The following is a 57,671-nucleotide window of genomic DNA, read 5'->3' on the forward strand; positions in this document are numbered from 1 at the left end:
CCACCCTTCCGCGGTCGGCAGTGGAGTGAGAGACCGGGCGTAGTCGCACTATCTCCCAGTCTCTCCTCCCCGAACCGGACTTGCACCTCTCAGCGCATCCGGCTCTCCATTCAAGCGTTGCGTAACGCAACAGCCACGTCAGCGTAGCGCGATTCGAGGAACGTGCGATGCTCGTCGCGAATCAGGTACGGGTTCCCTTCTGGGGTCCGCCACCTGAACTGACCTTTGCGGCTGGTGACCAGGCGTCGAAGCGCCTGTTCGCCATACCACCCACGACTATTCTGTCCCTTCAGTACCCATGTGGTGGCGCGCCCCGGTTCTGGTGCCCGGACGTGTTCACGCATCAGGCTCGGGAATCCTCGCCGATACTTGCGCGCGAGCCAATGTCCGAGCTTCCAGAAGACGGTTCGGTCCACTCGGTTAAAGATGGTCGCCGTATAGTCAGTGTATCGATAGAAGTTCGCCCATCCCGAGAGTGTCCGGTTCAGGCGTTCCATCAGGTCCATGCCGTTCCCGCTGTAATTGCCAGACAGTTCCTTGACCAGCTTGGCCGTGAAGCCTCGGTACTTCTCCCATGGGATCGTCGTGACCGGTCGCAGCTGACCTCGTGGGCCCCGCTTGCGGATGATGCGGTGGCCGAGGAAGACCACGCCGTCGTTCACGTGGGTGATATGGGTCTTCTCCATATTCAACGTGAGCTTGAGCGTCCCTTCCAGAAACGTCCGGCACGCTTCGCGTAGTGCCTCTGCGTGCGTTTTGGTTCCTTTTACGACCACGACGAAATCATCCGCATAGCGACAGTAGGAGACGCCTGGTTTCCACTGCCGGTTCTCTCGTACAGCAATCGGTCGCTGCTTGAGAATGCCGAAGTTCCATGCCCATCGGTCCTTACGCACCTTCTTACTCAGGTAGTTCGCTTCCATCCAAGCATCGAATTCATGCAACATGATGTTGGATAGCAGCGGAGAGATAACTCCCCCTTGTGGAACACCTTCGCTCGCGGCGCAAAAGAGACCCCGATCAACACACCCTGCTTTGATGCACGTCCACAGCAGGGCCAGGAAGCGCTGATCAGCAATACGTTTGCGGACAGCTTTCAGCAGCAGGCGGTGATGGACAGTCTCAAAGTAGCTGGCGAGGTCGCCCTCGATCACCCAACGACCCGCCGCTCTTTGTTCGTCACTTTCCTGCAGCTGCAATTTGACCGTTCGTATCGCATGGTGCACACTTCGGGCAGGCCTGAAGCCATAGGATGCCCGATGGAAATCACTCTCCCATATCGGCTCCATGGCCATCAGCATCGCTCTCTGGACCACTCGATCCCGCAGACTGGGGATCCCTAAGGGCCTCAACGTGCCGTTCGCCTTGGGGATGTACACGCGCCGTGCAGGGAGCGGCGTATAGGAGCCCGCTAACAATTCGGCACGGATCGTCGCCAGTTCCTGATGAAGGGTTTCCGTCATCATGGTCTTGTCGACCCCATCGACGCCCGGCGTTCGCGCACCACTGGATGCGAGCGTGATGCGCGCGGCTTCTGCCAGCCATGCTCGATCAGCAATCAGTCTCAGGAGTCGATCGAACTTACGTTCGGGGTTCTCCGTTGACCACGTTGCCAGCTTGCGTTGCATTTCCCTGATTATCAAAGGTCTTCACCTCATTGTGGTCAGGTAATCCGCCACACATGCCGCTCACACTGCCCCCCTTCGCCATGTGGCCGGCTTTCCCGACCTCGGACTACTACGAGGGCTCCGTCAACGTGTACCGCGTCGGGGGACACACTCCCTTGTCATCGGTTATCGGTACACGCCTTCCCCAGTTCACATGCTGGACTTCACACACGGGCGAGGTTGCCTATCGCAGTCTTTCTCCTTGCGTTCCGCAAGTCGTCGCGGACGTCATGGTCTAGCTACGCGCTCCCCATGACTCCCTGCTGGCCAGCGTACATGTCCAGCCTGCATTCGCCGTTCCCGTCCATACGTGTGACGGGCACGGATCCGCGTCCTGCCTGGAAAGCGGTGTAGGCAGGGGTGACATTTCAACCCTCAGATGCGTGTCAATAGGTGTGTGTTCCTCAACCGTCCCATGTTCAGCCTAGAGGCGCATCTTGGCGTAACCGCTTCGCCGCACGCCCCGTTTCCTGCGGACTTCGTCACCTTGCCAGTGTCCGGCAAGTCACCGCCGCTTCGGCTCACTCCTTCTCGTAGCAGAGGGAGGGCTGACCTCGGTTGTCAATAGTGGACGCCATGAATGACAGCCTCACACCGCCGGTTGTTGACGGGCCCACTGCTGGGCAAACGCCACTGGCGAGCGATTCCCGAGGCGTGAGTGCCGCCGCTGTCGGTTATAGAAGATCTCGATGTACTCCGCGATCTCGCGCCGTGCTTGCTCACGGGTCTCGTAGCGCCGGTGATGCACCAGTTCGTTCTTCAGCGTGCCCCAAAAACTTTCCATCGGAGCATTATCGTAGCAGTTGCCTCGCCGACTCATGGACGCGGTCATACCACATTGGCGGACCTGATCTTGATAGGCCTGGGCACAATACGGTGAGCCACGATCGGAGTGGTGGATCAGTCCCGGGTGTGGGCGCTTTGCCCATACCGCCGCGCCCAGCGCCTGGCTCACCAACGCCGTCGTCATCCGAGCCCCCCATCGCATGTCCGACGACCTCGCAGGTGAACAAATCCTTGATGCCCGCGAGATACAGCCAGCCTTCCGCGGTCGGCACGTACGTGATGTCGGTCACCCAGGTCTCGTTCGGTCGTGTGGCGGCAACGGTCTGCGCCAATACGTTGTCCGCGACCGGCCGCGCATGCGTCGAATCCGTGGTCGTCGTGAACCGGCGGACCTGGGTACAGCGCAGGCCCAGTTTCTTCCGCAGTCGCTTGATGCGGCCGATCCCAGCGGGGAACCCGTCGGCATGCAATTCGGCTTGAAGCCGTTCCGGGCCGTACGTCTGACGGGTGCGCACATGGGCGGCTTGGATCGCCACTTCCAGCCGCGCATTCTCCTGATCGCGTTTCGACGGCCGCCGATACTGCCAGGCATAGTAGCCGCTTCGAGACACCTCCAGCACCCGGCACAACAGACTCAGCGGATAGTGGGCACGCAGCGTCCTCATCAGCGCGTACCGGGCAGCTGCGCCTTCGCAAAGTACGCGGTGGCTTTTTTAAGATGTCGCGCTCCATCCGTGCTTCCGCAAGATCACGTTTGAGCCGGACAGCTCTGCTTCTAGCTCCGTCACGGGCCGTCGGCTCGCGCCCACTGTCGCAAGCTGGCCGTGCCGAGTTCGCCCGACCCAGTTCTTGAGCGTTTTGCCCGACATGCTCAGGCGCCTGGCTGCCTCCGGAATCGTCACCTGCTGTTCCAGGACTAGCCGCACGGCCTGCTCTCGGAACTCCTTCGTATACTGCTGCCGCGGTATCTGTTCCATCTCACACCTCCAGACCTCTGATTGTAGGTTGAAGGCGTCCACTTTTTCGAGCCTAGCTCAGGCATGCTCGTCATTGCCACACTCCTTCATCGAGCCATGCATTCCAGACATGCTCAAGCAACTCAGTCCCAGACAGGCGGGCTTCGTTGGCTGGGCGTACCGTACGTGATATCCCCCGCCCACACTCGGTTGGGCGCTTCGACGGTGAAGGCCCGCTCAAGGATATTCGCGGCTACGGGAAACCGATGCTGGGATTGGGTGGTGGCCCGCCATTTCGTCACCGTCTTGGCTCGAATCCCGTCCTGGCGCATCAGCCGGGCCACGCGATGCTCACCAATGCGGTGCCCCTGTGTGACCAGAGCCTTCCAGATACGGGGACTCCCGTAGGTTTCGCGGGATTCTCCATGGATCACCCGGATGACGGAGAGAGTCGTCCGGTCCGACACTGACCGGGCACTCTCTGGCCGTATACGCCAGGCATAATAGCCCGCTGCCGAGACGGCCAAGGCTCGACACATCAATCGGATCGGATAGCGACGGTCGTGTTCCTGAATGACTCGGTATCTCATCGCGACTCCTTCGCGAAGAACGCCGCCGCACGCTTTAAAAAATCCCGCTCCTGCTTCAAAGTTGCATTCTCTCGTCTCAACCGGGCGAGTTCCTCTTGTTCTGCTCGCATCGACTGCCGCGTGTGGCCCTGGTGTTCGGCCTGTTGCTGCTCCGCCCGCCAGCGGTAGAGCAGATGGTCGGCAATGCCCAAATCTCTGGCGACGTGCGCAACTGGTCGGGCCGAGTCTCGGACCAACCGAACTGCTTCTGTCTTAAACTCTTCCGTATACTGCCGTCTGGTCTTGGTGCTCATCCTGTCCTCCGATTTCATCCTGTTCCTCCTTATACAGGTGTCTGTGAAATCGGGGGAAGGTCAGTTCCTTCCGCGGGGATGTCGAACGGTTCGCCGTTGATTTCAGGCAGTTTGATGAAAGCGAGGACATGATTGGACCAAGTACCTATGGCTCGCTGAGAATAAACTCCAGTATTCCTGTTAATCCAGTGCCGGTACCGGCTGCATGGACCCTATTTGCAACGGGTGTCCTGCTGGCCACTTGTATCATTGGGTCGAGGAAGTTCCATGTTAATACCCCGACCAGAATCCAAATCGTGTGATTCACCTAATTATTGGTTCGGGGAGGCAAGCCTGTACAACCAATGGGCCATGTTCAAGTGGATATTGAGTGAGTATTGGCTGTGTTGCGCTGTCCCTATCTTCAGTGGGTTAGAATGGTTTTGGCTTATGTCTTTACATAACCTGAAGACGCAAGGTAGTGCGTGCATTCGTCTGGTGTGGAACCGTCAAGCAGCCTTGTGATGTCAGTCTAGAGCGCATCCACGGTACGCGGGGCAGCCTTGCGAAGGGGGAGAAAAGGGGTCGGGAGTCGTTTCTTGCTGAGGTTCTCCAAACAATAACTCCCGACCCCTTTTCTTCTCCCAGCCCTCGTAGCGGGCCAAGTCCAGATCCCAATATTCATACGAAGACCCAAGCGCGGAGTTCGACGTTGGCGGGATGTTGACTCGTCTCTGCCATTCATGAAACTTCGTCGCCACGATTCCAAATTCGGCCTAACTATGTTTAGGCTGTTGTGCTTCTTACAGGAACCATCTTCCCGTCCAGTGCCCACCATCCACCGTACAGATCGTACAGGCAGATGTCATCGTAGTGGTATAGTTTCGGAACCTCTAAATCTTGGTGGTTCATAGTTCCCTCTTGAGTTGGTTTCTACGTTTTTCAAGATGTTCTTTAACCTGGTAGTACACCAAAGTACCCATAAACCATAACCAGAAGAGCCCAACGGCAGAGATTCCAAGCCAGAACACTGTAGCTACCTTGACTTGTAACAACGCATGTCCAAAGCCCTGCACCTTGAGTTGTAGGAGGTGAAAAAATTGCTCTAGTGTCATCGTCCCTCCCTAGAGGGCTGTTCTGCTATTCTTCCTAACAGGTCTCCTGCTTCTAGGTTGATGGACGACCCGTCATCGTTACTTGAAAAAGTCATAAACGCTTTTCCGCACTGACAAACCACCTTTCCTTTGATCGTAACTTCTAGTCCATCAGTCCCAAGAAAATGAACGGTAATTTTCCCAGAATGACAAGGCTGGCCCATTCGATCATTTTCAATGTCGTCACGGATTTTGGATTCCAAGACATCGCGCTGTACCGTGGTAGTTGGTGTAGACCATACAAAGTCGATATTCATCGCTTGCGCCCTCCAAAATAACTGACTATGTTTAGGCCGATCTGCATAAGAACCAGATCATGCTGGGTGACTCGTGTGATGTCACTCCATTCTTGTTCAGTAACGTGAAGATGTCATCAAGAAGCGTATTTTCCATTGCGGTAAGGCAATCAGGAATTGAGGGAATGGGACCTCGAAGGTTGGACGAACCGAGTAAACGGTCGTCTAGTGCCCAATAAGGCCGTCCAGGCGGAGCCTCTGTCGGTACTCGGCGTTGGCTTGGAAGCGGGGCGAGTGCTGCTTGTAGTGGCATGCTTGGCAATACCATTTAACATCGAGCGGGTTCTTGTAGCCTCGATGATGATGGCCTTGAAGTCTGGGCTTTGGGAAAGACTTCCGACAGCGTTGATAACGAGTCGGCTTCTTGATGAGTCCACGGGCGACCGCCTTCTGTAGTTTCCGTTGAGCCTGATGCCGCCGTATGAGCGTCATCACTTTCCGAGGACTGGCATTGAGGGCGGGTGAACGGAAGCTCATCTGCTCACTTCCTCGGTTTGTATGCAAGCCTGATCACGTTCGGCGACGACATGAGGCTATAGAGTGGCGTGTTTTTAGGCCGTGTTAGGTTTACGATGACGTAGCCATTTCCTTTGGCCTTCGGACTCACAAGCCTCCAACCCTTCCATTTACCCTTGCCCCTCCACAGAAGCTTTTCTTGAGTCGGCCTCTTGGTAATAGCCATATTGTGCTCTCCCTATTGTTTAGAGGGTAGCACCAGGGATGGACCTGTCAAAGATGAGAATTCCGCTCTGGTAGAGAGCCGCCACACGGAAGAACCCGGCCTGTCGGCTGTTTCAGATTGAAGGACATCCGTAAAAGATGGCCGGAGCATTTCTGCTTTTATGCAATCGATTCAAATGGTTATAAGGAATTTAGAGAGGAAGAGATACGCTGGTAACTAACTAAGGAGAGTATCTTATGGATACCAAGATGGTCGTCGTGACGGGGCCGGTTGGTATTCGGTTCCTCGAACTATCGCGGGCGTTTCTTACGAGCGCGACGGCGGGGCGTAGGGTCTGGTTGCTCTCGACTCTTCAGATACGCCGCATCCCGTTGCGCTTGTTCTTCGGCCAGTTCAGCCAAAAGCTGCTGCTCCAACACCCAGCCTGCCGATAAGTTGGCGCGAATCGCTTGAAGCCGACTCGGAGACAGGTCTGATAAGTCTGTCGGGGATAAAAGGGGTCGGGAGTCGTTTCTTGCTGAGGTTCGCCAAACAATGACTCCCGACCCCTTTCTTCTCCGCCAGACTCTGATTCATGAGCTGCTGGAGAAGGCTGCTTCGCAGGCGGCGTGAGACCATTCTATTGGCTTCCCGGAAGGCACCATGCCCTTCAGTGAACTCGAACTCAAGCGAATCGAGCAGATAGTGGGTGTCTTTTGTGTTAAGCACAGCCCGGTCCATCTCAGAGACAGGCTACACATCACGTATGCAGTGAAAGGCCATGAGGTTGTCATTGTGGAGCGGAGGCCTCGGTGGGACAATGAGTCCGAATGGACAGAATCACCGGTGGCGAAGTTCAAGTTTATTCGATCGGCCAACAAATGGCGGCTGTACTGGATGCGGGCCGATATGAAATGGCACGAATATCCCGGGCTTTCATCGAGCAATCGTCTCGACGAGTTAGTCCAAGCGATCGACGACGACCCACTGGCCTGTTTTTTCGGCTGAGCGGGCCACCGCCGATGCCTGTTAGAAACAACTCCCGATCCCTTTATTCAAGAACCGTTTGCCTCTGCGTTCCGCCTCCCCGTCCTCTCCGTGCAGACCTGCAAGCGAGGGCTTCAGTTGAGCCCCTGCATGTCGTCTTCCAGATCCTCCACTTTCCAGACGCCGTTGACCTTGTCCCACTTTTTCACCTTGCTCATCATGTAGGCAAAGCAGGTCTGTGGCGGTATCTGGACCTTGGAGGTCACTGTTGAGGAGGTGGCTGTACTCACGTTCAGGGTAAAGCCGGAGGTGCCCACCGGCGCGCTGGCCGATACGTTGACACCGCTGGTGATCTTGGTACCTAGCGCACCTTCCACGCAGATCCAAACAGAACTGACGAGGCGGCCGTCGTTTCCCTCGTCTTTCAGGAAGTTGCGGGCGGTGGTCGCGTGATTGTTCAACAGGTTTTTCAGCGGGATTTCGGCCAGCGAGATCTTGATAAGGACGAGGTCGGCCGTTTTTGCCGCGTTACGACTGAAGCCGACCTGGCCACCGGCCACCGTCAGGTACTTGATGCCGACGTTCACGTCGGTGTCCGAGTATTTGCTCCATTCGATGGAATAAGGCCCCGAGACAGTCACAGCCACCTTGGCCAAGTTTTCAGCGGAGACCGTACCTGCGACGTCGAGGTAATTGGCACTGTCGAACGGCGTCTTCTTCTTGCCAAAGGAAACAAGATTGACATCTTCGCAGCCGCCTCGAAAGTAGCTCTTACCGGAATAGACAAATTTCGAAGTGGAAATCTTGACCGACATGGTAGAACCTCCTTTTAATGATGAAATGATGGAATGCTTTATCGAGTTGCCGACAGCTGCATGAGCTCAACGTATGGGCGTGAGATGCCCCTTTCTCTGCCCGCCTATCCATGGGACCTGCGCACCAGAATTATTCAAACAGTTATGAATAAGTCTGTACTCCTAATTATGTTTGGCGATGATTTCACTGCTTGCCCTGGCAACTGAACACACGTCCATACAGCAAGCTGCATGCCCGTATGTGAATCGCCTCGTGATTGAAGGTACCTCAACCATGACGCGACTTTCCGCGCACTAGGCTCCGGACGTAGATGTTCGGTGTATCGAGTTAGATTCATGTAACTGTATCTAAGTCGATACCGTCAGTACCCTCCTCACGGATCTCAAAATTCTGGATAATCCCCGGTATTGTCTTTCTTGTCTGTGTTGAATTGAGGCGGAGTCGTGCTCGGGGCAACCGCGGATGGAAAGAAGGAACTCCTGGAATGGCGAACGATGTAGAGTAGAGGCCAGGATTCAGCATCCCGTAGGCCAGGCCTATCTGTTGCCGCCTCTTTCATCTGGCGGTGCCTTAATAGCTTTGCCAAGAAACGAATGGGGCAGGCATGAGCAACTGTCTTGATTGTCAAGATGTGAGCATGGGCTTCGCCTTCCATGGTGTCTGATGCTTGAGCATCGCATTAAGCATGGTCAGGAGCTTCCGCATACGGGCGACGAGCGCCACCTTCGGCGCGTTGCCAACTTCCCGCAAGTGGCGGTAAAATGAACGGATAGCTGGATTCCACTTCGTAGCCACCAAGGCTGCCATATAGAGCGCGGCACGGACGGACGTGCGCCCACCCCAGACATACCGTCGCCCCCGGAGTGAGAGAAATAGAGGAGTCGGGAGTCTTTGCCAGAAACAGATCGTTTAGCCGACGGGACTCCAGCCACCCGCTTTCAGCAATGTTGGATGGCAAGACCTGGCCATCATTGACTGTCACGTGACGAGAAGTCGCTCGATGTAGGAGTGTAGGGTACGACCCTACTCGGATGCTACGAAAGAATCGACGGAGGACAGGATCGTACAACGGAGGTGATGACAATCGGTGCGTTCGTGACTTCGGTCCACGACAGCATTGTGATTTCATGTCCGACCCCGAACGATTGGAGCAACAGGAAGATACCAAAGATGAGAGCGATGATGCCGGGCCAGATCATCGAAAGAGAGCCAAGAGCGAAAACGAACACTATTGCGGCCACCGTGTCCTGGGTAAGTTGGCTTTTAGCTATAAACATACCCGCTCCTTTCCTGGCCCGCTCTCAGAAGAAACACGTGAGCGGTGTTGGTTGTCTTAATTGTAAGAATATCTCGTAAGGAGACCTAAATAGCAACCGAGATAAAGACCTAGTCGTAGTTAGGCCTATTGCGAGGATGGTGATCGACACAGTTCGAGATCAGCATCGAAGCTGGACGGTGCTCCTCACAAACTCTCGATGTGATTCCTCTGTGAAAGCTAGAACATAGTCTGGCAGTCTGGAAGACTCTATCCCCTCACGAATGGAGTGAGGAGCAAGACGACCATCCTGCGGATCGGACGCCTCCCCAGTAGCGGCTGCTGATCACCCACTCTGTCCGAGCGAGTCGGTCGATGTATCGGCAGCAGCTTCACACCGATTGCGGTCAGTGCGATCTGTTTTCTCACACATCCCAATTACCTGAGCGGTGCTCTCGCAGGAACAGGCTGACCCCAATGTTCTGAGGATAGGGGTCATGCCCCGCTGGCCGCGCATCAACAGTCCCATTGAAAACTGACTACATCACTACAACGAGCAATTCCGTCTGTGACGAGCTCTGGTAGGTCAAAGCCCGGAGAGCCACTGATTTCGTCACCGCGGATATCACCGGTGATCAGGCATCCCGCACTGTCCTTGACTGCAGAATTTACGGATGGTACGGTATGGCCATCGAGTTAGACGTTTCTGATACTTTCCTAGTTTCATTCACTCACTCCGTCAGCATTCCCTCCGTGTGTGATCAAGATCGGATCAAGGAGTCTGTCTGCGAGTTTTTCTCATCCACGTTCGCGATCCACAATTCTACGCCCTGCCTGCGAAAACACGTGCCGCAAACGGCCATATTCGCGTGATGGGGTTTCCCCCCATCGGCATCATGTCGCTGTCGTCCGTCATCAAGCAGGCGGGCCATGAATGCGTGATGTTCGATCAGGCGAACCCCGACACCCCGAACCAGGTCATCATTGACCAGATCAATCGAGAACAACCGGCGCTCGTCGGCCTCAGTTTTCTCAGTACCACCAGCTATCCCTACGCCAAAATGCTCGCGCGTGAAATCCGTGCGACCAATCAAAAGGTCAAGCTCGCGTTCGGCGGCGTGTTCGCCACCCTGAACGCCTCGTTAGTAAAATTGCAGTGCCCTGAAGTGGACTTTGTCTGTCGTGGAGACGGCGAGCAATTGCTGCTCGATCTGCTCGCAAACCTCGACAACCCCCAAGATGTCGCCAGCCTGACGTGGATGAAAAACGGCCAGGTCGTCCAAAACCCCAACCGCGCCATGGAGCGGCAGCTGGATCAATGGCCCTTCCCGGATCGTGAGAGCCTGCAACTCGACTATGTCGAGTCCATGCCGCTGGATGTCCCGGTCGTGCTCTCGATGAGACGATTCACGACGATGCAAACATCTCGGGGCTGCCCCTGGCCCTGTATTTTCTGCGACATCCCGATCTTTAACGAGGGGAAGTGGCGTGCCCGCAGCCCACAACATGTGGTCGCGGAACTCAAATATCTCGAAGGACTCGGCTATGAGTCCGTCGGCTTCGTCGACGATCACTTTCTGCTCCAGCCCAAACGCATCGAGGCGATCTGCAACGGGATCATGGAAGAAAAGCTCTCTATTCGATGGGGCATCGAGGGACGTGTGGATTCAGTGGCCCAACATCTGTTTCCGGCCATGGCGAAAGCCAATTGCGGCGCGATGATGTTTGGGATCGAGAGCGGCAGCCAGAAGATCCTCGATCGCTTGAAGAAGGAACAGACGCTGGATCAAGTCACGACCGCCGTCAAGAATGCGAAAAAGGCCGGCGTGGAGATCGTGCATGGATTTTTCACGGTGGGCAATCCTGACGAAACGATTGAAGATATGGAGGCGACGTTTGACTTCGCGTCAAAGCTTCCGCTCGATACGTTCGGGTTCAACCGGCTCTGCGTCTATCGAGGCACCCCCCTGTGGCAGGAATACGTAAAGCGCGGGTTGGTGAACGAAACCACGGATTGGTACAAATATTTTAAATGTTCGGAAATCGATCCGACCTGTCTCTCAGGCGAAACGATCAACCGCGTGCGACAGGACGGGATTAAAAAGCTCTTCGGCTATAAGCTCATCCATTATCCTCGCCAGACCTTTCAACTCCTCCGCCGCTTCTTTCGATATATGCCGATCGGAGATGTGCTCTATCTCCTCCTTAAGCCGTTCATGGGCCAGAAGAAAGGCGCCACCAAAGCCGAGGTGGTGTCCCGCTTGGTCGAGCACGCCGACATGAAAGATGCCGCAGCGCAGCTGACCCAGGTGGCGGATGACATGCTCCACAATGTGTTTGAAGCCTCTCGTCTCGAGCGATTGCGGATTCAGCAGGCCGCGGAAGGATCACGCGAACTGCCGATGATCCAACCCAGATAAGGCCTACGCGAGCGTTCCCTACGGCATCATTTTTGTTGGTTACGAACGACACACACTACTGGTACCAAGTTGAGGGCGATCAGACCGCCTCCTTCCCTCAGCAAGTTGGGGAAATAAATATTGCCCCAACGTATCATGGTCTTATACGGCATTCCCCGCTTCGCCGCATTGACAGCAAAGGTAGCGGCCTGTAGGGTGAACACATGACGTTTACAGCGACGTCGACTGTCCTATTGCTCGCGCATTCCCTCTCCCTCCGGCGCGTCTGATTCTTCAGTCTCCAGAGCTTCTTCGAATAGCGAGTTTCATCGAATCAAGAGGTGCAATATGCGATTGCTGAATTCCACGGACTTCGTGTGTGCCGTGACCATTCATCTATGTCCATTCAGCAGGGATGCAATATGACGGATCACGTGCGATCCATCGCGTGGGTCTGCCCTGGAGTCTCCGAGCAGAGACTCCTAACAAGTACGAGGAGGTCGCCACCATGAGAATCTCAACTATCACCAAATCTGGAGCGGTCATCTTAGCCGTGGTGCTGTTTGCCGCTTTGTCGATACGGTCGACTCAACTGGCTCAGGCGGCAGATCAGTTCGTGGAAAGAACCATGGGATTCGCTCCGCTGACGGAGCTTGATGTTATGGCATCAGGTGCAGCGGAGGATACGCTGAAGGCCTGTATGGCCAGAATTCCTGTATCCGCCAGTGTCGGGCAACGCATGTTGGCCGAACAAAGCTGTGCAGGTGAAGAGAAGACTCGGAACGCCGTCCAGTCGGCCCTGAAATTTTGAATAGGTACCGTGAGAGGCATTTACACTGACCGGCAGTTGACTCCCAGGGGCGCTGTCGTTGAAGGGAGAGGGGGTGATGGGAGTGCCGAGGCGAACGAGTAAATTCCGAGTGTCGGTGAAAGAGAGGTGATTGACATGTATCAGATTTATAGCTTGGTGGGCATTGTCGTCTTGCTGTGGGGGATCACGATTTGGGCTTCGATCCCAGAGGAGCAGGAAGACAGACGGTATTAATGGTTCAATTTAGATTCGTAGATACAGTCGAGGATGAGTAGGTGACACAGAGAGGCGTTCGTCCATGGGAGGACGGGCGCCCCGGTTTTGCAGGCGCCGGATGCCGTAGTACACGGAGAAGAAATGATGGAGAGAGCAGTCTCAACAGTTAGGCATAGCTCGACCAACCGATGGTCGTTCTTCGAAGGGGTCCTGGGGGACCGGACGATCGGCATGATGGAAGCCCTTGACGGGTTTGGCTACTTCACGACCGGACTGAGTTTCTTAGCGATCAGCATGGTGCTGTTTGTCCGTGCCTGGTATGTCTTCGCGATCGCGGTGGGAGCGAACGCGGTTTCTGCCGTCCTCGGGCTGGTGCATGATCTCTTATTAGTCATCATTCTATTAGAGTTGTTCAGGACCACCATTAATTTTCTTAAGACCAAACAGATAACCCTGGAACCATTCTTGTATATCTGTGTGATTGCCTCGACCCGGCGTATTCTGACAACCGGAGCCCAAGTTTCGTATATGGAGGAACTGACCGATGTCGTGTTCAACCGCTATCTCATGGATCTTGGGGCGAATGTGCTCGTCGTGGTGATCTTAATTATCGGGGTGTATCTCTCGCATCGCGCTTCTCCGCAGGCCATGAATCAAGGAACTGAAACGGATTCTTACACTGATCTCAAAGGCGAGAGAGCGTGGTCCTGTGCCAGAGAGATCGACGGACAGCTCACCAGATCCAAGAAAGAATGCGCATGAGTCTGAGAGAGCGACGTGCAAAGTGCTATCGCGGATTTACGGCTTGGATCAAGCTGATCACCTTCTATGAGATCGCCGTGGGAATGAAGTCCACCATGAGCCATCTCATTCACTACAAGCCGATCACTCTTCAGTATCCACATGAGAAGCGGATCTTGCCGGATAATTACCGTGGCATGTTGGCCTTGCTGCGTTATGACGATGGAACGGAGAAGTGCGTCGGGTGCGATCTCTGTGAAGCGGCTTGCCCCTCTCGCGTCATTGCCGTGGTGAGCGCCGAAGTGCCGGCGGAGCCGACGAAGCGATATGCGCGAGAGTATTCGATGGATATGACGCGGTGTTTGTTTTGCGGACTGTGCGTCCAAGCCTGTCCGGTCGATGCCCTTGCGATGACGAAGGAATATGAATGGGCGGTCTATGATAAGCGGGACTTGTTCCTCAATAAGCAACAGTTACTGGCGATTGGGGATCGTACGTTTCAGCAACGCGAAAAACGCCTAGAGTTCCAGCATCCGAATCTGGCGGTCTTCAATATCGCGTCATCGAATCATCCGTCCAAGGCTTGCTAGTCTGCAGGGGAACAGGCTCGGTCATGATCAGGTCGTGGGCGTTCAGGGTAGAGGCATGGTGGTATTCATCCCATCGAGGTTCCGCCGATTCCATGTATGCGTGTCTGATTTGGAACGCGACCTTAAGAAGAGTGTTGTAGAGAAGCTCGGAGGAGGAGTCATGCGCTGTCTTCGTTGCCAAGGCCTCTTGATTGCCATCCAAATGAGAGACCTGGGGCAGCCCTCGGTGACCGGATGGCGGTGCCTGCTCTGTGGAGCGATGACGGACCCTGGAATTGAGGCCAATCGCGTGAGTCACAGTTCACCACCTCGGAATGGTCCACGTCTCCCCGGGTCACCTGTATCAAAGGGTAAGAAAGGGCGAGCACCGTGATGTGCTCTGCCGTCGGGGGGAATAGTCGGAAGGGATGACGCGAGCGCGTGAGACCTGGCCGGGTCTCTCGGGCTTCCAGTTAGGGGGGTATTGGCGATCCTCACCCGAGGGGTGCGTAGGCGGTTTCAGCACGTTAAGGTGGCAGCGTGTCCTAGGGAGGTAGGCATGAGGAGCTGGTGTGATTTCCTGCAGCAGATGGCAACGGAACTGTTCTTGCTGACGTATGTAATTGCGTGAGGGGGCTGTTCTCACGGCGACTCACTTATAGCCTGGGCCATGAATGTGGCTCGAATCGCCATGGGTGCGACGCAGAGTGCCTGGACCTTGCTTGTGAGTGGGATCATACTGCTGTTGATTCATTTGATGACGAGGCGCACAGTCCGGTCGGCCTGACTGATCAGATTCACCATTGGTATTCGCTCGCATGGAGGGGTTATGACACCGGAAGAACAGATCTTGAAGATGAAGAAGGCAATCGCACAGGCTATTGCAGTGATGGGAGACCGGTTTGGCTCGACAGAGCAGGATGTCGACAGAGCAATCCAGGAGTTGAAGGCGTCGATGCAAGGAGCGTCGGGGCCGCGCGTTCCGGTCAACCCTGTGCTGCAGCCGGGCACCCAGTCACCCCAGGGCGTGTAGGCTACCCGTATACGCGACTAGGAAATGGGTGGCTGAGTCGCTCTAAGAAGGAACAGAGGACGACCCATGGCACGCATACCGACGGGATTCAATCTGGAAGCATTCCTGGCGAAGGTCGGGAAGGGCAAAACGATGCTCACGTCTTCCAAGCAACAGATTCTCTTTGCCCAAGGGGATGCCACGGATGCGGTGTTCTATATCCAGGCAGGCAAGGTGAAGGTGGCCGTGGTCTCCAAACAGGGCAAGGAAGCCGTCGTGGCGATTCTAGAACGCGGTGCGTTTGTCGGAGAATCCTGTCTCGTCGGCCAAACGGTTCGGACGGCGACCGCGACGATGATCGAAGACTCCCATATTCTCCGTATCGACAAATCTGTGATGCTCCGCCTGCTGCAGGAAGAGCCGAAGTTTGCCGAGTCGTTCATGTCTTACTTACTCGTGCACTCGATCCGAGTCCAAGAAGATCTGGTGGATCAACTCTTCAATTCCAGCGAGAAACGGCTGGCGCGAGCGCTGTTGTTGTTGGCCCACTTTGGGAAAGAAGGTAAGCCGGAGACGGTGATTGCGAAGATCAGCCAGGAAACGTTGGCCGAGATGATCGGTACGACGCGATCACGCGTCAGCTTCTTCATGAATAAGTTCCGCAAGCTGGGGTTTATCGATTACAAAGGTGGATCGCGAGGAAATGGCAAACTCCACGTGCATAGTTCGCTCCTCACGGTCGTGCTCCACGACTAGGCCCCATCTGATGCCGCGTTCTTCATGCCAGCGAAGCTGAGCCTGGACAGGCTGGCCGCATTATCCACGGGCATCGTTCTCGACTGAGCAATTGTGAACAGACGGCAGCCGGCCGCTCTAGTATGGTCGTCCATAGTGCCGACCAGGTGGCCTCTGACATCAACAACTATGACACAAAAAGGAGAGGCGGCTATGGGCGAGCACAATGCGGTTGTTGCCATTAGTAATACACAGGCCGAGGCCGAGACCGCCATGAAAGAGCTCACGCACGCGGGCTTCCCTATCAAGAAGCTCTCAATCGTCGGGCAGGGTTACCGTCCAGCCAAACATGTGGAAGGGTATTCCAGCTCCGTCGATTGCATGAAGTATGGCAGCACCACTATCTCGGGAATTGGCCCGGTCTTGATTGCGGGACCTCTCCTTGGGTGGGTCCTCGGTGCGATTGAGGTACCCGTGGTGGCCGACGGCATTACGGCGATAGGAACGGCGCTCAAAAGCATGGGGATCCCTAAAGACAGTGTCTTGAGCTACGAAACAGCGCTCAGGTTTAACAAGTTTATTCTGTTGGTCCACGGTACCGCGGAAGAGGTTGCGCATGCGCAAAACATCGTGCAGACGAAACGGGCTCGCGCGATCGTTGATCGAGAAGCGCGCGTGGTCACCTAGCAGACCAGGAAGATGGAACCATGAGCTAAAGCTGTAACGGTCAGCCTCAGTGGGAGGAGCCACAACGGCTGCACCACAGAATAGGCGGCTCTGGAAAGCAAGGGAAGAAGAGGTCCAAGAGTACCTGGGCGAGATGCTCATGGCAAATTTCCTCGCCGCACAGATCAAGGCCACGACAGAGCACTCTGCCAGTGTCCACATGAGTCACTGATTCGAAATTTCGAAAGCGGTTCACAGCTGTCTTGTCGTACTTGGAGGTTAACTACGTATGGTCTGGGACCCCAATGATCCATGGAGCAAGAAGTCGGACCCGCTTGAAGCGGCGCTCAAGCAGGCTCAAACTCAACTGAAAGATCTCTTTCCACCCGGTGGAGTGAAGAGCCTTCTCCCTTCGGGCCGCGCGCGGAGTCTTGTTATGGCCGGTTTGCTGATTCTGTTGGTGTGGCAGAGCGTGTTCATCGTGGCTCCTGATGAGGAGGGGGTCGTGAAACGGTTCGGCGTACCGGTTCGGGCCGCAGAACCCGGTCCGCATTTCAAGATTCCCTTCGTCGAAACCGTCCTCCAGCCGAAGGTCGAGAAACTCTACCGTGTGGAAGTCGGCTTCCGCACCACCCAACAGGGACGCCAGCAGATGATCCCCCAGGAAGCGTTGATGCTGACCGGCGATATGAATATCCTCGGGATCGAGTTCATCGTCCAATATAAGATCAAAGAAGCCCGCGACTTTTTGTTCAACGTCGAGGATATCCATGAAACCATCGGGAAGGCGGCCGAAGCTTCGATGCGGGAAGTGGTCGGCAAGAGCAAGATCGACGAAGCCTTGACCACCGGCAAAGCCGTGATCCAAGCCGACACGATGACGTTACTCCAAGCGATTCTTGATCAGTACCAATCCGGCGTGCAAGTCGCGGCTGTACAACTTCAAGATGTCGATCCTCCGGAAGCGGTAGCGGCCGCCTTCAAAGACGTCACGAATGCCAAGGAAGACCGGGAAAAGCTGATCAACCAAGCCCAGGGGTACCGCAATGACATCATTCCCAGGGCAAAAGGTGAAGCGGCTGAACGGGTCAACCAAGCGAGGGGGTTTGCGCAGGCCCGCCTTGATCGTGCCCAGGGCGAGGCGAACCGCTTCCTCGCGACCTTGAAAGAGTACAGTCAGGCAAAGGATGTGATCAGCAAGCGAATCTATATCGAAACGCTGGAAGAGATTCTTCCCAACGTGGAGAAGGTGATTATCGACGGCAAGGGTGGCGAACGGGTGATACCATATCTTCCGCTAGATCGGCTCTCCCGGCCTGCTGCGAAACCCCTGGCCACGCTTGTTCCACAACCGGAGGTCGAGGAGTTCCGACCGGAGCTCTCCCCTTCGCTCAAACCGAGGAGCCTCCAACCATGACGAAGCAGGGACTCGTGATCGCATTCCTCGCCGTCATCGTCGCCTTATTCGTACTGGGCGCCTCACCGCTCTTCGTGGTCGATGTCATTCAGACTGCCATCGTCGTCCAACTTGGCAAGCCTGTCCGCAATATCACCGAACCAGGGCTGTACGTGAAGATTCCGTTCGTGCAGGAGGTCACGTACTTCGAGAAACGGTTGCTGGATTATGATTCGAACGCGCAGGACGTCATCACCCAGGACAAAAAGACCCTGCTGCTGGATAACTTCGCCAAATGGCGGATCACCGACCCGTTGAAAGTCTATCAGGCGTTCCAAAGCCAGCGCGGCGCGCTCCAACGGTTGAACGATATTATCTATTCCGAGCTGCGGGTCGAATTGGGCCGCCATGAGTTACTCGAGATCGTCTCGAGCACGCGGGCCGACATCATGCGGGTCGTCACCGAACGGTCCAAGGAAAAGGCTTCGACCTATGGCATTGAGATCCAGGATGTTCGAATCAAGCGGGCGGACCTACCGGAGCAGAACGAGAAAGCCGTGTTCGCACGGATGCAGGCGGAACGAGAGCGGCAAGCCAAACAGTATCGGGCCGAAGGTGCGGAAGAAGCGCAAAAAATTCGATCGGAAGCCGAAAAGGACCGAGAGATTATCCTCGCCCAAGCCTACAAAGAATCGGAAGAGCTGCGTGGCGGCGGCGATGCCAAGGCGTTTCGGATCTATGCCGATGCCTATAAGCAGGATCCAAAGTTCTTCGAGTTTACCCGGTCGATGGAAGCCTATAAAAATGTCTTCAAAGCCGGGTCGATGCTGGTGATGAGCCCGGACTCGGAATTCTTTCGCTACTTAAAGCAACGCTAGCCGGTCCTCACGACAGTTGCATCAGCTCCAATGCAATGCGCATGTTTGCTCCTCACCGTCGTGCTCCACGACGAGGGGTTCCGTCCTGTTTTGCCACTTTGATTCAGGACATCCAGGTCCGGCTATGTCCAGCCTCACCATAATTTCGTAATCCTTGCCAATTGAGCAATTGTGAACAGACGACCACCGACCACTGCACTATGCTGTGCCATAGTGCGGACAGGGTAGAGAGGCCGGGGGCCTACCGATAACACGCTAATGTGCGATGGGTGAACGTCATGCAACCATTGCTGGGTGTCAGACATCACGAGAGTACAAACGGCGCGAGGACCAGAGGTGGTCAGGCCAAGGCGGAGCGCATGATCAAGCTGCTGAATGACGCGCTGGCTGGAGAGATGATCAACATCCTCTGCTATCGGTCTCGGTACGTCATGACCGCCGGGATCTGTTCTCGCCACAGGCAGGCGCAGTTTCTCGAGTATGTAGCTGAGAAGCGGGCCGATGTCGATCAATTGGCGGAACGTATTGTCCAGCTTGGAGGCAGGCCGGATGTGTCCCCTGAGCGGCTGATAAGCCGGACTTATGCTGAGTATGTGGAAGTGGACTCAGTAGGGAGGACGCTCGCGGTCGATCTGTTCGCCGAACGGATTGCGATCGAGCGCTACCGCGAAATGATCGTCTCTCTTGGCGCCGAGGATCTGACGACTCAGCAGATCCTGGAAATGATGCTGGCCGCAAAAGACGCGCGTGCAGAGAGCCTGGTCAGTCTTGTCAGGGATTGCACTTCCGAGAGAGAGATGTACGGTACCGCGTCGCCTAGTGCGGTATGTGCACAACGCTGGGTGCAGAAGGAGGACCTATGATTTGCCGACGCTGTCGAGGGTTCCTGGTCTGCGAAACGTTTGACGAGCTGCGCCGTGAGACAGACTCGCTCCAAACACGGTGCATCAATTGTGGGTGCGTTGAGGATGCGGTCGTGCGTGCCAATCGAGTCCGCCCATTGAGAGAAACGCGGGCGACCTCGCGTGGGGGAGACAGGAAGGGGGCCGGTGAGCGCATGAAGCTTCACGTGGAAAAGTACGCAGCGGTCCGATAAGTCGGCGTGGTGGCCACGAAAGCTCAGTTCATGGTTCACCATAAGGAAAAGTTGTGGCGTGTTCGTCTGCACGGCCATGGTTCTGATCATAAGGAGGCATCCACATGAGGGGTGAAACCAGGAGGCAGCGCGGCCACCTGTCACAGATGCGGCGTGGACAGGTATCCGCCTCTGAGTCGAACTCGAAGCATGATACCGGAGATGATCAACCTGAGCGTCTGATGTTCTCTCGTGGGCGGAAAATGTCGCACGTGAATTGCCGAGCCATGGATCTGACAAGTCATCTTGATGAGGCTGAGATCGGGACGATCTGCGAGATCCATTCGGCGCCGGTGCGTGAACTCCGAAAGGCAATCCAAACAACGCTGGACTATCGGAGAGCTGCCAATATCTGGGAGCCCTTCGAATTGAAGCGTGTCCTGTTTGAGGGAAGCCGCAGGATCCTGGTGCGGGGACTCGGGCTCGCAGATCGGAGCTCCCATGACGACTCGCGTATCCTGATCGTATTAGAAGAACTTGGTCTTCACCAGGAGCGTACGGCACCCGAGAGGCAGGTGAAGGGTCGGTCTCGGGGGAGGAGGGGCACGGCGATTCAGAGATCTCCCGAACGGGGGGGCCGGTCCAGGGGTGTTCGGTGCGTGTTGGTCATGGTGGAACGTCCTGACGATCTCTCCGGTAGGAATTCAACATCACAGGCATTGAAGAGGACGTAACGATGGAACTCTGCAAAAGCAAGATACCAAGCTTATCCCAGATATCGGCGAGGGTGGTGAATGGTGAGCACTGCCGGCCGTCTATTTCCCAAAAACGGGCCGGTCTGACGAGTCGCCTGCGGAGAATCGATTGTGTGTTGGCCGATATCCAGGCGGAGATTGATCAACTTCGACGAGAGAGGACTCATCTGAGACTGGTACGGAGTGAATTAGCTGGTTAAGCCGTCCTCAATCAGCGTCTCAGCCAGAACCTACTGGCCCCTTTCTGGTCCTTCCACCACTGACGTCTCTGTAGCGTCGGCTTCCCGCCTTATTTCCACACCTGAGCTGTTTTGACCAGACTGTCACCTGTCTTCTCGCTATGGTGAACGATAGGTGCTCAGTCGTCCCTCATCCCGTGAGAGCAAACATCTAGTGCTGAGCCACCTAGTGCCTGCTTCGACGGCGGTCATGTGGTTGAGACAACAAAGGGCAACATTCTCGGCCAGGGTAGCCAGGCGAACGACATAGACCGGGAGGGAGGAATGATCAATGGACAAAGAAGAATGCGTAATGACGGATAACCGAGGGTGTTCATCCGGGGCAGTGGGGCTGGTTTTTGTGGCCGGAGGGTTGCTGGGAGCCGCAGTGGCGTTGTTGCTGGCCCCACAGTCTGGCCGTCAGTCGCGGGAGCAATTGCAAGGGTATGCGCGACGAGCAGAAGAAGGGGTGCAGGAGTGGGCCGACAAGACCACCGAAGGGGTGGAGCAGGTGTTGAGTAAGGGGCGAGAGTTCATCAAAGACAAGCAGACGATCGTCACCGAGGCGGTCGAGGTCGGACGTGCCGCTATGCACAGGGAGCGTGAGCGGTTGTCTGGCGAGAAGAAGGGGTGACAGTGAAGCGCAGTAATACAGAATGATCGGCTATCGGCAATTGTGTAAAACTAAAGGAGAGACAAGATGAATAGGATGTTGATCGTGGGAATGGGGTTGTTGCTTCTTTTTGTACTTCCGCTCTGGCCGTACAGCGTCAGCTGGGGATATCTCCCCAGCGGCGCGCTTGGCTTTCTCCTGTTGGTTCTGACTATTCAGACCCTCTTTGGCCGGTTGGGACAGTCGCCAGCTGGAAAACCCTAATGAGGGGGCGGGCTCGTAGGCAAGTGCGCCTCCACCGGCGGATGTAGGGTTGCACTGGTGTCCAATTCCGCGAGGGCGTTACCCCGTCTTGAACAGTGGTGCTTGAGCAAGTTCTCCGAGATGTGAGTCGCCATGCTCTCGGTCTCGGGATCGTGTCTCTGGTTTAGTTTAAGGAGGTCGCATATGGCTATGATCGACATTAACGTCGGGAGATTCAACCAGCTCAAGACTCTGAACGGAGTCGGAGGCACCTATGCCAAGAGGATCATAGAGGGCCGGCCCTATCAGCGAACGGATGAGCTGGTGACGAAAAACATTCTTCCGCAAAGGAACTACGACAGGCTCAAGGAGCACATTATGACGAGGCCGAAATAGGGCAATCAAGAACACATGAGGATACGACGAACCTGTCAGTGGTCAGAGCACAGGTAGCCAGCATGGAACCGCAAAGGAGGGGAATATGCAGAGCAAATCTTGGACATCCATCATGATCGTGACGGCATTCCTTATGGGGTTTGGCCTGGGAGGCCTCTCACTGCACTATGCTGCTGCCCAAGGAATCTTTGGGCTTTCAACGTCGGTCAGCCGGCTCGGCAGTGCGTTGGTGGACATGCAGAAGAATGTCGACGATCTTCAAAAAAATATGGGGACGGTGAAACAGGTCAAAGAGCAACTGAGCAGTCTGTCCCCACAAGGTGAGGGTACTCCAGGAGGAGACCTACTGAAAAAAGGTGGCGATTCGTTGAAGGACATGAAGCCACAATTCTGAGTCGCATGACGCGAACACTTGAGGGAAGTCTCCTATGAGCCAGAGATCCAACGGTCACGCTCATCCGAGTTCGATCAGTTCCAAAATTCGTCTTGGTATGACCTGGGCCGTGATGGGAGCCATGGTTGCGCTGATGATGCTGACAGGGACGACCATGGCTTCAGCCGAGCAAACCGCTACCGAATCGGTAAAAAACACCATCGATGAGGTGATTCACATTCTCACCAGTGAAGAGTTGAATCAGCCGGACCGCTCGATGGAACGACGTCAGAAGATTGAACAAGTCATCAGGCAGCGGGTGAACTACGCAGATATGGCCAAACGGGCTCTCGGCCGGCACTGGATAGAACTGTCAGATACGGAGCGGCAGGAATTTGTTGCACTCTTCATTCAGTTGCTCCGAGACACGTTTGCCTGTCGAATTGACAACTACGTCGACGAGCAGGTGCTTTACCTGTCTGAACGGCAGGAAGGGAACTTTGCCGAGGTGAGGGCGAAGCTCTCAGGTCCTAAGGCGGAGACCCTTCTCGATTTTCAGCTGGCCGACGAGTTCGGCCGTTGGTATGTGCATGATGTGGTTATTGATGGCGTAGGCATTGTGAGCAATTACCATGCGCAGTTCATCAGCATACTCCGCGACCATTCCTACGCAGGTTTGACGACCAAGATGAAAGAGAAGACTCTCGTGGTAAAGGCGTTTGAAACGACCATGGCTCCGTAGCCTGTCGGCAGAGACATCGCAGGCCGATCTGATCGGCCGGGGACTAGTGCATGGATCAAGTTCCTAAGCTCGGTCGTCTTCTCCGCGCGCATTCTCGCTGAAACAGCGTCATGTCCGATGCCTAGGATGATCGATAAAGTCCCCTCTCGTTACCACAGTCGATGACCTCACACTCGCTCTGTTGGTGTGTTTCTGCAACTGAGTCATCCTGATGACGCCAGAGTTGGTCGGATAGCCCATGAATATGATGTTTTCACCTGTTGCCAAGAGTATCGAACTGGAAGAACCGATTCGCGCCGAGCTCTTCGGTGTCGAACGGCTCGAACAACATGCGGCAAGTCTCGCGGTGGCACAGGTCGTCAGCGATGATGCACGGGTGGGCCAGTTACTCACGCCACGAGTCCTTGATAATAAACGCGTCTTGGTGGAGTCGTATCAGGCTATCGCTCGTACGATTCGCGATGAGAAAGCGATTACCCCCGCGGATGAATGGTTTGTCGATAATTTCCATATTGTCGACGAACAGCTTCGCGAGATCATCGACGATTTGCCTCCTGGGTATTACAGGCAATTGCCAAAACTTACGTCGGGTCACTTGCAGAATTACCCACGGGTCGTTGGAGTGGCCTGGGCATTCGTAGCCCACACCGACAGTCGTTTCGACCCCGACATGCTCCGTCGCTTTGTGATGGCGTATCAACGCGTACAACCGCTGACGATCGGTGAATTGTGGGCGGTGGCGATCTCGTTGCGTGTCGTGCTGGTGGAGAATCTTCGCAGGCTGGCCGAGCGGATCGTCCATAGTCGGAAGGCTCGGTTGGAAGCCGATGAACTGGCGGATAGCCTGTTCGGGAGCGGAGCCTTGGCTGTAGAGTTTCCGTCCAGTGCACTCCGTCGTTTTGAGAGTAAGTCGCTCGCCACTGCCTTTGCCGTACAGCTGGTGCAGCGACTGCGTGATCTGGACCCGAAGGTGCGTCCGGTCTTGCGGTGGCTCGACGAACGCCTGGCCGCGCAGGGCGCCACCGCCGACGACATGGTGCATACCGAGCATCAGCAACAGGCGGCCATGAGCGTGACGGTGCGCAATATCATCACCAGTATGCGGCTGACCTCGGCGTTTGATTGGTCAGACTTTTTCGAAAGCGTCAGCCCGATCGATACGATCCTGCGGACCGATCCCCGTTACACCGAGATGGACTTTGTCACACGGGATATGTATCGCCATGCGATCGAGGATCTTGCACGCGGGACGGGTCTTTCCGAAATTGAGGTGACCACGCGTGTCGTGACCCGTGCCAGGCAGGCAGGGGGTGAGCCGCATATGCGAAAGCAACCGGAGCGGGAACGACACATGGACCCCGGCTATTACCTCATCTCGCGTGGGCGCCGGGCGTTTGAACGAGAACTCGGCTACCGGGTGTCCTGGAAGGAGCGGCTGCTGCGTTGGTATGTCCGGGGGGCCGCACCGAGCTATCTGGGATCGGTGGCGGTCGGGACCACCATGGTCCTAGCCGTACCGTTGTGGTATGCCGCCGAAACTGGCGTGACTGTCGCGGGCCTGGTGTGTCTCGGTCTCATGGCGTTCGTACCGGCCTCGGATCTCGCCATGGCGCTCATTAATCGAACGGTGATGGCCATCCTCGGTCCGCGGTCGTTACCCCGGATGGCATTGCGGGACGGCATTCCTAAAGAGTTGCGCACGATCGTGGTGGTGCCTACGTTGCTGACGAGCCGGCAGGGCATCGATGAACAGATCGAGCGATTGGAAGTTCATTATCTGGCAAATTCAGACGATGACCTGCGCTTTGCCTTGCTCTCAGACTGGGGAGACGCCCCGAGCGAAAGTATGCCGAGTGACGTCGAACTGCTGGCCTCTGCAGTGGAGAGAATTGCCCATCTAAACAAGCGGTACGGCCCGGCGGCCGGGGGCGGAGCGCGTTTCGTGCTGTTGCACCGCAGGCGGGTCTGGAACGAATCCGAGCGCGTCTGGATGGGGTGGGAGAGGAAACGAGGCAAACTGCATGAATTGAATCAATTCCTACGTGGTTCGATGACCACCACCTTCATCTCCGTTGGCGGGAAGGTCCCCGAAGTGATTCCCTCAGTCCGATTCGTTATCACACTGGATGCCGATACGCGGTTGCCGCGTGGAGCCGCGCACCGGTTGATCGGCACCATGGCGCATCCCCTAAACCGGCCGAGATTCGACCCGCTCGCCGGGCGTGTGCTCGAGGGATATGGAGTGGTGCAGCCGCGGATTACACCGTCGCTTCCCGGCAGTGGCGAGGGCTCGTATTTTCAGCAGACGTTTTCTGGACCCAGCGGGATCGATCCCTACGCGTCGGCTGTATCTGATGTGTACCAGGATTTGTTTCGTGAAGGGTCCTACACGGGCAAAGGCATTTATGAGATCGATGCATTTGAGGCGGCGCTGGCGGACAAGGTGCCGGACAATGCGATGCTCAGTCACGATCTCTTTGAAGGCCTGTTCGCGCGCGCAGCACTGGCGACTGACATCGAGCTGTTCGAAGCGTTTCCCGCCCACTATGAAGCGGCCGCAGCAAGGCAGCATCGATGGGCGCGCGGCGATTGGCAGCTACTGCCCTGGCTGTTCGGGCGAGGACATACGGGATCTGAGCCGCATCGCGTGGTGGTCATTCCCGCCCTCGGCCGTTGGAAGATCTTCGACAACCTCCGCCGTACCCTGTCGGCCCCCGCGGCGTTTCTGACACTCATCGTTGGATGGGTGTTGCCGGAGCAATCTGTCTGGGTCTGGACGGGGTTCATTCTGACCACGATGGCGATTCCATCGCTATTATCTTTCGTGTTTGGGCTCTATCCACGCCGTCCCGGCGTGGCCCTGCGTACACATTTTCGTGGGTTGGGCAACGACCTCAGGTTGGCCGCCAGGCAGATTGCGATGACTGTGATATTCCTCGCACATCAGGCATGGCTCATGACGGATGCGGTTCTTCGTACTCTCGCTCGGCTTGTCTTCACGCACCGGAGGATGTTGGAGTGGGTCACCGCGGCTCAGGCTGAGGATGCGTACAGGTGCAACCTGACAGGAATGTATCGGCGCATGGCGGGTGGTGTGGTGCTTGCCGTGGTGGCAGCCGGTGCGGTGGTAGTATTCGGGCGCGATGAGTCCTGGGCTGTGGCCGCTCCGTTCGTGCTGCTCTGGATCTTGGCTCCGGCTGTGGCACGGTGGGTCAGTCTGCCGCCTCGACTTACCGGGGCCGAACCGATTTCTCCAGCCGATGCACGGAAGCTCCGATTGATTGCACGCCGGACCTGGCGGTTTTTTGAAACGTTCGTGGCTCCCGAGGACCATGCACTGCCTCCTGACAATTTCCAAGAAGATCCAAAACCCGTCGTAGCCCACAGGACTTCGCCGACCAATATCGGGCTCTATCTGCTCTCAACTTTGGCCGCCCGTGACCTCGGATGGCTGGGGACGCTCGATGTGACTCAACGACTGGAAGCCACGCTGGCGACGATGAGCCGTCTCGAGCTTCTTTCTGGGCACTTTTACAATTGGTATGACACACGTACCCTTCGTCCGCTGGATCCAAAGTATGTGTCCACCGTCGATAGTGGGAATCTCGCGGGGCATTTATTGGTCGTGGGGAACGGATGTCGCGAGCGGATTCAACACTCAACCATCGAAAGCAATTTGTTTGCCGGAATTGATGATGCCATCCAATTGTTACGCGATGCGTTGGAGAAGATTCCTGATCAGCGACAGACCCACACGGTGACCAGGAAGCAGTTGAGCGACGCCGTCGATGAGCTGGCCCTGGCGCTCTTGTCGAGACCGGTCGATGCAGGCGGCTGGACCGCTAGATTTGGAAAACTCACCGTCTTGTCACATACGGTTTCCGATATGGCTCAGGCCATGGGCCAGGAGCGCGGTGATGAGTCCGATGGGGAATTGGGTGTCTGGGCGGATGCGGTTCGGGCGTGCGTGGACAGTCATCTCCGTGATGTGGAGCTGTTCCTTCCATGGGTCCGCTTCAGTACGAAAGACCGGGCGGCTCTGTTCGACCATCCGTCGGGACCATCGCCGGAGTGGGCAGTTATCGAGCCGTTCTTTCATCCCATTCCTACGCTGGCAGCTGTACCTGAGCGGTTCACGGCTGCGCTTCGTGCGCTGGACCGCCTGCGGGAAGACGCACTGAACAATCTGTCGCAGAATCGGGTGAGTCTCGCGAGGATCGCGCTACTGGCTGATGCCATACAGCGCTCGGTTACGGATGTCACGGCCTTGGCTTGTCGTCTCACAGCGATTGCCCAGAACGCGGAGCGCATGGTTCACGCCATGGATTTCGCGTTTCTCTTCGATCCGACCCGCAAACTGTTGTCCATCGGCTATTGCGTGCCGGAGAACAGCCTGGACCCAAGTTGCTACGACCTGCTGGCGTCAGAAGCCAGACTGGCGAGCTTTATCGCCATCGCCAAGGGCGACGTGCCTTCATCGCACTGGTTTCACCTGGGCCGTGCCCTGACGCCCGTGGGAGACGGTTCGGCGCTCGTGTCCTGGTCTGGCTCTATCTTCGAATACCTCATGCCGGCGTTGGTGATGCGTTTCCCGTCAGGCAGCCTGCTGTGCCGGACGTATGAACTGATCGTCCATCGGCAGATTCAGTACGGTAGAGAGCGAGGTGTGCCATGGGGTGTTTCCGAGTCGGCCTATAATGCGCGCGATCTCGACCTGACGTACCAGTATTCCAGCTTTGGTGTGCCGGGTCTGGGACTCAAACGAGGCCTCAGTGAGGATGTGGTCGTAGCGCCCTATGCCACGGCACTCGCAGCGATGATCAATCCCATGGAAGCCACGCAAGGCTTTGGGCGCCTCGCCGAGGCCGGAGGGAGGGGAGCCTACGGGTTCTATGAAGCACTGGACTATACAGGGACACGGGTACCCGAAGGTAAAGACGTGGCGATCGTGCGGGCCTATATGTCGCATCATCAGGGGATGACGGTAATCGCCATCGCGAATGTCTTGAACGATGGAGTGATGAGGAACCGTTTTCATGCCGAGCCGATCGTCCGGGCTACTGAACTCTTGCTCCAGGAACGGACTCCGCGCGACGTGCCGGTGACACGTCCACGTGCAGAAGAAGTCGCTGCCGCGTCCCACGTCCGCGATCTCATTCCGCCCGTCATACGGCAATTTACCACCCCGCATGAGGAGGCCCCGCGGACGCATCTGCTGTCTAACGGACGGTATGCCGTCATGTTGACCACAGCCGGATCAGGATATAGCCGGTGGCGGGATATCGCGGTGACGCGCTGGCGCGAGGATGCGACGCGGGACTGCTGGGGTTCGTATATTTTTCTTCGCGATCTCCTCACTGGGTCTGTATGGTCGGCCGGGTATCAGCCCAGTGGCGTCGAGGCCGACACCTATGAGGTGTCCTTTTCCGAAGAACGGGCTGAGATTATCCGACGGGATGGCGATTGGAGCACGACGCTCGAGGTGGTCGTGTCGTCCGAAGACGATGCCGAAGTCCGTCGCATGTCCGTCACCAACTTGGGGAGCAGTGCACGCGATCTGGAAGTGACGTCTTACGCTGAGTTGTCTCTGGCTCCACAGGCCGCCGATGTGGCACATCCGGCCTTTGGCAATCTCTTTGTGCAGACGGAATTCGTGCCGGAGATCGGCGCGCTGCTCGCCACGCGTCGCAGGCGATCGGATGAAGAGACGACGGTGTGGGTGGCCCAGGTGGTTGTGGTCGAGGGAGATACCGTGGGTGCCCTCCAGTATGAAACGGATCGGGCCCGGTTTCTTGGTCGTGGGCAGCATACCCGTACCGCGGTCTCAATGATCGATGGTCGGCCCCTCTCGAATACCGTCGGTTCTGTACTAGATCCGGTGATGAGTTTGCGCCGTACCGTGCGGGTTCCGTCGGGCGGGACTGTGCGCATGGTGTTTTCAACGATCGTCGGCCCAGCCCGCGATCACGTGTTGGAGTTGGCCGACAAGTACAGTGATCCGAGAGTGTTTGAGCGAGCCGTCTCACTAGCGTGGACGCAAGCGCAAGTCCAACTGCATCACCTCGGCATCGGGACCGACGAAGCTCAGCTCTTCCAGCGGCTCGCGAATGCGGTGTTATATGTTGATGCCTCATTGCGGCCGTCTTCGGACACGCTCGTTCACAGCACGCTGGACCGTGCGTTCCTGTGGGCACATGGTATTTCCGGCGATCTGCCCATTGTGCTGGCTTCTATCGATCGCACGGAGGACGTGGATCTCATCCGGCAATTGCTGCGGGCACATGAATACTGGCGAATGCGGCAAGTATCGGCCGATGTGATTATTGTGAACGAGAAGCCGCCGTCCTACGAGCAGAATTTGCAGGGGTCGCTGGAGGCGCTGGTGCGCGGAAGTCAGTTGCGCCTCTGCCCCGACACCGGCGGCGTACGGGGCAATATCTACCTTCTGCGGACCGACCTACTTTCGGCACACGATCGGAAACTGATGCAGCAGGTGGCCCGGGTCGTTCTGCTGAGCCGGCGTGGCACGTTGGCGGAGCAGGTGACTCGACTACAGCGCCGGCACAGTCCTTCCCCACCGACACGGCCCATACGGCGTGCCCGAAAACGCCTGGATGTGCCGTTGCCTGAGCGGGAGCTTGAGTTGTTCAACGGTCTTGGTGGTTTCGCGGACGATGGGCGCGAGTATGTCACCATTCTCGGTGAAGGCCTGCGCACCCCGCGACCCTGGGTTAACGTGATTGCGAATCCCTCGTTTGGGTTTCTCGTGTCTGAGTCCGGGTCCGGGTTCACCTGGTCGCTGAACAGCCACGAAAATCAGCTGACGCCCTGGTCGAACGATCCGGTGTCCGATCCGTCAGGAGAAGTGCTCTATATTCGCGATGACGATTCCGGGGAGGTCTGGAGTCCGACGGCGCTGCCGATTCGTGACGATCCAGCACCCTATGTTGCCTGCCACGGACAAGGCTATAGCCGTTTCCATCATGGTTCACACGGTATCCTGTCAGAATTGCTGCAATTTGTGCCGCCTGAAGACTCGATCAAGATCTCTCGAATGACACTGAAGAATATGTCTGGCCGCTCGCGACGTCTTTCCATTACGGCCTATGCCGAGTGGGTACTGGGGAGTTCCCGGAGTGATTCCCATCCCTACGTGGTCACGGAGATCGATCCTGAGACCGGTGCGCTGTTTGCGAGGAATGCGTGGGCGGGTGAGTTTGGTGGGCGCATCGCGTTTGCCGATCTTGCAGGGAAGCAGACATCGTGGACCGGTGATCGCGCGGAATTTATAGGTCGCAATAGGACTCTTGAAGATCCACTGGCACTTGAACTGAGCGGGCCGTTATCCGGCAGGGTCGGTGCCGGTCTCGACCCTTGCGCGGCGCTTCAACTCTCGATCGGCGTGGAAGTAGGCGAACGCGTGGAGATCGTCTGGTTCATCGGCCAGACAGCAGGAAGAGAACAGGCTCGTCTGTTACTGGAGCGCTATCGTAGGACGGACCTGGACGCGCTGTTGCGCGAGGTTACCAGCCGCTGGGATGACGTCTTGGGTGTCGTACAGGTCCATACGCCGGAGCGCGCCATGGATATTCTGTTGAATCGTTGGGTGCTCTATCAGACGCTGGTGTGTCGCATTTGGGCCCGTGCGGCTTTTTATCAGTTGAGCGGGGCCTATGGATTTCGTGACCAACTTCAAGATGTCATGGCCCTGAGTGTGGCGGCACGCGATGTCACACGCGAACATCTGCTGCGGGCTGCGGCGCGGCAGTTTATCGAGGGTGACGTGCAGCATTGGTGGCACCCTCCATCCGGACGTGGTGTGCGGACCCGCATTTCTGATGATCTGATCTGGTTACCCTACGCGGTGATCCAGTTTCTTGAAGTGACGGGCGATACGACCGTGTTGGACGAAATGGTGCCTTTTCTGGAAGGCCCAGTATTGGCCGATGGGCAACCTGAAGCCTATTTTGAACCACGCGTATCCCAGACGTGCGCCACTCTCTTTGAACATTGTGCACGTGTGTTGGATCGGAGTCTTGTCGTCGGCAGTCATGGGCTTCCGCTCATGGGTACCGGGGACTGGAATGACGCGATGAACCGTGTCGGCCAGCAGGGCAAGGGGGAAAGTGTCTGGCTCGGGTGGTTTCTGCATACGGTGCTGTGGGAGTTCGCCAAGGTGGCGGCTCAGCGTGGTGAGCGGGCTCGTGCTGAAACGTGGCGACTCCATGTAAGTGCGTTGAAGGCCGCGATCGAGCGTAACGGATGGGACGGGGAATGGTACTGCCGTGCGTACTTCGATGACGGGACTCCACTCGGGTCCACGGCAGGCCAGGAATGCCGCATCGATTCTATTGCGCAATCCTGGGGGGTAATCAGCGGAGCGGCAGATCCTGACCGTGGCGCGCGCGCCATGGCCGCAGTGGATCGGCATCTTGTGAACAGACAAGACGGGGTGATCCGACTGTTGACGCCGCCCTTTGATCAGATGCCGAGGAATCCCGGTTATATCAAAGGCTACGTCCCCGGCATTCGGGAAAACGGTGGCCAATACACCCATGCGGCCGTGTGGACCGTGCTGGCGTTCGCGGCCCTAGGTGACGGAGACAAGGCTGGCGAGTTGTTCCGTATGCTGAATCCCATCGATCGGATCTCCTCCCGAGCGAGCGTCCAGCGATATAAAGTCGAGCCGTACGTCGTCGCCGGTGACGTGTACGCAGAGCCGCCGCATGTCGGCCGTGGGGGGTGGACCTGGTACAGCGGTGCAGCTGGGTGGCTTTATCGGGCCGGTACGGAATGGATGCTCGGTTTCCGCTTGCGTGGCGCCACACTTTCCCTTGATCCTTGTGTTCCACGCCACTGGCCAAGATGCTCCATTCGTTTTCGGTATCATTCGGCCGTCTATGATATCACGGTGGAAAATCCGCGCCATGTCAGCCGCGGCGTGACGTCGATCGAGCTCGATGGCGTTGCGTCGACTGCCAATACGAATATCCCGCTCGTCGTCTGCGGAACCCACCAGATTCGCGTCGTGCTCGGATGATCCGTGCGTGAGGAACCATGGTTAGCCTTTGTGGCAATATTCATACCTCCGCGTTCTTTCCTAGGTGGTGTTTCACCTTACGGCGTATCGCTCTCGGTGGTCTTGGTTCGCTCAATCACCTGAATGTGCGATGGTTCGAATTGGCATGATCTGCGCTCGTGCAATAAGTACGTATTTAAGCATCATGAGCTATGGTGAAATAGAAAAAAGAGTCTGATGATCGCAACGAGTGTATCGGATTCATCAGCGAGTGTGATGTTCTCCGTGCACTGGAAGCCGGCAAAGATCTTACTCATCTGACGGCGGAAGATATCATGGTCCACGATCGAGTCGCCGTCACAGCCGAGGCCGCGATCGAAGAAGCCGTGAAGACGATGGAGGGCAAACGGCTGCTCCATCTCCCGGTGAAACATAACGGAAGAATTGCCTATTCCGTGACCCGACACGATCTTCTGCAAGCCTGGATTGGTATCGGTACTGCAGGCGAAGATTAAGGAGAGGCGATTGTTTTCGAGCGAACGTTCAACCGACACCGGATTGCTCAGCGCCTCGTTGGAGCGCTAGATCCAGCCGGACTTGTCGGATATCTCTCACGTGCTGGAGTGATGGAACATGTCGACACCACATCATCCTCGAGAGAAGAAAGATCGATCGGTTCGCCCTCGAAAGTACGACCGATACAAAGCCAAGGGCAAACTTCGGGAGCCGTCGGTTTGTCGTGAGTGTCAGGCGGTCTACCACAAGGGGCGGTGGGTGTGGGGTCCTGTGCCGTCGGACAGTCAGGAGGTGATGTGTCCTGCCTGTGAACGGATCCGTGACCATGCGCCGAGCGGGATGCTGCTGCTGACCGGTGAGATCGTCGTCAGGCATCGAGATCAGGTGCTCGGGCTCGCCCGGAATGAAGAGGCTCGCCTGAAGGCCGAACATCCCCTGGCTCGAATCATCAAGATCGAAGAGCAGACCGACGCACCTGAAGGAGTGCTCATCACCACGACCGACCCTCATCTCGCGCGGCATATCGGCGAGGCGTTGCATCACGCCTATCGTGGGACATTGACCTGTCGTTATGAGGAGAACGAAGATCTGCTTCGGGCGAACTGGGAGAGCTCAGCGGATGGGTAAGAACCGGACCTCTCTGCCGGTCGGTTGAGGCAGTGGAGCTTCTGCCTGCTCTCCTGTTCGGTCTCTGTGCGCAGAAAGAGGGAGGTTCATGAAGGAGGATCCTATGCAGCTGATACTGACAGTTGAGGAGCAAGAGGTATTGTCAGGGGGGATCAAAAGTGCCATCTCGGACCTCGGGACCGAGGTTGGTCACACCGACAACCAGGCCATGCGGCAAGGCTTGCAGAAGCGAAAGAAAGTCCTGCTGGCAATTCTTGACCGGCTCAAAGGCATCGGCTGAGATCGTCTCGTCTCTGGACGCGAGGGCACCGGACTTCAGGAGGCCGAGGTGGCTTACCTGACGAATCGTGTCCCATCACCCTTCGGGCAATGATTGATCCAGAAGGTGGACAAGAATATGGCCACGTCATCTTGGCGTATGAAAGCAACGCAGAGGTGGGGAAGTCATGCCCGATGGCTCAGTGGGGAGGGACCATTTGCTGTAATTGCTCCCTGTCGGGAGTTTTCCTTCTCCCTTTGGGCTACGAAAGAAGCGGCGGAAACAACGAAAGCCCATCTCAACCAGACGGGCTGTGGTGGAGGTTGTAATCCGCTGCTTCATCAGGTCGTTGATCTAAACGAATGATGTTGGGTGATCGAGTGCGGAGCCTCCTGGTTTGACAAGGTGGCTGTCCATCGGCCGGCTCGTGGGAGCGGCCTGCTTTTCACCGTAGTCCTGTTGCATTCATCTGTCGATATTTATTCTTGCTGCATTCAATTGGCGTGAGTGGAAAGGATCCCGTGAACGCTGCCGATCTATTGATACGCTGTCTCGAACACGAAGGTGTGGAGTTCATGTTCGGCGTGCCAGGCGAGGAGACGCTCGATGTGATGGACTCCATCCTAGGCTCTCGGATTCGATTTGTCACGACGCGTCATGAGCAGGGTGCTGCGTTCATGGCGGATGTCTATGGGCGACTGTCCGGAAAAGCCGGAGTCTGTCTGTCCACACTCGGGCCAGGGGCGACCAATTTGATGACTGGCGTGGCCGATGCCAACCTGGATCATGCTCCACTGGTCGCCATCAGCGGGCAGGTGTCCACAGAACGTCAGCATGCACAATCGCACCAGTACATCGATTTGCAGGCACTCTTCAAGCCCATTACCAAGTGGAATGGTGTGATCGCCACGCCGACGATGATCCCCGAAGCAGTGCGAAAGGCGTTCAAGACCGCTCAAACAGAAAAGCCCGGAGCGATTCATCTGGAAGTGCCCGAAGATGTGGCAGCCGAGCGACTCAGAGAATCGGATGCCCTCCCTCCGCTCCGGGTCCAATCACCACGTGTACCCGAGCCCTCATCCGTACAAGTGACGCGAGCCATTGCCATGCTCTCAGAAGCCAAGAAACCACTCATCCTGGCCGGCAACGGTGTGGTGCGCAGACACGCCGATGATGCAGTCCGGCGGTTTTCGCGGAGGCTGAACATCCCGGTGGTGCACACCTTCATGGGCAAAGGGATTGTGCCGGATAGCGATCCCCTGTCGCTGTATACGATCGGGTTTCCGGGAAGGGACTATGCCGCAAGAGTGGTCGAACAGGCTGATGTGGTGGTGGCCATCGGGTATGACTTTGTCGAATACGCGCCTTGCTTGTGGAATCCCAACCGAGACAAATGCATCATACACGTCGATGTCTCTCCGGCGGACGTTGATGCGCATTACGTCGTCGACGTGGGGGTGCTCGGTGATGTGGGGCAGGCACTCGACCGCATCGCGGATGGGATGACTGCGTTCGATCCGTTGTGGGGCGAACGAGGACGCGAGGCCGTCGTCTCCGGTCTGCACAGCGAATACGCCGATACTCCCGGCTGGCCGCTGCGCCCGCAGCAGGTCATCCACGAACTCCGGAGCGCTCTTGCTCCGGACGATCTGGTGGTGTGCGATGTCGGAGCCCATAAGCTATGGATGGCGCGCATGTTTCCTTGTCAGGCTCCCAATACCTGCATCATTTCGAACGGCTTTGCTGCGATGGGGATTGCATTGCCAGGGGCGGTAGCGGCTCAACTGCTCTTCCCTACGCGCCGAGTCGTTGCTGTGACAGGCGACGGGGGATTCTTGATGAACTCCCAGGAGCTGGAAACTGTGGTTCGGCTGCAACTCCCGCTCGTGATCCTGGTCTGGCGCGACAACGGCTATGGTGTGATCCGGTGGAAACAGATGCTCCGGTTCGGCCGCACCTCGTCCGTGGAATTCGACAATCCCGATCTGGTCGCCTACGCGCGGGCCTTTGGCGCCGCAGGATTTCGAGTGAAAGGCCCATCCGAGCTCACGCCGATCTTGCATGAAGCGTTCAACTCGGCATGTCCGGCCGTGATCGATTGTCCGGTGGATTATGGAGAAAATCTTCGAATGACCGAGCATCTGAAACGCGTGCCCTAGCCGTTCTCTTTCAGTCTGTCTGGATCGCACCAGATGGCTTCACACCCCTTCACGAAGGAAGCTCACATGTTCGTGTATCTATTGGTTCTAGCAATTGTCACAGGTTGCCATTATCAGCTTTCCCTCAATTCGTGGACAAGGGCGAGTATGTCGAGGTGGCCAAAGGTACGAAGCTGTGTCCCAACGTCATCCTGGAAAAATTGAAAGGGATGCTTGATCCAGAGAACGTTTATTGGCGAGTCACCAGTAAGGCGCGGGCGAATGGCACGCAGACCGTCGCCACAGTTGTCCTTGAAACCCAGTACGATCGCAAAAGTGGTGAGACCACGATCAAGGAACGCCGAGATGATGAGGACTATGCCACGTTCTTCAAGAGAGATCCTGAGCGCAAGGGGATGCTCCTCATGGTCAGCCTCCAAGACGGACGGGTGGAAGCGACGGTGGAGGTGTGCAGGAAGCAGAAATAGAGTGTTTGCTCTGGACGCCTCTCATCCATCGGAGCGCACCGTGCACGGCGCATGCGGTGTGGCTGGCTAGGATCCACTAGACGCGATACCCGCCTTCTCTGCTTAACCATAAATGGTGAACATTAGAAGCTAATACATAGATTATGGAGATAGAGATTGACCATATACAGTAAACCTGCGTAAAATGGATTGTGGAGGGAGGAGATGACTCTCCAAGTGAAGTGTTCGCTGATTCTTGGACGCCATGAAAGTTAGGAACGTAACGATGGCGTGTTCGTTTCAAGCTCTGACGTTCCAGTTTCGCTGACTGTCCCATCCGTTGCGCTTCCCGTATCCTTCCCAGCGCGATTGATTCCTCAGTCTCCGCCGCTTCAACGCCAGAGTCCCGATGAGGTTCGATGGTCTGGTGAGGGTACCCTCATAGACTGATCTTGGGGACTACAGTCTGTCTTCGTGATGAGAGAGGCGACCTCTCGGTCACAGATCGGGATCGTCTTCTATCGAGCGAGGAAGCGGTGGAGTGTTCAACGAAGGGGGTGTTCAACATGAGATTCTTTACAATTACCATGCTGGGACTTGTGTGTCTCGGAATGACCGGGCTTGCCATGGCAAACCCTGCGATGTTGCCCGAGCATCCTGGGTATCCGTCTGGCGGAGAGTTTGCCTACGATACAGGTCGGAAACATTTGACCTATAGCCAGTCTATTGAGGAGGCCGCGAAGTCCGGCGATACAACTATGGGCTTGTCGCTGATTGACCCTCAGAATACCAGGATACCGGAAGCCCAAAGTGTCGACCCATTGTCGAAAGGGGCGGTTGAACAGCCGGCCAAAAACGACATGCGGATACCAAAGAAATAAAGCAGAAGTCTAAGCCCATGGTTTGGTTGCCAAGCAACCCATATTGTTGCAGGTGGAGGAATGAGTAGAAGCAGGGTATAGAATCTGGCCAGTACATGGTGATTGTTGGTAGGGCGGCCACCATGCACATATCTCGAGGGGTCGTTGGTGGGCGGAGTGAGCGTGATCGCGCGGAGGGCCTTGCGGTCATGCTCCTACATCTTAGGCCAGGCATGAAGGAGACAGCCATGACGGACAAGAGCTACACGATATGGCGAGCCATCTTGATTGCAGGGATGGTGCTTGGCTTAGCGGGGATTGTCGGTGAAATGGTCTGGAACCCTGATAAAGGGGAACTCAAGGGGGTGGAAGTTACTACCATGGCGACTTCTGCCAGGATTACGATTGCGGGAGCGGTGGAGACGGCTTTGGGAAGCATCGCGGGTCAAGCTCTCGAGGCGAGACTGGAGAAGAGGGGGACAAGACCGTGTGGAATGTCGAAATCCTAACCACTGAAGAAGCGATTATGGCGGTCTATGTCGATGCTGTTTCAGGAGTGGTGTTAATGACCGAAGAGAAGGTGCCAGGGAAGAGGCTCATTCAGGATAAGACATTATAACTCGGCTCGCTGGCCGCTCGACTGAATTTGTACGCGAGCGTTGTGGACGAGAACGTTTCTGAAGAACTTCTTAAGAAGGAGGAGCGTATGCAGTTGGAGATGGTACCACAAGAGCAGGAGGTATTGTTATGGGCGGTCAAGAGTACGATTTCAGACCTCAGGACTGAAATAGGGCACACCGATAATCAGGCGATGCGGGAAGATTTGCAGAAGCGGAAGGAGATTCTGTGAGTGATTTATGCTCGGCTCGGAGTCCCGGTGTAAGAGTGCCCTCCCTCTGTGTGCGAGCGGCTAGACATCAGGAAATAGCCTCGACTGTGGCGGGAACGACTGAGCGAGTGTTGAGTAACAACTAGACAGGAACTTGTACATGAACTGATTCTTAATCCGATTGGTCACGCATGAATGGATTTCCGCTGTCTTACTGAAGGAGGATTTTATGTCCATGTATGTACTGGTTCTTGTAATTGTGATCGGATCTCCCTTGTCAGGCTTTGCTCAATTCATCGATCGAGGTGAGTATGTGGAGGTCTCGAAAGGTGTGAAGCTGTGTTCCAATGCCACCCTGGAGACTTCGAATAGGATGCTCGACCAGGAGAAGCGATTCTGGCGCGTCATGAGCAAACCACGGTTGAATGGCACGCAAACTGTGGAGGCCTTCGTCCTTGAAAGTGTATACGATCGCAAAAGCGGCGAGACCACGATCGAAGCACACCCATACGATGAGGGCTATGCGACTCGATTTAAGAGAGCTGTAGCGCATAAGGGGATGTTGTTGATGGTCAGTCCAAGAGATGGTCAAGTTGAAGCAACTGTCGAGATATGTGGAACAAAGAAGTAGCGCGTCGCTTCCGGTTGAAATGACTATCTGGGTATCCGTGTGTTGTGAATGTTTGTACCCCGTCAGCGGAGGTTAGACAGTTGAGGGGAGATTGCTAAGATGATAAGGCTGGCTCGTTGAAGGTCCGAAAGGAACCGACGAGGAGACCGCACGACGATAGCCGGGAAGCGGTGGACAAGACCGTCCGGGACATCAAGCGTAAGATACGCCGCCATTTTTGCGCAGAAGAGAAGATCCGCATTATCTTGCAGGGGCTGAGGGGGGACGAGAGTATCGCGGAGATCTGCCGCCGCGAGGGTCTGCACCAGAACCTGTATTACCGCTGGAGCCAAGATGTTCTGGAAGCTGGAAAGAAGCGGCTCAACGGGGGATACGGTGCGCGAGGCTGGCAGCGACGAGGTGAAGGCCTTGCGCTCAGAATCCGGGCAGTTGAAAGAAGCCTTAGCCGAGGCCCTGATGGAGAACCGTCTGCTGAAAAAAAAGCGTGCTGGCGGATGGGGAGGCCGGTACATGAGGTACACGGCGTCCGAGAAACTGGAGATCATCCGCACGGTGGAACAGTCGAGCCTGGGCGTGAAGCGGACGCTCACTCAGATCGGCATCCCGCAGGCAACATTTTATCACTGGTATGGTCGCTATCTGGAAGACGGGCTGGACGGTCTGGAGGACCGGAAGCCAGCTCCTGGCTCTGTCTGGAACAAGGTGCCGGAGGCCATTGCCGAACAACTGGTGCAGCTGGCTCTGGCCGAGCCTGACCTGTCACCACGAGAATTAGCGGTGCGGTTTACGGAGGGACAGCGGTATGCCCTCTCGGAATCGACGGTGTACCGTGTGCGCAAGAGCCGCGACTTGATCGCCGCGCCCGTCTTCATCGTCATGAAGGCCGCAGACCGGTTTCAGCACCCGACGACGGCAGTGAACCAGCTGTGGCAGACGGATTTCACCTACCTCAAGATCATCGGTTGGGGCTGGCATTATCTCTCGACCGTCATGGACAACTACTCCCGGTACATCATCGCCAGGCGACTGTGCAAGACGATGAACGCGACGGACGTCTCGGCCACGTTGCAGGATGCCCTACAGGTGACTGGCCTTGAACGGGCCAGTCACCGCTACAGGCCCAGGCTCCTCAGTGACAATGACCCGTGTTACGTCTCGTCAGCATTGTCGCACTGGCTCGGCGAACACGGCATCCCGCACACCCGCGGAAAACCCTACCACCCTATGACACAGGGCAAGATCGAACGCTGGCATCGCACGCTCAAGGACCGCATCCTACTGGAGCATTATTACCTGCCGGGAGAACTGGCACGGCAGGTCGAAGACTTCGTCACCCACTCCAACACCAGGAGGTACCATGAAAGCCTCAACAATCTGACGCCGGAGTGCGTCTTCACGGGTCAACACGGTGCCGTGCTCACACAACGCGACAAGATCAAACGCGACACCATCGCGTTACGAAAGAAGTTGCACGCGCAACATCGTGCCGCGTAACCTATAACCAGCGGAGCCAGAATTACACCTTACCTCTTCACGCCGCTGTCTAAAATTATCTGACGACGTACAGGCATTCGGATATAGTGATATCACTATATCCTGTCAAGGCGGGGAAGGCCGGGATAAGGGAACGGAAGGGACGTGACAGATGGGGCGCACGAGAGTCTCAACCGCGGAAATTCCCATTCACACTCCTCAAATCACAATCCGCTCGACCTCATCGAGCGAGATCTGATCGGTGCGCCGATCATAGAGCCCCGTCGTACGGGCACTTTCATGGTTCGCCATCTGTTGGGCGATTTCGAGTTTGCCGCCGTTCTTGAGATATTCCGTGATGCCCGTGGCGCGGAAAGAGTGATTGCCGATCTTCGTGCGAATGCCGGCGTCGGTGGCCCGGCGGCGAATCATGCGGTAGGCGTCCGCCTGCGTCATCGGTCTATCGGAGAGCTGCCCACTCCGGCCGTGCATAGTCCGAAAGAGCGGGCTCTTGGCCTCCGTCAACTGGGCGGCCTTAAGGTAGGCGTGGAGGTACTCATCAAGATTATGATGGCAGGGCATTGCATGGAGCTTGCCGCCTTTCTCATGCAGTCGTACCCAGGTCCGACGGCCTTGAATATACACATCCTCCACCTGCATCGCGAGCGCCGCACCGATTCGAGCGAATGTATGGACCATCAACCCGATCAAGGCCCGGTCGCGTAATCCGACGATCGTGCTCACGTCGATGGCCTCGATCAGCAGACGGGCTTCGTCGGCCATGAGTACCGGCGTCTTGCCTTTCTTCGTCGAGTACTTCGGCCCCCGCACGGAGCTCGCCGGATTGCTGGGAAGGACCTGGCCCACGACGAGCCAATCAAACAGCATACGAATGGCGGCCAGATGTTGCTTGATCGATGGAGCCGACAAGCGGCCCTGGAGGGTTTCAACATAGGTGGCGACATGCACCGGCTCAATGGCCGGCAAGGAGAGCAGCCCATGCCGTTCACACCACGTCGCAAATTCGGTAACCGCCCAGGTAGGGGTAACACAAGGGAGGTGACCATGAATAGGGGCAGCAGGCTGTGAATCATCTCCGAAGAAATGTCCATGAGCATACTGACAAAGCCGAGTACCCATACTCCTGCCGGGATTTGCTGAAGCGTGCTCCTTGAAGATGTGGTCATGGTCGATGGGATGTCGGTCATCTCTTCGTGCCAAACGCACACTTTTTCCTGCGATCAGGGGTGACAGGGATCAGGCAGGCACTCCAAACAAAGCCCCAACCCCAGCGGTTACGGCCATGGCCAACGCGCCCCAAACGGTCACCCGCGCGGCAGCGGTCATCACAGAAGCACCTCCGATGCGCGCAGCCAGGGAACCTAAGAGTGCAAGAAATACGAGGGAGCTTCCAGAAACAGCCCACATAAGCCCAGAAACGGGTACCAACAGGACTACCAGGAGAGGAAGGGTAGCGCCAACGGAAAAGGTGACAGCCGAAGCCAAGGCGGCTTGAACCGGTTGTGCGGTTACGATGTCGGATATGCCCAGCTCGTCACGCCCATGCGCGCCGAGTGCATCATGCGCCATCAGCTGGGTTGCGACGTTGGAGGCGAGTTCTGCCTCGAGCCCACGTGCAACGTAAATCGCGGTCATTTCCCGGTGTTCTTGCTCCGGGTTTACTGCTAACTCTTGGCGCTCCCGATCTAGATCCGCGCGCTCGGCGTCGGCTTGCGAACTTACCGAAACATACTCACCAGCAGCCATCGCCATGGCACCAGCCGCAAGACCTGCCACACCCGCGATCACGATATTCTTTGAGCTCGCGCCTGCCGCCGCGACGCCTAAGACGAGGCTCGCCGAGGACACAATGCCGTCATTTGCCCCAAGCACAGCGGCACGCAGCCATCCGATGCGACGGATGGTATGTGTTTCAAAGTGTGGCATGGCACCAATGCACGGAGTAGTTACCCGCACCCAATCATATCGGAAAGCTGGCTCGCCTTAGGATCCCCCCACCTTGTGAGCACCACCAGGTCGGCCTGTCACCTCATGCACGCCTCCGGCCACCAGATGCTGGACCACGTTGTACAGAATGATGGGGACCATGACGCGTGGGTACGAGGCCAGTGCGAGAGAGGCCAGGACCAACCCGGTCCCATTGTTATTCATTCCCAGTCCGTACATGAGCGAGACCCGGTCAGCCTGGTCGACTTTGAACAGACGGCTCAGCCCATATCCGGAGGAAAAGGCTGTGACGCACAGGCCCGTGGTGATCCCTACCGTCACCGCCAAAAAATCAAAATCGCGGTCCGCCACCACCTGGGGAAGCGAGACCGATCCATTCGAGTAGTTCAAGAGCAACAACACGACGGAATTGCTGAGTTTGATGAACGGCATCATGGCGGTGAGTCTTGCTTCAGGCACGGCGAATCGCGCCGCCAAACCCAGCATGGACGGCAGGACGATCCAGAGGCTCAAGAAGGTTCCCGATCCGTAGGCGGCCAGGTCCTGCAGGACCCTCTCATACTCCTCCGATGCCATCTCTCCAAACACCTGCAGTGCCACCGGTGTGATGATAGGGCTGAGAACGGTGGAGGCGAGAACCAGTCCTAAGCTCATCGCCAAATTCCCATTGGAGTTCTGCGCCCAGGCGGTAGACGCGCCGGCAATCGGCATGGCGGCGACCAACGCGAGGCCGACGAGGATATGCTGCGCTTCGTCCGGCTCATACCACAACCGCATGACCAGGGTGACGCCAAAAATATAGATCATGGGGATGATCAGATTGGCCGCGAGTCCGGCCACCATCACCCGGCTTTTTTGCATGAGCGATTGCAAGTGCGACGTTTTCACGCCCGATCCAGCGTTAAACATGAGGGTGGCGAGAAGGAGCAAGAGCAACGAGACATGCATCTGTGTCTCAAAGATGTGAACGTCGCCCAAGCTCACGTTCCTGATCCATAACCCAGCCGCCGGAAAGACGGCGGCGAGGGCGTAGGCGCTGATCAAGAACCAAAGCAAATGGTGGTGAATGAACTGGGACAGCCCGAGGAGCGTGGGTTTACGCATCTCCATCATGACTCGATCGTGCACGCTCACAGCATACGCGAGCAGTGTAGGAAAATCGAGGTGCGAAGAGGTGACTAGGTGGCTGAACTGTGAAGCCGAAGGGAGGTGGGCAGGAGATTCTGATCTGAAGAGAGCATTACAAACTCGAGGATTAGGCTGTCGCCCGTCGGAACTGCGGATACCAATCACGGAACGTGGCATCGAGGTCACCATTGAGTACCCGGGTTCGAGTCTGAAGAAACAAGTGCGCTCCCTCGGGCGTCTACTGCATCTGTTGTTCTTTCACGAAGCGCTTGTTGATGACGTGACTGGAACCTGTTTTGAAATAGGCTAGTTGTTGAATCTGAAACGGCTTGCGAAATTCTTTCCGGCTCCGGCCTAGAGGGGGCGAGGCGGCCTGCGGATGTGCAGGATGCAGGTGTGCACTAGAGAGGGAGGGCGCCAACTCCAAGGCGGACAGTCTCAGCATCCCACAGGGAGCTGCGTGCGTAGAGGCGTTCCTTTACTGAGCCGACCACCAAATAGTGCGTAATGTTCAGCTGGCAAAGTGGCAAAACCATTTGTTTATAGGCATTCCAAGAATAAAGATGCGCACTATTTAGCGTTCTTATCAGTAAAAAGGTTCAGGGGCTAGTTTGTCAACAGCCTCCTATCTATGCGAGGTCGTGCCTATAGGAGAGCTGCTGTAATCCACGGTATGGTGGAAAGTGGTTGGTTTCGACCTCGTCACGAGTGCGGCATTCAGTCTGGTTGATTTGCCATCGTCTGTTGTGACAACTAAGGAAGGTCTGATTTATTCCTCTCTCGTAATGTGCTACGGATAGCGCAGCACTGAACGGGAGGTGGATCTATGCAGCAACAGTCATTTGCCGAGGTGACGTTCGAACAGTATCGCAAGCCCACCCGCCGGGAACGGTTTCTCGACGAGATGAACCACGTCGTACCATGGGCGGAATTAGTGGCCGTGATCGAGTCGGTCTATCCCAAGGCCGAAGGCCCCGGCGGCCACCGGTGGGCGTCGAACGGATGCTGCGCCTCCATTGCCTGCAGCAGTGGTTCAACCTGTCAGATCCGGCCGTGGAGGAGGCCTTGTACGACTCGCGCGCCATGCGCCAGTTTGTGGGGATTGATCTGAGCCGTGAGCCCGTGCCCGATGAGACGACGATCTGCAAGTTTCGACACCTGTTGGAAACGTACCAGTTGGGCTCGCAGCTCTTTGCCCGGATCGGGGAGTATCTGATGAAGCAGGGGCTGCAGGTGAGCCGCGGGACCATTGTGGATGCCACCATCATCAGTGCCCCCAGTTCGACGAGGAATCGGACGAAGGAGCGGGATCCGGAGATGCATCAGACGAAGAAGGGGAACCAATGGTACTTTGGCATGAAGGCGCATATTGGCATGGACAGCCGTACCAAGCTGATTCATTCGGTCGCGGCCACAGCGGTCAATGTGCATGACAGTCAGGTGTTGCCCAAACTGCTGCACGGACAGGAGACCCGGGTGTGGGGCGACTCGGCCTACAGTGGACAGCGTGAGGTGATTCAGCGCCATGCCCCCAACGCCAAGAGTTTTATCCAGACGAAAGCGCATCGCCATCGGCCGTTGAGTGAGGAGGAACGGGCTCGCAACTGCACCAAGTCGAAAGTCCGAGCCAAAGTGGAACATGCGTTCTTGGTGATCGAGCGGATCTTCGGCTGGGCCAAGGTGCGGTATCGGGGGCTGGCGAAGAACACCCACTGGCTCCAGATCAGCTGCGGCTTGGCGAATTTGTATGTGTTACGGCGGCGCCTGTTGGCGGGAGTCTAGCGGAGGGGTGTGCGAACAAGGTTCCGGGCGGCCCGATAGCGGGCGACACCTGAGGATGAGGCTCCCAGACCAGCGAATGTCCAGCGGAGTGCCTATATCGATCCGGTCAGAAATAGAGTGCTTCGTGCGAATGTGAATTAATCAGACCTTCCCTAGAGTTCCAGCATCCGAATCTGGCGGTCTTCAATATCGCTTCATCGAATCATCCGTCCAAGGCGTGCTAGTCTGCAGGGGAACAGGCTCGGTCATGATCAGGTCGTGGGCGTTCAGGGGAGAGGCATGGTGGTATTCATCCCATCGAGGTTCCGCCGATTCCATGTATGCGTGTCTGATTTGGCACGCGACCTTAAGAAGAGTGTTGTAGAGAAGCTCGGAGGAGGAGTCATGCGCTGTCTTCGTTGCCAAGGCCTCTTGATTGCCATCCAAATGAGGGACCTGGGGCAGCCCTCGGTGACCGGATGGCGGTGCCTGCTCTGTGGAGCGATGACGGACCCGGGAATTGAGGCTAATCGCGTGAGTCACAGTTCACCACCTCGGAATGGTCCACGTCTCCCTGGTTCACCATCAACAAAGCCTAGGAAATGTAGCGCACCCCGTTGTTAGTCGGTATGGGAGGTTGATTGCATGGATCACAGGCAGGAGGCAGGAGTTGTGATGAAGAATCCGACGGCAAAGACCATGTGCGGATGCGACAGCTCCTCCAGCGAATAGAATCCGTTGAACATTAGGGGGATGTGATGAGTAGGTGGCGTGATTTTCGGCGTACGATGTCAACGGAACTCTTCATGCTCGCCTATGTGATTGCGTGGGTAACCGTTTTGGTGATGACTCACATGTGGGCACAATAACAAGGTGTCGATGTGTCGTTATCTTCCCGAAGGTTTCCCGTTAGGAGTCCGAAAATGTAACGGATCTCTGAGGCTCTGAAGCTCGCGGTAATAGTAGAGCGCGGTCGGCCGTCTGTTCTCAAACGTCAGTGCGCGCAGAAAGGTGAGTTCCTCCTCGGTCGCATCCTTGCTCAGTAAGGGGTCTTGCAGGAATTCCTTCAGCCCGGGCTCTTCCCCTGGCGTCTTCTCTGGACCTTTCTCCGTGAACTCGAACGACTTGTGGTGGCCTGGTGCCACCCGGCGATTCAGAACAATCTCAATGCAAAAGGTGGCGAGATCGATATTCCAGGATTCGATCAAAGGATCGAGGAACGCGATGCAGTTCTCGTTCGAGAGATCGAAGACGGTCGTATCTAAGAACTCCAGCACGGTGACGCGCATCTTGGGATAGCTTGTCTTGCTCAGCCGAGCGACCTTCCGCACCCATGTAGGATTGTCGAGTTCCTGTCGCGCCACACTTTTGACGACGCCCAGCAACTTCTGGGTGACGAACCGCTCGAGTTCGCCGAAGGGTTGTTTTTCGAAAATCTCACGGATCTGCCGAGTCTTTGCCGGATGACACTTGCGGAGGATCAATTCCCGCACGTCGTGCAGTAAAGGACCCGGCGGGTCTTCCAGCCGCTTCCTGAGATGTTCACGGCGCTGTTGATCGGCGAGTTTGGAAAGTTGTCCATGCGGTAACTTCAGGACTCGTCCGATCTTTTCGTACATGTCGGTTCGATTCGGCGCCGGCGGGAGTTTCTTCTGCGTGAGCAACTGGGAAATATATGATTCGGTCACGTGGGCCGCACGGGCGAGATCCCGCTGCCCGAGTTTCAACTCTTTCAATCGATTTCTGATGAGGAGTGCAATGTTCATAAGGAGTCTCCTTGTCACGGATTAACAAAAATAAGTTATTATTATAGGTGATATAAGTGCATAGCAAGATAATACTTGACTATGTATAGTTAATAGAACTAGGCTTCAATAGCATTCAGTGGAGAGGGGGCGCGGTCAAGGTCCTCTTCTTGACGTTTGAAGTACAGCGGCTGTCACATCGTTCGCACTCCCTGCTTCTTTCTTGCGCAACTGTTTCAGAATCCTCTGTCGTATCGACGTCAGAGAGTCCCTTCGGACTACGTTCGGTTCTCAAGATTCGCGAGCCGTGGTTGCGTCTGTCCAGGGGGCGGCTCCCTCAGCACTGCAACTCTGGAAAGGAGTGCACTATGATGTACTACGCAGGGATGTTCCTATTCTTCGGATTGATTGCTGCGGGCTTGAATGCGTCCGGAATAGCCATGGTTGCGACGTAGGGTTCCTGGACCCTGCTGTTGAGTGGGATTGTATTGTTGATGATTCACTTGGTAACAAGACGTACCAACCGGGTGTCCTAACTGATCAGAACACCGCAAGGGTTCACTCGAGAGAGAGGGGTTATGACAACAGAGGAACAAATTACAAAAATGAAGAAAGCGATTGCTCACGCGATCAAGGTGATGGGAGACCGATTCGGATCGACGGAGCAGGATGTCGAAAGGGCTATCCAGGAACTGAAGGCGTCGATGCAAGGATCGTCGGAGCCGAGTCTTTCCGTGAAAACCATGCCGTAGCCAGGCATCGCCGGATCGGTAAACCACCATTGAGACGCAATCGCGTCGCAAGGCGAAGGAGGATGAACCATGAAGGCCCAACCCGTTGTTCATAGTCATATCGAAGTTACGGACACGCTGGCCAGATTGTACCTCTTCTTGGCGCAAAGCATGGATCGCTGTCTGAGCGAAACAGCGCGTAGCGACTATCCGGAGGCCGAATTAGAGTCGCATCTTGCCGCGACCAGGGCCACGGCGCTGGACATGCTGTCTGTCAATCAAGTGGTCAAAGCAAAGGTCGAGCAGGAGTGTGATCATGCGCGTTCGCTTATCATGGCGTGCCTTGGAGATGGAGCTGCGAAGGTCGTTGCGCTGGATGAGCTGAAGGCAGAGCGGGCCGTGCTGAAACACAAGACCATGGCATTGAGTGACCTGCTTGCGGTATTTCGGGCGGCATGAGCAGAAGAATAAACTTGGTCCGCTGTTTCAGGCTCGACTTGAGTATGAAGTGGCGAGCATTAGTATCATGGAGGATAGTATGAAGACGACATCACGGACGTATGTGTTGACACTACATTCATCGTCAAACAAAGGCCTGCGGCTGTGGATGGGAGACAGTATCCATGCCTTGCGCCATTGTTCGGTCAAACAGCTCGGTCTCGCATTGCGAGAAATGCAACAGCATGTAGATAGCCTGCAGGCTTCCGTTTCGTCATCGGGTGGATCCTATTCTCTGAACCGCGGTCGGTAGTGTGACGTCTCTGTCCAATGGGGGTTGGGAGCAACGGTGTGTCAGGAGCGGACACGAGCCATGCGCATGGACCCTGGCGCACGGTCGGCGTGGCTCTGTAGTCCCAAGCATTCTGTCATAGCATTGACCGTCTCAGTTGCTCCAAGAAAGTAGAGTCGGGTGATCGTATGGTCCGCGTACAAACACCGTTCAATCTGGATATCTTCCTCAGGAAGCTCGACACGGGCAAAACAATTCTTTCGTCTCCGAAGAATCGGATTCTCTTTTCACAAGGGGATATGACCGATACGGTGTTCTATATCGAGTCAGGCAAGGTGAAAGTCACCGTGATCTCGAAACAGGGTAAGGAAGCCGTCGTGGCGATTCTGGAGCGAGGTGCGTTTGTCGGTGAATCGTGTCTTGTGGGCCAGACGGTGCGCACGGCGACCGCAACCACCCTGGAAGACTCCAAGATTATTTGCATCGACAAAGCCGTCATGCTCCCTCTGCTCAAGGCGCAACCTCGGTTTGCCGAGGCCTTTATGTCCTATTTACTGGTGCACTCGATCCGCGTCCAAGAGGATTTGGTGGATCAACTGTTTAATTCCAGCGAGAAGCGGCTGGCGCGAGCGCTACTGTTGTTGGCCCATTTTGGTAAGGAAAGCAAGTCGGAGACGGTGATTGCGAAGATTAGTCAGGAAACGTTGGCTGAAATGGTCGGCACCACCCGCTCGCGCGTCAGTTTCTTTATGAATAAGTTCCGCAAGCTCGGATTCATTGATTACAAAGGCGGGTCGCGCCGGAACGGCGGATTGCACGTCCATAGCTCTCTCCTTAATGTCGTGCTCCACGACTAGGGACTTCCATCTGGTTCCTTTTCTTTGATCCAGTAACGCCAGGCCGCGTTACGCATCCCCCACCGTATCTTGAATCGTTCTCTACTGAGCAATTGTGAACGGACTTAAACTGGGCGCTTCGGTATTCTCATCTCACAGCGGATGATGCCACGGATGCTTCTGACACGGATTGAGGTTTGGTTCCAATTCGATAGAGAGCGGCCGGGGATGCCGACACATCACAATAAAAATTGTCATGAGGGACCATCATGCAGTCGGTGACTGGTACCAATCGCACATGGACTGAAGGTGGGGCCATGACCTCGGGGTGCAAGTCCCACGCAGCGACAGTGGTCAAATTACTGAACGAAGCGCTGGCCGCAGAAATTATCTGCATCCTGCGCTACAAGCGCCATTACTTCATGACCGCCGGGATTAGTGCTCGCCGCGCGAAGACGAAGTTTCTCCAGCATGTGGCAGAGGAGCAGGCGCATGCCGATCAATTGGCTGAGCGCATTGTCCAGCTTGGGGGCGAATTGGATTTGCCCGTTGCCCAGCTGCTGAACCGGAACCATGCAGAGCATGTCGAAAAGGATTCTATAGAGGAGATGATCACGGCAGATCTAATTGCCGAACGGATCGCGATCGACAGCTATCGCGACATGATTGCCTCCATCGACGCCGATGATCCGACGACCCGGCAGGTCATGGAGCGGATTCTGGCGCAAGAAGAAGAGCATGCCGAGGCCCTGGCGGATCTCTTGAGGGACTGCGCCTCAAAGTGAGCGGGTAGGTACTGGTCGTGTCTGGTGCTTCAAGTGCGCGCCTCGCGCGCAGAAGGAGGACATATGGTCTGCCAACGCTGTCGAGGGCTGCTGGTACGGGAAATCTTCGATGATCTGCGTATCGAAACAGACGCTCGTGATACCGCTACACGCTGCCTCAATTGTGGGTGTATCGAGGATGCCATCATTCGTGCGAATCGCTCCCACTCTTCGATGGGAACGCAAGCGACTCTGCGTGGGCGCCGAATGGTCAGTAACAGACAGGTCGTGTTCAGCAAGATTGACGCTCGCGTGCATGCACTGATCCGATAAGCGGATGCTGCTGCAGTCCGCACTCCTTGAGGGACGTGAACCTACGTCTAGTAATGAGGAAGAAGTAAAGATGGGATTCTCCAAGAACGATGTGGCGGGTTTATTCCAGGCATCGCCGAATGTGATGCCTGGTGAGGATAGTCGACCGCTTGTTTACCGGAGGCCGGTCGGATGGACAATCAGGGTGCGGAGAATCGATTGTCTGTTGACCGATATCCAGGCGGAGATTGAGAGACTTCAGCAGGAGAGAACTCATCTGAGACTGGTGCGGAGAGAATTGACCGGTAATGACGCCTAGTGGAATAGCTCTTTCCTGTGCAACGCCTCTTTGAAGAGCCAGCTCTCGGTGACAACCCACTGAGCCGGAGGTCTCCACGGCGGGCGGAGGGTAGAAGAGAATCCGGATTAAGAGATCACAGACGCTCCCACCCTTGGCGGCACTGAATCACCGTCTGCTCCAAACTCTGATGCCATCTTTTTCGACCTTCAAACGTTCACGCCGCGGTAACCGTTGCGTGCCGCCTCGGTATTTTATTACACCTGAGCTGTTTTGATCAGCTTGCCATCGACCGCCCGTGCACAATTAGACGAGGCGAAAGACAAATCCATGGACATCGGAAACTCCGCCATAACAGGGCTCGGATCGGCGGCCATGTGACTCTTCGTCCTCGAATTCCGACGCGCGTGAGAACTGGGGAAGGGAATATCGGGCAGGGGAATGGCAAGAAGGATTGATTCCTTCGTGGTTGGTGGATGCAATTACGCGTGTGAAGCATGACGATCAGGGACACTTGGGGGATCATGGAAGAGACTGTTGAACTCGCGAGAGCTCGAGCTCAAAAGACACGTGCCGAACGCTGCCTTGTGGCCCAATACGCTGTGACCAAGGTGTTGGCCGAATCTGCGACCCTGATGGCCGCAGCGCATGAAATCCTCCGAGCCATCGGCGAGAGTCTCGATTGGGAATTGGGCATGTTCTGGAACGTAGATGAGCAGGCTGATGTGCTCCGCTTTGTAGACCTCTGGCATGCGCCATATGTTGAAGCGTCCGCGTTCTGCGAGGATAGCCGGGGACGGACCTTCCAACGAGGTGCCGGGCTTATCGGCCACGTTTGGGCAAATGGCATCCCCATCTGGATACCTGACGTAGCTACGGATCGCGATTTCCGCCGCGCCCCGATGGCGGCAAGAGTTGGACTGCATGGCGCCTGTGCATTCCCGGTCCGTAAGGGCTTACGCATCTATGGAGTCATTGAATTTTTCAGCCGCGAGATTCGTGAGCCGGATCAGGATGTCCTGGATATGGTGGCTGACATCGGGATCAAAGTCGGTCAATTTGTAGACCGTGAGCAGACAGCAGAAGCGTTACGCCAAGCCGAGGCCCTGGCTGAAGTGGCGAGACTGCTCGGAGACATTGGTCACGATATCAAGAATATGCTGATGCCGATTGTGAGCGGAGCCACACTCCTCGAAGAAGAACTCGATGAGTGCTATGGCCGTCTACCGGAGACTGTGACCGGCAATCTCAAGGCCAGTCGGGACCTGACAAAAGAGCTTACTACCATGATCCAGCGTGGATCCCGGCGTATCCAGGATCGGGTCAGAGAGATGGCGGAATCGGTCAAGGGCATCACCCGGGCCCCTGAATTCGCTCCCTGCAGAATTTCAGATGTTGTATCGACTGTGTACGCGTCTCTCCGTGTCCTTGCCCAGGAACGCAAGATTGCACTGCAGGTTGATGGCCTCGATACCCTGCCGCTGATTCGGGCTGATGAAAGCCGTCTATTCAACGCGATTTATAATCTGGTCAACAATGCGATTGCAGAAGTCCCCCCTGACGGGTCTATCAATGTGCGCGGCAGTATCGATCCAGCAGGAACGAGCGTACAGCTATCCGTGATCGATACAGGTAAGGGGATGCTTCCCGAAGTCCGAGCAAGCTTGTTCACCTACCGTGCGATCAGCCGAAAAGTTGACGGCACCGGGCTGGGGACGAAGATCGTCAAAGACGTGGTCAGTGCCCATGGGGGTACCATCACCGTTGAAAGCGAGCCAGGCAAGGGTACGGTGTTCCATATCACGTTGCCGCTGGAAGGCCCTCCTCCGCACTCTGGTAAGGTTAGCAGGATGATCGGTGCAAGCCATACGCCTAATGTGCACTAACCCATCGCGGAGGAGTGAGTCTTCGACATCACACGGGGGAATGCGTCGCTGTAAGGTGTCGAAACGGTGTGAGTGACCAGGATGTCCAGCTGCAGAATGATGGTCGCATCCCTCCGTGTCGCCGCAGGCGTGCTCGGCGGCTTTGCTGCGATGGGGAACATGTTGCAAGCGTGACGGCCCAACTTCTCTTTCCCTCGCGCCGATGCGTTGCTGTGACGGACGAGTGGAAGCGACGGTGGAGGTTTGCAGGAAGAAGAGATAGGCTGCACCCGCTGTAGGTACATGCGACAAGCGGTGGCTTCCCTCGGTGCGTCTTTTCGGGTGGTGAATCGGTTCTAGAAGCGAATGAGCTCGATGAGAGTTGTAGAAGCGGAGCGTCGTTAGTAGGTTAACTATAATAAGTTAAGAAATGTTGCAAGGAGTGATTTCTTGAGTAGTAACTGGACTAAGTGTTGTAAAAGTGTCCGAGAAGGGTGGGTTCGGCTGCTCGTTCTCGAACGTGATGACGTGATGAGATGTACGGAAGCAGCCTTAGTGTGCTGGTTCAAGCCCTGACGTTCCAGTGACGCTGACTGTTTCATCCTCGCTTTTGTTCCTCCAGCGACCGTTCCAGCCGCCTGGTACACCAGAGTTCCATCGCTGCCCTCTTACCGGAAAACGCGGGGTTCGTTGTGTCGTCGAAAGGGGCGGGAGGCTCTCACCTTCGCACTAAGGAGTCCACGATGAATCAGGAGCAAGTCGGACAATTCTGGAAGCGCTACAGGAGACCAATCGGGGTGCGTACTGGCCTACGGCAGCCACGCCTCACGAACGGAGTCTGAATCAGTGCGGGAAACTTATTTCACGAGACGGTGACAAGCTGATTCGTGTGGTGGGTGATTACCAAGACAGACGGTGGCGAGCAGGTAAGTGAAGTGCATCGCATGTGGGAGTGAAGAGGCGGTGACGGTCACCGCACAGCAGGATCGGAAGGACGGGATCGTGTAAGATGGTGAGACAACTTCTACTCATGCGTATCTTCCCATAAGCGTGCTTGGCTCCAGTGAAAGGTATAGACATGGCTAGCATCCTCATAGCGGTTGCGTTTGTGGTAACCATGCTTCTGGTCGTTGGTGTGATCGCTTATGCGAATAGCGAGTGACTCGCTGCCGATCAAAAGACCGGGAGATTCCCGTTTTGTGACTCAACCTGGGCTCGCGTGAAGTATAGAAATCTGCAGATGCGATGTGCGCGTCCTGCTACTTCCTTGCGTCTGATTTCCCGGCCTCCACCGCTTCATCAAGCATGCAACTCGTCGTTCGTACTTCATTCGGCCTCGCGTGTGGGACTCCGGTTCGAGTCCTTCGTTGACTCCCCCAACAACCAACGACTGGCGAAAAGCGAACCAGTCCAAAATGATCTGGATGCGAGTATCGTTTGCCATCCTGGCCTAGGTCGATGGCGAGTGCACATGATGAAGTCGCGGGGTCGTAACTCAGTGTGAATCCAGCACTGCCAGCGCTGGAAAATTTCGCAACTGAATTGAGGTAACCTCAGTTCATTCAATGGAGAGCTGTGCACAATTGACCAGACGTAAGGTGGCGTAAATGTAACCATGCTAAATGACACGGACATACTCTCAAACACTTCCTGGCCCTTAACGTTGTGCCCAAGCGGGCATGCCGATTATTTCGATGGAGTCGAGCGAGTGAGTGAATCGAGCCCTCCCGTTCGAACAGAGGGGTGCATCGATGATGCTATGGAGAGCGAGAACAAAGAGACAAATCGTGAGCGCGGACTTACTCAACCCTGTGCTCAGGGCCACATGCTTTGCAGTCAGCGGGGTCTTAGTTCTGTTGATGCTGGGTGCGGTGCCGGCCGCTCCAAGCGAGGGGTCCGTGGTCTACGTGATCCCGGTCGATGGGGTCATCGATCTGGGTTTGGCTCCGTTTGTCGAGCGCGTATTGGATGAAGCGGCTGCTGCTGGCGCGGCGGCGGTGATTCTCGAGATCGACACCTTCGGCGGTCGCGTCGATGCGGCCGTGCAGATCCGCGATGCCTTGCTGCGGGCCAAGGTCAAGACCGTCGCGTTCATCAACAAGCGCGCGATCTCGGCGGGCGCGCTGATTAGTCTGGCTGCGGAAACCATCGTCATGGCCGAGGGCGGCACGATCGGTGCCGCCATGCCTGTTCAGATCGGGTTGCCAGGCGCGCCGGCCCAGCCGGTCGAGGAGAAGACAGTCTCGTACCTCCGAAAGGAATTCCGCGCGACGGCGGAGAGTCGCACACGGCCGCCGGAGTTGGCCGAAGCGATGGTGGATGCGGATGTGGAAATTCCCGGCGTGATCGCGAAGGGCAAGTTGGTCACCCTGACGACCGAAGAGGCATTGCGGCATAAGCTGGCAGATTTTCGTGCCGACACGCTGGACGCCCTGCTGAAGGTACTGGATCTCTCGGATGCGGAGATCCACCACGCTTCGGAAACGTGGGCGGAATCGCTGGTGCGAGTTCTGACGCATCCGGTCGTCAGTTCGATCCTCATCGCCGTCGGAATGCTTGGGATCATCGTGGAGATCCAGAGCCCCGGATTCGGGGTGCCCGGCGCTGTTGGGCTGACGAGCCTTTCGCTGTTCTTGTGGGGACATTGGTTGGTACGGCTGGCAGGCTGGGAAGAAGTGCTGCTCATCGGGATCGGGCTCATCCTGTTAGTGGTCGAAATATTTCTTTTGCCGGGCTTCGGCGTATTTGGGGCGCTTGGCATTGCGGCGCTTCTCGGAGGACTTGGACTGAGTCTCATCGGGACGGGCGCGACCTGGGCCGTCGTGCTATCTGCGGTGGGACAGGTGATCGCCGCTGTATTGCTGGCTGCCGTGCTGGCTCTCGCGTTGTTGCGGGTGATGCCGCGCCTCCCCGTTGGTCGGAGTCTCATTTTAGATACCGAGTTGCTAACAGCGGGAGGGTATGCCTCCCAACCGGAATTGGACCACCGGTGGCTCGAGAAGCGCGGGACTGCCGCCTCGACCTTGCGACCGGCAGGGGTGGCCCATTTCGACCACGAGCGCGTGGACGTCGTCACTGAAGGCGAATACATCGAAGCCGACACTCCGATCGAAGTGGTGCGTGTCGAAGGAAATCGGATCGTGGTCCGGCGCCTGGCGCCGGAGGGTCAAAGGAGCAAGTCATGAACGAACTAGAAACCGGCCTGGTGGGGATCCTGACGACCTTGATGCTGACCGTGGCGGGGATGGCGCTGTTGTTGTACCTGATTCCGCTCCGGTTGTGGATCGCAGCTTGGGCATCCGGCGCCTATGTGGGGTTGTTGACATTGATCGGCATGCGTCTGCGCCGCGTCCCGCCCGACACGGTGGTGACCGCGCGCATCAGCGCGGTGAAGGCCGGCCTCACCATTCCGCTGAACGATCTGGAAGCCCACTATCTGGCGGGTGGCAATGTGGTGAACGTCGTCCTTGCGATGATCTCGGCCGACAAAGCGACGATCCCGATGCCGTTCAAGCGCGCGGCAGCGATCGACTTGGCTGGGCGCGACGTGTTGGGCGCGGTCAAGATGTCGGTCCTCCCGAAAGTGATCGAAACGCCCCGCATTGCCGCGGTTGCCAAAGATGGCATTCAGCTCCACTCCATTTGTCGTGTGACCGTTCGCACGAATCTGGACCGGCTCGTGGGCGGGGCGGGAGAGGAGACCGTGCTTGCCCGGGTCGGCGAAGGGATTGTGAGCACGATCGGCTCGGCGGAGACCCACAAAAATGTGCTGGAAAATCCCGATCACATCTCCAAACATGTGTTAGCGAAAGGGCTGGATGCGGGGACGGCCTTTGAGATCCTGTCGATCGATATCGCGGATATCGACGTCGGCGAGAACATCGGTGCCAAACTGCAGATCGATCAGGCGGACGCCGACAAGCAGATCGCGCAAGCGAGAGCCGAGCAACGGCGCGCGATGGCCGTGGCGCTGGAACAGGAAATGCGCGCGAAGGTGGTCGAAGCTGAATCCGAAGTGCCGAAGGCCATGGCCGAAGCGTTTCGCCAAGGGAACCTGGGCATCATGGATTACTACCGCATGAAGAACGTGCAGGCGGACACGTCCATGCGCGACGCGATCGCGGAGACGGGAGAGGAGCCGTCAGGCGGTCCGAAGAAGGAGGAGCGCTCATGACATGGGAGCAACTGGTGCTTCCTGTGCTTCTGGTCTTAGCCCTGCTGGTACGGCGGCTGCGTATGCGGAAGGGGACAGATGAGGAGGCACAGGGTGACGGGGTCGAACCGGCGAGCGTTCCTGTGGCAATGGACACGCGAGTCCCGATCCGTGGCTCACGCAGGCTGAGTGAAGCGCCACGCGTCGTCCGGTTGGCCACGGACGCATCTCCCGCCGCACGGCGCTGGCAGCCTCGGGTCACCGCCACCGCTCGGGACATGCGGCGCGGCATCGTGCTCATGGCGGTGCTCGGTCCCTGCCGAGGCCGTGAGCCCTGTCCGGTCAGCGGTGAGTTGGATAGAGGCTAAGGTTCCCATGATTGCAGGCAGCCCACGCGAAGACATGACCGTGAGTGGGACCCTCTGAACGAAGGACGCGGTATTCATGACGAGCGCATTATTCGTATTCGGCGGCGTCGCGCAGATCGGACGGGAGCCGGACCGGCCGATGATGGAGTCCCAGATCGCAATGCCAGACCCATCGCCAGCGCCCTGCTGGCCGTGGGATTTGGCGTGATTGCCTATCTCGCCGGCGATCAGTTCGAGCGTCTGTCGGCGCTCGCCGGATGGCTCTCGTCGATCAACCTGCTGATCGCGGCGTTCAATCTTGTGCCGGGCTTCCCGCTCGACGGAGGCCGCATCTTTCGGGCGGTGCTCTGGCACATGACCGGCAGTCTCACGAAAGCGACCCGCACGTGTTCTTGTGGCTACTGGTTTTGACAATCGTCGGTGGAATGTCTCTGTCAGGCTTTGCTCAATCCGTGGATAAAGGCTAGTATGTCGAAGTGGCCAAAGGCACGAAGCTCTGTCCCAACGTCATCCTGAACAAATCCAAAGGGATGTTTGATCCAGAGAATCTCTATTGGCGAGTCATCAGTAACGTGCGGGCGAGTGGCACGCAGACTGTGGATGCATTTGTGCTCGAAAGTTCATACGACCGCCAAAGCGGCGACCCCATGATCGAGGAACGTCGCGATGATCACTATACCACCTTGTTCACGAGAGACCTGGAGCGTAAGGGCATGTTGTTGATGGTCAGCCCGAGAGATGGTGAAGTTCGAGCAATCGGCGAGATGTGTAAAAAGAAGCAATAGGATGTGCGCTCCGTTGCGATGGCCTTCCCGAGCTCTTGGGCCCCCTATGGAGAACATCACAAACCCGGGGTCACACAGGACCACCGCGCGGCAGCCAGCGACCGTTCGACACAGAGCGTCAACGATTTGA

Annotated in this window: 53 protein-coding genes and 3 pseudogenes (1 of these 56 only partly in view); 43 read left to right on the forward strand and 13 right to left on the reverse strand. The window is 56.5% G+C overall.

The annotated features are described in order from the left end of the window. From IPM58_00885 to IPM58_00915, 7 genes and pseudogenes are all read right to left on the reverse strand, one after another. Positions 1-86 carry the 5' portion of an IS3 family transposase gene (locus tag IPM58_00885; GenBank protein ID MBK9305663.1) on the reverse strand. 433 nt of this gene lie to the left of the window's left edge, so the window shows 86 of its 519 coding nt (coding positions 1-86); it begins with the start codon at positions 84-86; its stop codon lies beyond the left edge, outside the window. 24 nt (positions 87-110) lie between these two features. Then, entirely contained in the window at positions 111-1,628 is a 1,518-nt protein-coding gene (gene ltrA / locus IPM58_00890; GenBank protein MBK9305664.1) for a group II intron reverse transcriptase/maturase, read from the reverse strand. A 628-nt stretch (positions 1,629-2,256) separates the two neighbouring features. Next, positions 2,257-3,430: pseudogene (locus IPM58_00895) on the reverse strand (IS3 family transposase). A gap of 122 nt (positions 3,431-3,552) precedes the next feature. Continuing rightward, entirely contained in the window at positions 3,553-3,999 is a 447-nt protein-coding gene (locus IPM58_00900; protein ID MBK9305665.1) for an IS3 family transposase, read from the reverse strand. After that, on the reverse strand, positions 3,996-4,310 hold the full coding sequence (locus IPM58_00905) for a transposase (GenBank protein ID MBK9305666.1): 315 nt from the start codon (positions 4,308-4,310) through the stop codon (positions 3,996-3,998). Before IPM58_00905 ends, IPM58_00900 begins: the two co-directional genes overlap by 4 nt. A 1,072-nt stretch (positions 4,311-5,382) precedes the next feature. Further along, complete coding sequence (locus IPM58_00910) at positions 5,383-5,682, reverse strand: hypothetical protein (protein ID MBK9305667.1); 300 nt, start codon at positions 5,680-5,682, stop codon at positions 5,383-5,385. A 204-nt stretch (positions 5,683-5,886) separates the two neighbouring features. Beyond that, a complete protein-coding gene (locus IPM58_00915; protein ID MBK9305668.1) occupies positions 5,887-6,198 on the reverse strand; it encodes a hypothetical protein in 312 nt (103 codons plus the stop codon). A gap of 441 nt (positions 6,199-6,639) precedes the next feature. Here IPM58_00915 and IPM58_00920 point away from each other — a divergent pair, with 441 nt between their 5' ends. Together IPM58_00920 and IPM58_00925 are read left to right on the forward strand one after the other, a co-directional pair. Beyond that, positions 6,640-6,837 (forward strand): hypothetical protein, encoded by a 198-nt coding sequence (locus IPM58_00920; GenBank protein MBK9305669.1) that lies wholly within the window; start codon positions 6,640-6,642, stop codon positions 6,835-6,837. 208 nt (positions 6,838-7,045) lie between these two features. Next, the gene (locus IPM58_00925) at positions 7,046-7,390 is read left to right on the forward strand and encodes a DUF3024 domain-containing protein (GenBank protein MBK9305670.1); all 345 of its coding nucleotides are present in this window, start codon (positions 7,046-7,048) and stop codon (positions 7,388-7,390) included. 113 nt (positions 7,391-7,503) lie between these two features. Here the strand turns inward: IPM58_00925 and IPM58_00930 are convergent, their stop codons facing one another. Both IPM58_00930 and IPM58_00935 read right to left on the reverse strand, forming a co-directional pair. Beyond that, positions 7,504-8,184, reverse strand: a complete 681-nt coding sequence (locus IPM58_00930) for a hypothetical protein (protein ID MBK9305671.1) — start codon at positions 8,182-8,184, stop codon at positions 7,504-7,506. A gap of 625 nt (positions 8,185-8,809) precedes the next feature. Then, positions 8,810-9,046 (reverse strand): annotated as a pseudogene (locus IPM58_00935) (transposase). A gap of 1,179 nt (positions 9,047-10,225) precedes the next feature. Between IPM58_00935 and IPM58_00940 the strand changes: the two are divergent. The 27 genes from IPM58_00940 to IPM58_01070 all read left to right on the forward strand — a co-directional run bounded on the left by IPM58_00940 (position 10,226) and on the right by IPM58_01070 (position 40,118). Continuing rightward, positions 10,226-11,860 carry a B12-binding domain-containing radical SAM protein gene (locus tag IPM58_00940; protein ID MBK9305672.1) on the forward strand — a complete coding sequence of 545 codons (1,635 nt, stop codon included), beginning with the start codon at positions 10,226-10,228 and terminating at the stop codon, positions 11,858-11,860. 487 nt (positions 11,861-12,347) lie between these two features. Next, entirely contained in the window at positions 12,348-12,650 is a 303-nt protein-coding gene (locus IPM58_00945; protein ID MBK9305673.1) for a hypothetical protein, read from the forward strand. A 357-nt stretch (positions 12,651-13,007) separates the two neighbouring features. Next, the gene (locus IPM58_00950; protein MBK9305674.1) at positions 13,008-13,628 is read left to right on the forward strand and encodes a phosphate-starvation-inducible PsiE family protein; all 621 of its coding nucleotides are present in this window, start codon (positions 13,008-13,010) and stop codon (positions 13,626-13,628) included. Continuing rightward, positions 13,625-14,197: an NADH-quinone oxidoreductase subunit NuoI gene (gene nuoI, locus IPM58_00955; GenBank protein MBK9305675.1), complete on the forward strand. Its 573-nt coding sequence runs from the start codon at positions 13,625-13,627 to the stop codon at positions 14,195-14,197. Before IPM58_00950 ends, nuoI begins: the two co-directional genes overlap by 4 nt. Before the next feature lie 808 nt (positions 14,198-15,005). Next, a complete protein-coding gene (locus tag IPM58_00960; GenBank protein ID MBK9305676.1) occupies positions 15,006-15,209 on the forward strand; it encodes a hypothetical protein in 204 nt (67 codons plus the stop codon). Between the two features lie 66 nt (positions 15,210-15,275). Then, complete coding sequence (locus IPM58_00965; GenBank protein MBK9305677.1) at positions 15,276-15,944, forward strand: Crp/Fnr family transcriptional regulator; 669 nt, start codon at positions 15,276-15,278, stop codon at positions 15,942-15,944. 192 nt (positions 15,945-16,136) lie between these two features. Further along, positions 16,137-16,610: a permease gene (locus IPM58_00970; protein MBK9305678.1), complete on the forward strand. Its 474-nt coding sequence runs from the start codon at positions 16,137-16,139 to the stop codon at positions 16,608-16,610. 268 nt (positions 16,611-16,878) lie between these two features. After that, complete coding sequence (gene hflK / locus IPM58_00975) at positions 16,879-18,006, forward strand: FtsH protease activity modulator HflK (GenBank protein ID MBK9305679.1); 1,128 nt, start codon at positions 16,879-16,881, stop codon at positions 18,004-18,006. Further along, positions 18,003-18,863, forward strand: a complete 861-nt coding sequence (hflC, locus tag IPM58_00980) for a protease modulator HflC (protein MBK9305680.1) — start codon at positions 18,003-18,005, stop codon at positions 18,861-18,863. The genes hflK and hflC overlap by 4 nt, the downstream gene beginning before the upstream one ends. A 278-nt stretch (positions 18,864-19,141) precedes the next feature. Next, positions 19,142-19,726: a ferritin-like domain-containing protein gene (locus IPM58_00985; protein MBK9305681.1), complete on the forward strand. Its 585-nt coding sequence runs from the start codon at positions 19,142-19,144 to the stop codon at positions 19,724-19,726. Further along, the gene (locus tag IPM58_00990) at positions 19,723-19,959 is read left to right on the forward strand and encodes a hypothetical protein (protein ID MBK9305682.1); all 237 of its coding nucleotides are present in this window, start codon (positions 19,723-19,725) and stop codon (positions 19,957-19,959) included. The genes IPM58_00985 and IPM58_00990 overlap by 4 nt, the downstream gene beginning before the upstream one ends. 1,244 nt (positions 19,960-21,203) lie before the next feature. Then, positions 21,204-21,545 (forward strand): YtxH domain-containing protein, encoded by a 342-nt coding sequence (locus IPM58_00995; GenBank protein ID MBK9305683.1) that lies wholly within the window; start codon positions 21,204-21,206, stop codon positions 21,543-21,545. Positions 21,546-21,611: 66 nt separating this feature from the next. Beyond that, positions 21,612-21,788: a DUF3309 domain-containing protein gene (locus tag IPM58_01000; GenBank protein ID MBK9305684.1), complete on the forward strand. Its 177-nt coding sequence runs from the start codon at positions 21,612-21,614 to the stop codon at positions 21,786-21,788. Between the two features lie 183 nt (positions 21,789-21,971). Further along, on the forward strand, positions 21,972-22,163 hold the full coding sequence (locus IPM58_01005) for a helix-hairpin-helix domain-containing protein (protein ID MBK9305685.1): 192 nt from the start codon (positions 21,972-21,974) through the stop codon (positions 22,161-22,163). Positions 22,164-22,248: 85 nt separating this feature from the next. Next, on the forward strand, positions 22,249-22,557 hold the full coding sequence (locus IPM58_01010) for a hypothetical protein (protein ID MBK9305686.1): 309 nt from the start codon (positions 22,249-22,251) through the stop codon (positions 22,555-22,557). 34 nt (positions 22,558-22,591) lie between these two features. Then, complete coding sequence (locus tag IPM58_01015) at positions 22,592-23,278, forward strand: ABC transporter substrate-binding protein (GenBank protein ID MBK9305687.1); 687 nt, start codon at positions 22,592-22,594, stop codon at positions 23,276-23,278. Positions 23,279-23,516: 238 nt separating this feature from the next. Continuing rightward, complete coding sequence (locus tag IPM58_01020; protein ID MBK9305688.1) at positions 23,517-32,318, forward strand: hypothetical protein; 8,802 nt, start codon at positions 23,517-23,519, stop codon at positions 32,316-32,318. Between the two features lie 314 nt (positions 32,319-32,632). Further along, positions 32,633-32,812, forward strand: a complete 180-nt coding sequence (locus IPM58_01025; protein MBK9305689.1) for a CBS domain-containing protein — start codon at positions 32,633-32,635, stop codon at positions 32,810-32,812. 118 nt (positions 32,813-32,930) lie between these two features. After that, positions 32,931-33,440: an ATPase gene (locus IPM58_01030; GenBank protein ID MBK9305690.1), complete on the forward strand. Its 510-nt coding sequence runs from the start codon at positions 32,931-32,933 to the stop codon at positions 33,438-33,440. 103 nt (positions 33,441-33,543) lie between these two features. After that, the gene (locus tag IPM58_01035; GenBank protein MBK9305691.1) at positions 33,544-33,720 is read left to right on the forward strand and encodes a hypothetical protein; all 177 of its coding nucleotides are present in this window, start codon (positions 33,544-33,546) and stop codon (positions 33,718-33,720) included. A gap of 500 nt (positions 33,721-34,220) precedes the next feature. After that, positions 34,221-35,858 carry an acetolactate synthase large subunit gene (locus IPM58_01040; protein MBK9305692.1) on the forward strand — a complete coding sequence of 546 codons (1,638 nt, stop codon included), beginning with the start codon at positions 34,221-34,223 and terminating at the stop codon, positions 35,856-35,858. Between the two features lie 155 nt (positions 35,859-36,013). After that, a complete protein-coding gene (locus tag IPM58_01045) occupies positions 36,014-36,325 on the forward strand; it encodes a hypothetical protein (GenBank protein MBK9305693.1) in 312 nt (103 codons plus the stop codon). A gap of 545 nt (positions 36,326-36,870) precedes the next feature. Continuing rightward, positions 36,871-37,185 (forward strand): hypothetical protein, encoded by a 315-nt coding sequence (locus IPM58_01050; protein MBK9305694.1) that lies wholly within the window; start codon positions 36,871-36,873, stop codon positions 37,183-37,185. Positions 37,186-37,412: 227 nt separating this feature from the next. After that, complete coding sequence (locus IPM58_01055; GenBank protein ID MBK9305695.1) at positions 37,413-37,673, forward strand: hypothetical protein; 261 nt, start codon at positions 37,413-37,415, stop codon at positions 37,671-37,673. Between the two features lie 197 nt (positions 37,674-37,870). Then, a complete protein-coding gene (locus IPM58_01060; protein ID MBK9305696.1) occupies positions 37,871-38,014 on the forward strand; it encodes a hypothetical protein in 144 nt (47 codons plus the stop codon). Between the two features lie 208 nt (positions 38,015-38,222). After that, the gene (locus IPM58_01065) at positions 38,223-38,624 is read left to right on the forward strand and encodes a hypothetical protein (GenBank protein ID MBK9305697.1); all 402 of its coding nucleotides are present in this window, start codon (positions 38,223-38,225) and stop codon (positions 38,622-38,624) included. 116 nt (positions 38,625-38,740) lie between these two features. Continuing rightward, positions 38,741-40,118, forward strand: a protein-coding gene (locus IPM58_01070) for an IS3 family transposase (protein ID MBK9305698.1) whose coding sequence is annotated in 2 segments (ribosomal slippage) — positions 38,741-38,986 and positions 38,988-40,118 — 1,377 coding nt in all. Because the reading frame shifts where the segments join, the coding sequence is not laid out codon by codon here. A 198-nt stretch (positions 40,119-40,316) separates the two neighbouring features. On the opposite strand, the gene IPM58_01075 is transcribed toward IPM58_01070, so the two are convergent. The 3 genes from IPM58_01075 to IPM58_01085 all read right to left on the reverse strand — a co-directional run bounded on the left by IPM58_01075 (position 40,317) and on the right by IPM58_01085 (position 43,169). Then, positions 40,317-41,237, reverse strand: coding sequence for a tyrosine-type recombinase/integrase (locus tag IPM58_01075; GenBank protein MBK9305699.1), 921 nt, complete (start codon positions 41,235-41,237; stop codon positions 40,317-40,319). Positions 41,238-41,354: 117 nt separating this feature from the next. Further along, positions 41,355-42,044: a VIT family protein gene (locus tag IPM58_01080; GenBank protein MBK9305700.1), complete on the reverse strand. Its 690-nt coding sequence runs from the start codon at positions 42,042-42,044 to the stop codon at positions 41,355-41,357. A gap of 57 nt (positions 42,045-42,101) precedes the next feature. Further along, complete coding sequence (locus IPM58_01085; protein ID MBK9305701.1) at positions 42,102-43,169, reverse strand: bile acid:sodium symporter; 1,068 nt, start codon at positions 43,167-43,169, stop codon at positions 42,102-42,104. Between the two features lie 850 nt (positions 43,170-44,019). On the opposite strand from IPM58_01085, the pseudogene IPM58_01090 reads away from it, so the two are divergent. Continuing rightward, positions 44,020-44,975, forward strand: a pseudogene (locus IPM58_01090) (IS5 family transposase). 866 nt (positions 44,976-45,841) lie between these two features. On the opposite strand, the gene IPM58_01095 reads toward IPM58_01090, so the two are convergent. Further along, on the reverse strand, positions 45,842-46,720 hold the full coding sequence (locus tag IPM58_01095; protein MBK9305702.1) for a helix-turn-helix transcriptional regulator: 879 nt from the start codon (positions 46,718-46,720) through the stop codon (positions 45,842-45,844). A gap of 557 nt (positions 46,721-47,277) precedes the next feature. Between IPM58_01095 and IPM58_01100 the strand changes: the two genes are divergently transcribed. The 13 genes from IPM58_01100 to IPM58_01160 all read left to right on the forward strand — a co-directional run bounded on the left by IPM58_01100 (position 47,278) and on the right by IPM58_01160 (position 57,541). Then, a complete protein-coding gene (locus IPM58_01100; protein ID MBK9305703.1) occupies positions 47,278-47,451 on the forward strand; it encodes a hypothetical protein in 174 nt (57 codons plus the stop codon). 69 nt (positions 47,452-47,520) lie between these two features. Then, positions 47,521-47,889 (forward strand): hypothetical protein, encoded by a 369-nt coding sequence (locus IPM58_01105; protein ID MBK9305704.1) that lies wholly within the window; start codon positions 47,521-47,523, stop codon positions 47,887-47,889. A 79-nt stretch (positions 47,890-47,968) separates the two neighbouring features. Next, a complete protein-coding gene (locus IPM58_01110; protein ID MBK9305705.1) occupies positions 47,969-48,181 on the forward strand; it encodes a hypothetical protein in 213 nt (70 codons plus the stop codon). A gap of 167 nt (positions 48,182-48,348) precedes the next feature. After that, positions 48,349-49,017 (forward strand): Crp/Fnr family transcriptional regulator, encoded by a 669-nt coding sequence (locus IPM58_01115; GenBank protein MBK9305706.1) that lies wholly within the window; start codon positions 48,349-48,351, stop codon positions 49,015-49,017. 248 nt (positions 49,018-49,265) lie between these two features. Then, positions 49,266-49,781, forward strand: coding sequence for a bacterioferritin (locus tag IPM58_01120; GenBank protein MBK9305707.1), 516 nt, complete (start codon positions 49,266-49,268; stop codon positions 49,779-49,781). Positions 49,782-49,844: 63 nt separating this feature from the next. Beyond that, entirely contained in the window at positions 49,845-50,093 is a 249-nt protein-coding gene (locus IPM58_01125; protein MBK9305708.1) for a hypothetical protein, read from the forward strand. A 70-nt stretch (positions 50,094-50,163) separates the two neighbouring features. Then, complete coding sequence (locus IPM58_01130; GenBank protein ID MBK9305709.1) at positions 50,164-50,391, forward strand: hypothetical protein; 228 nt, start codon at positions 50,164-50,166, stop codon at positions 50,389-50,391. Between the two features lie 503 nt (positions 50,392-50,894). Further along, positions 50,895-52,256, forward strand: coding sequence for a HAMP domain-containing histidine kinase (locus IPM58_01135; protein ID MBK9305710.1), 1,362 nt, complete (start codon positions 50,895-50,897; stop codon positions 52,254-52,256). Between the two features lie 1,766 nt (positions 52,257-54,022). After that, entirely contained in the window at positions 54,023-55,420 is a 1,398-nt protein-coding gene (locus IPM58_01140) for a nodulation protein NfeD (protein MBK9305711.1), read from the forward strand. Then, positions 55,417-56,409, forward strand: coding sequence for a flotillin-like protein FloA (gene floA, locus IPM58_01145; protein MBK9305712.1), 993 nt, complete (start codon positions 55,417-55,419; stop codon positions 56,407-56,409). The genes IPM58_01140 and floA overlap by 4 nt, the downstream gene beginning before the upstream one ends. After that, positions 56,406-56,756: a hypothetical protein gene (locus IPM58_01150; protein ID MBK9305713.1), complete on the forward strand. Its 351-nt coding sequence runs from the start codon at positions 56,406-56,408 to the stop codon at positions 56,754-56,756. The genes floA and IPM58_01150 overlap by 4 nt, the downstream gene beginning before the upstream one ends. Positions 56,757-56,960: 204 nt before the next feature. Continuing rightward, positions 56,961-57,167: a site-2 protease family protein gene (locus tag IPM58_01155; protein MBK9305714.1), complete on the forward strand. Its 207-nt coding sequence runs from the start codon at positions 56,961-56,963 to the stop codon at positions 57,165-57,167. A 65-nt stretch (positions 57,168-57,232) separates the two neighbouring features. Beyond that, on the forward strand, positions 57,233-57,541 hold the full coding sequence (locus IPM58_01160) for a hypothetical protein (GenBank protein ID MBK9305715.1): 309 nt from the start codon (positions 57,233-57,235) through the stop codon (positions 57,539-57,541). The last annotated feature ends 130 nt before the right edge of the window (positions 57,542-57,671 follow it).

It is taken from the genome of Nitrospira sp., assembly GCA_016715825.1.
Taxonomy (GTDB): Bacteria; Nitrospirota; Nitrospiria; order Nitrospirales; family Nitrospiraceae; genus Nitrospira_D.

Excerpts from the sequence above, each read along its gene's own strand:
- IPM58_00930 (MBK9305671.1), bottom strand. The coding sequence starts at position 8,184 with ATGTCGGTCAAGATTTCCACTTCGAAATTTGTCTATTCCGGTAAGAGC.
- IPM58_00970 (MBK9305678.1), top strand. The coding sequence starts at position 16,137 with ATGGGCGAGCACAATGCGGTTGTTGCCATTAGTAATACACAGGCCGAG.
- IPM58_01025 (MBK9305689.1), top strand. The coding sequence starts at position 32,633 with ATGGTCCACGATCGAGTCGCCGTCACAGCCGAGGCCGCGATCGAAGAA.
- IPM58_01030 (MBK9305690.1), top strand. The coding sequence starts at position 32,931 with ATGTCGACACCACATCATCCTCGAGAGAAGAAAGATCGATCGGTTCGC.
- IPM58_01060 (MBK9305696.1), top strand. The coding sequence starts at position 37,871 with ATGCAGTTGGAGATGGTACCACAAGAGCAGGAGGTATTGTTATGGGCG.
- IPM58_00985 (MBK9305681.1), top strand. The coding sequence starts at position 19,142 with ATGCAACCATTGCTGGGTGTCAGACATCACGAGAGTACAAACGGCGCG.
- IPM58_00995 (MBK9305683.1), top strand. The coding sequence starts at position 21,204 with ATGGACAAAGAAGAATGCGTAATGACGGATAACCGAGGGTGTTCATCC.
- IPM58_01075 (MBK9305699.1), bottom strand. The coding sequence starts at position 41,237 with ATGGGTACTCGGCTTTGTCAGTATGCTCATGGACATTTCTTCGGAGAT.
- nuoI (MBK9305675.1), top strand. The coding sequence starts at position 13,625 with ATGAGTCTGAGAGAGCGACGTGCAAAGTGCTATCGCGGATTTACGGCT.
- IPM58_01020 (MBK9305688.1), top strand. The coding sequence starts at position 23,517 with ATGAATATGATGTTTTCACCTGTTGCCAAGAGTATCGAACTGGAAGAA.
- IPM58_01015 (MBK9305687.1), top strand. The coding sequence starts at position 22,592 with ATGAGCCAGAGATCCAACGGTCACGCTCATCCGAGTTCGATCAGTTCC.
- IPM58_00950 (MBK9305674.1), top strand. The coding sequence starts at position 13,008 with ATGATGGAGAGAGCAGTCTCAACAGTTAGGCATAGCTCGACCAACCGA.
- IPM58_01100 (MBK9305703.1), top strand. The coding sequence starts at position 47,278 with ATGACAACAGAGGAACAAATTACAAAAATGAAGAAAGCGATTGCTCAC.
- IPM58_01130 (MBK9305709.1), top strand. The coding sequence starts at position 50,164 with ATGGGATTCTCCAAGAACGATGTGGCGGGTTTATTCCAGGCATCGCCG.
- IPM58_01105 (MBK9305704.1), top strand. The coding sequence starts at position 47,521 with ATGAAGGCCCAACCCGTTGTTCATAGTCATATCGAAGTTACGGACACG.
- IPM58_01050 (MBK9305694.1), top strand. The coding sequence starts at position 36,871 with ATGAGATTCTTTACAATTACCATGCTGGGACTTGTGTGTCTCGGAATG.
- IPM58_00945 (MBK9305673.1), top strand. The coding sequence starts at position 12,348 with ATGAGAATCTCAACTATCACCAAATCTGGAGCGGTCATCTTAGCCGTG.
- IPM58_01085 (MBK9305701.1), bottom strand. The coding sequence starts at position 43,169 with ATGCGTAAACCCACGCTCCTCGGGCTGTCCCAGTTCATTCACCACCAT.
- floA (MBK9305712.1), top strand. The coding sequence starts at position 55,417 with ATGAACGAACTAGAAACCGGCCTGGTGGGGATCCTGACGACCTTGATG.
- IPM58_00965 (MBK9305677.1), top strand. The coding sequence starts at position 15,276 with ATGGCACGCATACCGACGGGATTCAATCTGGAAGCATTCCTGGCGAAG.
- IPM58_00910 (MBK9305667.1), bottom strand. The coding sequence starts at position 5,682 with ATGAATATCGACTTTGTATGGTCTACACCAACTACCACGGTACAGCGC.
- ltrA (MBK9305664.1), bottom strand. The coding sequence starts at position 1,628 with ATGCAACGCAAGCTGGCAACGTGGTCAACGGAGAACCCCGAACGTAAG.
- IPM58_00925 (MBK9305670.1), top strand. The coding sequence starts at position 7,046 with ATGCCCTTCAGTGAACTCGAACTCAAGCGAATCGAGCAGATAGTGGGT.
- IPM58_01150 (MBK9305713.1), top strand. The coding sequence starts at position 56,406 with ATGACATGGGAGCAACTGGTGCTTCCTGTGCTTCTGGTCTTAGCCCTG.
- IPM58_00960 (MBK9305676.1), top strand. The coding sequence starts at position 15,006 with ATGACACCGGAAGAACAGATCTTGAAGATGAAGAAGGCAATCGCACAG.
- IPM58_01000 (MBK9305684.1), top strand. The coding sequence starts at position 21,612 with ATGAATAGGATGTTGATCGTGGGAATGGGGTTGTTGCTTCTTTTTGTA.
- IPM58_01055 (MBK9305695.1), top strand. The coding sequence starts at position 37,413 with ATGACGGACAAGAGCTACACGATATGGCGAGCCATCTTGATTGCAGGG.
- IPM58_01120 (MBK9305707.1), top strand. The coding sequence starts at position 49,266 with ATGCAGTCGGTGACTGGTACCAATCGCACATGGACTGAAGGTGGGGCC.
- IPM58_01135 (MBK9305710.1), top strand. The coding sequence starts at position 50,895 with ATGGAAGAGACTGTTGAACTCGCGAGAGCTCGAGCTCAAAAGACACGT.
- hflC (MBK9305680.1), top strand. The coding sequence starts at position 18,003 with ATGACGAAGCAGGGACTCGTGATCGCATTCCTCGCCGTCATCGTCGCC.
- IPM58_00905 (MBK9305666.1), bottom strand. The coding sequence starts at position 4,310 with ATGAAATCGGAGGACAGGATGAGCACCAAGACCAGACGGCAGTATACG.
- IPM58_01010 (MBK9305686.1), top strand. The coding sequence starts at position 22,249 with ATGCAGAGCAAATCTTGGACATCCATCATGATCGTGACGGCATTCCTT.
- hflK (MBK9305679.1), top strand. The coding sequence starts at position 16,879 with ATGGTCTGGGACCCCAATGATCCATGGAGCAAGAAGTCGGACCCGCTT.
- IPM58_01115 (MBK9305706.1), top strand. The coding sequence starts at position 48,349 with ATGGTCCGCGTACAAACACCGTTCAATCTGGATATCTTCCTCAGGAAG.
- IPM58_01065 (MBK9305697.1), top strand. The coding sequence starts at position 38,223 with ATGTCCATGTATGTACTGGTTCTTGTAATTGTGATCGGATCTCCCTTG.
- IPM58_00915 (MBK9305668.1), bottom strand. The coding sequence starts at position 6,198 with ATGAGCTTCCGTTCACCCGCCCTCAATGCCAGTCCTCGGAAAGTGATG.
- IPM58_01110 (MBK9305705.1), top strand. The coding sequence starts at position 47,969 with ATGAAGACGACATCACGGACGTATGTGTTGACACTACATTCATCGTCA.
- IPM58_01035 (MBK9305691.1), top strand. The coding sequence starts at position 33,544 with ATGCAGCTGATACTGACAGTTGAGGAGCAAGAGGTATTGTCAGGGGGG.
- IPM58_01125 (MBK9305708.1), top strand. The coding sequence starts at position 49,845 with ATGGTCTGCCAACGCTGTCGAGGGCTGCTGGTACGGGAAATCTTCGAT.
- IPM58_01005 (MBK9305685.1), top strand. The coding sequence starts at position 21,972 with ATGGCTATGATCGACATTAACGTCGGGAGATTCAACCAGCTCAAGACT.
- IPM58_01080 (MBK9305700.1), bottom strand. The coding sequence starts at position 42,044 with ATGCCACACTTTGAAACACATACCATCCGTCGCATCGGATGGCTGCGT.
- IPM58_00900 (MBK9305665.1), bottom strand. The coding sequence starts at position 3,999 with ATGAGATACCGAGTCATTCAGGAACACGACCGTCGCTATCCGATCCGA.
- IPM58_00920 (MBK9305669.1), top strand. The coding sequence starts at position 6,640 with ATGGATACCAAGATGGTCGTCGTGACGGGGCCGGTTGGTATTCGGTTC.
- IPM58_00990 (MBK9305682.1), top strand. The coding sequence starts at position 19,723 with ATGATTTGCCGACGCTGTCGAGGGTTCCTGGTCTGCGAAACGTTTGAC.
- IPM58_01095 (MBK9305702.1), bottom strand. The coding sequence starts at position 46,720 with ATGAACATTGCACTCCTCATCAGAAATCGATTGAAAGAGTTGAAACTC.